Origin of the sequence: Antarctobacter albus (genome assembly GCF_900101505.1) — a bacterium.
GTDB lineage: Bacteria > Pseudomonadota > Alphaproteobacteria > Rhodobacterales > Rhodobacteraceae > Antarctobacter > Antarctobacter albus.
Window position 1 is genome coordinate 223567 of sequence record NZ_FMZI01000002.1, and the last position, 53305, is coordinate 276871.

Sequence of the window (53305 nt, forward strand, 5' to 3'; positions counted from 1 at the left end):
GGACGCGGCGGGCACGGTGACGTGACGGGTTGTTGCGAAACCTTGGCTTTCAGAATCGGGTGGGGGCGTGGCATGCCCCCTGCCAGGGGTTAATCCGGAGATAGAGACAGCAGGTGCGCTTGGTATTCCTCATTCTTTTGCTTGTGATCCTGGGCGGGCTGGCCTGGATCCGCCTGGCTCCTTCGGACCCGGCGGTCTGGCACGTCGATCCCAAGGTGACGGCCGACCAGGACCTGGCCGCGGGGGTGCGCCGGCGCATCGCTGCGGGCGACGACGGTTTTGCCCGTCTGCACGCGATCATCCTTGAAACCCCCCGGACAGAGGTCCTGGCGGGCAGTGTCGCGGAGGGGCAGGTCACCTATATCACGCGCTCCTTGTGGATGGGGTTCCCGGATTACACCACCGTGCGCCAGAACGGCGACGTGCTCGAGCTTTGGGCGCGGGCGCGGTTCGGGCAGTCGGACCTGGGCGTGAACCGGGCGCGGGTGGATGACTGGCTGGGCCGGTTGTAGGCCCGAGTCCGCACGGTTTTCGGCGCAGGTCTGACGGCGCTTGTCCCGGCGGCGCCGGGACCACGCCGCGCCCGCCGTCCCGTCGACGGCGGGTGCCGTGTGGCATTCGCTTGCGGTGTCGCCGGTGAACAGGCCCGGCGCCTGTGCGCGGCGGCTTGACGGCCCGCGCGGGATGGGCAATGCATCCCGGATGATCCCGACAGAGCGACTCCAACAGATCAAGGAACGGCTGGAATACGTCGAGGCCCGCATGTCCGCGGGAGAGGGCGATATTGCCGCGCTGGGCCGTGAATATGCCGAACTGCGCCCCGTGGTCAGCCAGATCGCCGAATGGGAGCGGCTGGTGGCCGAGATCGCCGAGGCGGAGGCGCTGCTGGCCGATCCCGAGATGAAGGCCCTGGCCGAGGAAGAATTGCCGGACCTGCGCGCGCGCCTCCCCGAGGCCGAGCACGCGGTCCAGCTGGCGCTCTTGCCACGCGATGCGGCCGATGCGCGGCCCGCCATGCTGGAGATCCGCCCCGGCACCGGCGGTGACGAGGCGGCGCTGTTCGCGGGTGACCTGGCGCGCATGTACCAGCGCTATGCCGAGGCCAAGGGCTGGCGCTGGGAAGTGGTCGAGGAGCAGCTCTCGGAACTGGGCGGCGTGCGCGAACTGGTGGTGCGGATCGCCGGAGAGGGCGTCTTTGCCCGGCTGAAATACGAAAGCGGCGTGCATCGGGTGCAACGTGTGCCCGAGACGGAATCGGGCGGGCGCATCCATACTTCTGCCGCCACCGTTGCCGTGCTGCCCGAGGCCGAAGAGGTCGACATCCGGATCGACGCGAATGACCTGCGCATCGACACGATGCGCTCGTCCGGGGCGGGCGGCCAGCACGTCAACACCACGGATTCGGCGGTGCGCATCACCCATATCCCCACCGGCATCGTGGTCACGAGCTCGGAGAAAAGCCAGCACCGCAACCGCGAGATCGCCATGCAGGTGCTGCGCGCGCGGTTGTTCGACCAGCAGCGCCAGCAGGCCGACGCGGAACGCTCTGCCGACCGCAAGGCGCAGGTGGGCTCTGGCGACCGGTCCGAACGCATCCGAACCTACAACTTCCCGCAGGGCCGCCTGACCGACCACCGTATCGGGCTGACGCTGTACCGGCTGGAGCAGGTCATGGCCGGCGACCTGGACGAGATCGTCGATGCCTTGACCGCCCATGCCCAGGCCGCGCAACTGGCCGAGATGGAGGGCTGAGGCCTTGGCACGCGGATCCGATCTGCTGGCACGCGCCACCGCGCGACTGGTCGTGGCAGAGGTGCCGGACCCGGGGCGCGATGCCCGGCGGCTGATGGCACATGTGCTCAAGGTGCCGCCCGGGCGCTTGACGCTGTTCCTGCCGGAACCCGTCGACCCTGAACTGGAGGTGGTCTTCCTGACCCTGGTCGAACGCCGCGCCGACCGCGTGCCGGTCAGCCACCTGGTCGGGCGCCGGGCCTTCTACGGGCGCGATTTCCTGGTCACCCCCGAGGCGCTGGATCCGCGCCCCGAGACGGAAACCCTGATCGAGGTGGCCCTGACCGAACCTTTTGCCACGGTGCTGGATCTTGGCACCGGGTCTGGCTGCATCCTGCTGACGTTGCTGGCGGAACGCGAAGGCACGGTGGGCCTGGGCACTGATCTCAGCCCGCCGGCGCTGAACGTGGCCTATTGGAACCGCAACGCCCTGGGGCTGGAGGCGCGGGCGGACCTGCGTGAGGGCAGCTGGTACGAGGCGCTGACACCGGCGGACGGCGAGTTCGACCTCGTGGTGTCGAACCCGCCCTATATCGCGGTGAACGAGATGCCCTTTCTCGCCCCCGAGGTACGCGAACACGAACCGCGCCTGGCCCTCACCGACGAGGGCGACGGGCTGAGCGCCTATCGGGCCATCCTGGCGGGACTGAACGGCGTGCTGGCGCCCGGCGGGCGGCTGATCGTGGAAATCGGCGCGGCCCAGGGCATGGCGGTGTCGAAACTGTTCACGCAGGCCGGTCTGCGCGGCGTGCGGGTGATCCCGGACCTTGCGGGGCGCGACAGGGTGGTGTTGGGGACACGCAGCCCCGGATAACGACATTTTCCTGCCGAATATGACGGTTTTTCGGCATTTTGACTTGTCTCCGCGCGGGCCATATGCATATTCATGGACAGTTGATCAGTCGAATGGCCTTCGGCCAATCCCGATCAACGACAAGCCAACATGAAGGTGACCCTACCGGATTGGCGCAGGATGCGCCGTAACCTGTCACCAAGCCGTCGAAATAAGGCTGGAAACCAGACAACATGCGTTCTTCCAAATCCCGCTCGCGGAACAAGAACAACCGCAACCGCAACTCGCTGGGCAACGTCGTCAACCGTGTGTTCGACAGCAACGGCCCCGAGGGCAAGGTGCGCGGTACGCCGCAGCAGATCATAGACAAATACAATCAATTGGCCCGCGACTCCGCACTTGGCAACGACCGCGTGGCAACCGAAAACTTTCAGCAGCACGCAGAACACTACCTCCGGATGTTGGGAGAGGCGCAGCGCGAACAGGAACAGCGCCGCGAACAGCAGGAACGGGAAAACCGCGACCGCCAGGCGCAGCGCGACCGCGACCGCCAGCAGCGCGACGGGGGCGAGGCCGACAAGAGCGACCGCCCCGAGAAATCCGACAGGCCCGAGCGTACGGACAAGCCTGAAAAGGCCGACAAGCCCGCCCGCAAGGAGCGCGCGCCCCAGCAACAGCCTGAAACCGCCTCTATGGACTCCGACGTGGTCGATTTCGGTGCCGAGGACGACGGGCCCGGCCTGGTCGATACACCCGAGTCGCGTGCCGAGGCACAGCCCGAGGTAAAGACCCCGGCCAGGGAACCCGCCAAGGCGCCCGACCCCGAGAAGGCAGCCGAACCTGCCAAGGCACCGGAAGAGGCCGCCCCCGCCGAGGAGGCGCCCGCCAAGGCCGAGGAAAAGCCCAAGAAGCCGCGCGCTCCGCGCAAACCCCGCAAAAAGCCCGAGCCCAAAGCCGCAGAGGCCGATGACGCCCCCGCCGCGAGCGCCCCGGCCGAGGGCGACAGCTCGACCCCGGACGCCGCCGAGTAAGATCGGCGCCGGGGCGCTCAGCCCGCGGCGAGACTGCGGGCCAGCGCGCAGAAGGCTTCCAGCGGAACACGTTCGGCGCGTTCCGTCGGCGCGATGCCTGCTGCGGCCAGGTGATCCTCGATCTGCGGCGACAGTCCCTTCAGCGCCGCACGCAGCATCTTGCGCCGCTGGTTGAAGGCCGCAGCAACCACCCGTTCCAGCACCTTCGCATCTGCCTCGAACCGCGGCGCGGGCAGGGCGGTCAAATGCACCACGGCCGAGCTGACCTTGGGCGGCGGGGTAAAGGCCCCCGGCGGAAGAGTCAGGGCGATGCGCGCGTCGCAGCGCCATTGCGCCAACAGGGCAAGGCGGCCATAGGCCTTTGAGCCCGGCTCTGCCACGATGCGTTCGGCGACTTCCTTCTGGAACATCAGCGTGAGCGATTTCCAGGCCGGTGGCCAATCGCGCGGCGTCAGCCAGCGCACCAGCAGTTCCGTGCCGACGTTGTAGGGCAGGTTGGCGCAGATCGCATAGGGCGCGACCAGATGCGCCGAGGGGTCGATCTCCAGCGCGTCGCCCTCGATCACCTCCAGGCGCCCGGGATAGGCGGCCGCGATCTCCCCCAGCGCGGGCAGGCAGCGTGCATCCTTTTCCACCGCCAGCACCTTGCGGGCGCCCTCGGCCAGCAGGCCACGGGTCAACCCGCCGGGACCGGGGCCAACCTCCAGCACGTCGGTTTCGCTCAGGTCGCCCGCCACCCGGGCGATCCGCGCCGTCAGGTTCAGGTCTAGCAGAAAGTTCTGCCCCAGCGACTTGCGCGCCGAAAGCTGGTGCTGCGCGATCACCTCGCGCAAGGGGGGAAGGTCGTCGATCCGGCTCATGTCTTCTTTGGTTTTCCAAATACCTCGGGGGAATTGGCCGAAGGCCAAGGGGGCAGAGCCCCAATCGCCGGTCAGGCGGTGCTCAACCGTGCCGCCATGCGCAATGCCGCCAGTGTCGACGAGGGGTTGGCGAGGCCCTTGCCCGCGATGTCGAAGGCGGTGCCATGGTCGGGCGAGGTGCGCACGAAAGGCAGGCCCAGGGTGACGTTCACGCCCTCGTCGAAATCCAGTGTCTTGATCGGGATCAGCGCCTGGTCGTGGTACATGCAGATCGCCGCGTCATAGCCCGCGCGGGCGCGCTCGTGGAACATGGTGTCCCCAGGCAGGGGGCCGCGCAGGTCCATGCCCTCGGCCCGCAGGCGATCCAGGACCGGGGCGATCACTGCGGCGTCCTCCTTGCCCATGCGCCCGCCTTCGCCGGCATGGGGGTTCAGGCCGGCAACGGCGAGCCGTGGCTTGGCGATGCCGAACTGGGACACCAGCGCCGCGTGGGTGATGCGGATGCGCCGTTCCAGCAGCCCGGGCGTCAGGGCGGCGGGCACATCGGCGATGGCGATATGGATCGTCACCGGCACGACGCGCAGCCGGTCCGATGCCAGCATCATGACCACCTCGTCGGCGCCGGCCAGATGGGCCAGGAACTCGGTATGGCCGGGAAAGGCGAACCCGGCGCCCTCGGCCAGGGCCTGCTTGTGAATGGGCAACGTGCAAAGCGCAGAGGCCTTGCCGGACTGCACCAGCCGCACGCCTTCTTCGATGGCATGGATCACGCCGGCGGCATGAGCCGCCTGCGGCGTGCCCGGAACGCGCGGGCCGGGCATTGCGATCGGCCAGACCGGCAGGCCCGCGGCGCAGCGCTCCACCGCCTCGGCTGGGTCCTGCAGCACAACGTGGGGCACCTTGCCCGGCAGGTGGGCGGGGTCCCCGATCCAGAAGAACGGAAGGTCCGTGCCCAGGGCCGTCCAGGCGGCTTCGGCCAGTTCGGGGCCAATACCTGCCGGTTCGCCACAGCTCAGCGCGACGGGGCGGCTCATCTCTCGACGATGAGGGCGTCTGCGCGCAGCTGCGACAGGTAGCCGTCGGCCAGCTTGGCCAGCCGCTGGTTGCGCAGGCCCACGGTGATCTGGGTCCGGTCCACGTCTTCCTGGATCTCTGCCGAACGTCCGCAGAGCATCAGGAAAACCAGCGTCTGCCCGCCCGACCGGGTCAGCGTGGTCGAAACCTCGCCCGGGTCCAGCTTGGACAGTTCCAGGGCGATGTCGGTGGGCAGGTCGGCCACCGGCAGCGTGCCGCGTTCCAGCACCTCGGGCGGCTGTCCCTTGGCGATGCCATAAAGATCGTCGCAGCGGTCGACGCGGCCCTCGATCTCGCGCGCCTTGGCCAGGGTCTCGGCAGACCGTCCGCCGGGCATGTAGTAGGCGGCATATTCCACCGCGCTGACCTTGGCCGGGGTATAGCCGGTTTCCTGCACGTCGCGCATCTGGAACAGCGCGATGGCGCCGTCCAGCGGGATCGGGGCGGTCACTTCGCCCGGGGCAAGGCCCAGCAGCAGCGGTTGCAGCGGCGGCGGCAGCTCGGAGAGGTCACGCCAGGGCAGGCGGCCGCCGTCCTGGCGCGTGGCGGTCGCGGAATACTGGCGGGCCTCGGCGGCAAAGGCGCCAAAGCTCTTGATCTGGGAAATCCGCTCGGCGCGGGCGCGCACCGCGTCTTCCTCGCCGGGGCGGACGGGCATGATGATCTCGGAGAGCAGCACGCGCACGGTGCTGCCGGTGCCCTGCTGCGACAGGGCGCGGTCGATCTCGTCCTCGGAGACGGTGGCGCGGGCGCCGAACCGCGCCTGCACCAACTGCCGCCAGCTGAGGCCGGAGTGGACGAAGTCGCGGAAGGTCTGCTCGGCCACACCCTCGGCGCCAAGCGCGGCGACGAACTGGTCTCGGGTCATGCCGGCGCGGCCGGCGAATTCCGTCATGCCATCGAGGATTTCCTCGTCGGTCGGACGGATGCCGCTGTCGCGGGCGGCCTGCAGGCGCAGGCGGTCATCGACCAGCTGTTCGCGGGCCAGCTTGTCCAGGTCGCCCGGGGCGCTCAGGACCTGCAGCATGCGCTTGCGCTGCTGCAGTTCGTAGTTGGTGATGACGCTGTCGTTTACCTGTATCGCCGGGGCAAAGAGGTTTTGCGCGGCCAGCGGCGCCGGTGCCGTGGCAAGCGTCAGGACCGCGAGAAACGGTGCGAGCAGACGGGTCAGAACGAACATGTGCGGCGGTACTCCTTGCCACTGTTGCCGGCGCCGAACCCTGTCAGCGCGATGGTCAGATCGAAATCGGTGGACGGTTCGACAATGGAGGAAGAGGCGTAGTCCCGCGTCACCTGGAAGTCCACCTGGATGCATTCGTTGCGGTATTGCAGCCCAAGCCCGACCCGGTCAACCCGCTGGTCGGCCAGATCGTAGCGGGCCTCGCTGGAGGTGGACCAGTGACGGTTCAATTGATAGCGACCGTCGAAGGTCCATTCCGACTGTGTCTGGTCGCGATCCTCGTCCGCATCCGGGACCAGCAGCAGGTAGGAGGCCCCCAGGTCCATGCGGGTGGTCGACCAGCCGGCGCGGGCCTCGGCCTTGGAGAAACTGCCGTCATGGTCCAGCAGCCCGCGCGCCGAGAGCGTCAGACCAAGCGGATTGGAAAAGCGCCCGGCGATCAGCAGGTCTGAGGTGGTGCCGGTCAGCCCGGATGAGCGCGAGAAATCCGTATCGGCGGTTTCGCGCCAGATCCTGCCAAAGGTCAGCGCGGCGGACCATCCGTCCGGGGCCTGGTGCAGCCAGCGCACCCCGGCGGCCAGCGTCGCACCGTGTTCGCGCCGGTCGCTGGCGGGAAAGCGCGACAGGGACAGCAGGTTGGCCTCGTCGAACTCGACCCGGGTGCTTTCGTCGTTTGGGTTGCGCAGCCGTTCGCCGCCGACCCAGCCGAACTGCAGCACGGGTTCCAGCAGGGTGCGCCCGCCGGCGGGGTCCTGGCGCTGCATCGGATAGCGGAATTCCGCCGCGATGCCGGGTATGGCGCGGCTGACCTCGGCGTCCGAGGTCACGTCCTGTTCGGTCAGGTAGTGATCCACCCAAAGATGCGTCGACAGGCCGGCGCGGATTCCGCCGGGCAGGGTCCAGCGGTTGCGCCAGCTCATCTCGGCGTTAATGCGCGTCACGTCGCGGCCATCGACCTCGTCGTCGGCATCGGGGCCGTCGGTATCGTTCTTCGACTGCCGCAGGTGGCCGTGGGTTTCGGCGGCCAGGCGGAGCTCTCCGCCGACGAGCCCGGGAAAGAACCGGCGTTCCAGCCGGTAGTCCGCGATAAAGCGCGGCTGGGTCGAATTGCTCTCGAAGTCGCGCAGCGTCTGGTAGTTCCGGACACTGGTCTGCATGAAGCTGTCGTAGGTGATCCGGGACAGCGAAAGGTCGCTGGCCAACCTGTCCTTGTCGTCCAGCCCGTAGTCGTAGAGATAGGAATCGTCCGAGATCGACTTGAGGTTGAACGACAGCTTGTAGTCCCGCGGGAGGCGGAAATTGCCGTTGGCAAAGAGGTATCCGCGCGGACCGTCATCCATCAGAGTGTCGGACGTCAGCCCGCCCAGCAGCGTCAGCTGGCCGCTGCGGTAGGCCCGCCGATAGCGGAATTCCAGCGTCCGCGTCTTGGGCGACAGGTAGGGGGTCAGGGTAAGGTCCTGATGACGCCCGATCGGAATGAAGTAGGGCGTCTTGATGCCAAGGCCGAGGCGCGAGCTGCTGTGGATCGTCGGGATCAGGAAGCCGCGGGCGCGCTCCAGCGTCGGGTCGGGCAGGCGCAGCCGGGGAAAGTAGAAGACCGGCACGTCCAGCACGCGCAACTGCGCGTCGTCAAAGTACATCTGGCGTTCCAGCTGGTCATGCACGACCCGCGAGGCGCGGATCTGCCACAGCGGCACGCGGTTCTTGCCGCAGACCTGGCACGAGGTGACGGCGACGCGGCTCAGCTGGGTGAAACGGCCCTCGACCCGGCGCGCCTCGACAGAGGCCAGTTGCAGCTGCTGGTCCAGGACCATGCGCGCCCCGGACAACAAGCCGTTGCGAAAGCCCTGGTCCATTTCGGCATAGGTGGCGGTGATGACATTGCCGTCGGCGTCGATGATCCGGATCGGTCCGTCGATCACAAGCTGGTCGGTGGACTGGTCATAGACGATGCGCTGTGCCGTCAGCCGCAGCCCGTCATGAAAGGCCTCGACATTGCCGGTGGCCACGAGTCGGCTGTCCGCCTCGACATAGACGTTGTCCGCGACCAGCATCGCCGGGTCCGCCATGTCTTCGCCGTTGTCCTGGGCGCCGGCGGGCAGGGCCAGAAAGGTGAGGGCCGCAAGGAGACGGGCCAGGCATGTCAGCACGCGTGTCATCCGTCCTCCATATGCAAGACCAACCCCATTGCAAGGAGAACGGATGCAACCGGTGGCACCCAGGCAGCAACAAGTGGTGCCAGTTGACCGTTTTCCCCCATGATCTGGGCGAAACTTCGCACATAATACAGACCGAATCCAAGCAGGACCGCCGAGAGGATCGCGATTCCCGTCCGTCCGAGGCGCGTGGGCCGCATGGTGAAGGCCGCGCCGATCAGGGTCATCGCCACCAGAAACAGCGGGCGTGACAGTTCCATGTGCATCCAGACGATGTAGCGGCGCGCGGAAAAGCCCGAGGATTCAAGGCCCTGGATAAAGGCGGGCAGATCCCAGATCGCCACCGCCGAAGGTTTGCCGAACCGGTCGCGGATGCTGTCCTGGGTCAGGGTCGAGGGCAGGCGCAACTCGTCGTGCAGCTTGGCGCCGGACTCGGGGTTCAGGCCCGCGGTCAGCGGCCAGGCCTTGGCATCGTTCAGCACCCAGTAGCCATCCGACAAGTGTGCGCGATCAGCCTGAATGCGGGTCGCAGGACCGCCGCCCGGGGCATAGACCACAATCGAGACGTCAAAGAGCAGGGTCGCCTCGGCATTGGCGCGCGCGGCATGGATCACGGCCTGGCCCTCGTCGCCGCCCTGGCGCAGCCACAGACCCTCGGGGCCGATGGACAGGGCAGAGGCGCTGCCGCTCTCATAGGTCTCGCGCAGCTCCGTATAGCGTTTCGAGGTCGCCGAAACGATAGGGTTCAGCAGGCCCACCACCAGCCCGCCGATCAGCAGGGCCACCACCACCGGCGCCATGAGCGCGGTCACTCCGGACCGTCCGCTGGCCCGCGTTACCACCAGCTCCGACGAACGTGCAAGGCCTAGGAACAGCGCCACGGTCGAGAGTATCATCACCAGCGGCACGATCTCGTAGATGCCGCTGGGCAGTTTCATCAGCGTCACTTGCACCACCTGGCCAAAGCTGACGCTGTCGTCGAAACGGCGCATTTCCTCGATCAGGTCCAGGAGGCCCTGGAACAGGGCGAAGATCCCGAAGACCGTCAGGAACATCCAGAGGTAGCGCCGGGCAAAGTAGAAATGCAGGGTCATGCGGCGGCCTCCTGGCTGGGCGCGCGCCTGCGCCTTGGCCGGTAGGTCCGCGATGCCTGCCATAGCAGGACCCAGACGACGGACAGCCCGATGACACTGGGCAGGTAGACCAGCGGCCAGATCGTGTGATCTGCGCGCACCGGGTCCGTCACCAGGCTTTCGACCAGTTTGACCAGCACCAGAAGGCCGATGGCAAAGACGATCTGCCGGGTCACGCCAAAGCGCGAATACCCACCCACCATCAGCGCCGCGTAGCCGATCAGCGGCGCAACCATGACTAGCAGCGCCAACTGGAACCGCAGGTGGCCTTCCTCGACCGCCTCTCCGGGCGTGTCGCGGGCCTCTTCGGCCGCGGCGATCGGCTGGGTGATCAGCTCCCAGGTGGGCATGTAGTTCAGGCGCCGGCTGTTCGGTCGCCCGGCGATCACCAGTTCCGAGACGTCATAGACCAGGTCGCTGAAATTCGTGGTCGAAAGGCGGCGGCTTTCCAGGTTCATCGTCTGGGCCATGCCCGACAGCATGACCAGCTTTGGCCCTTCCTCGTCGTTGATCAGGTAGGCCTGTTCCGAGGTGTAGGTCACGTCGCGCCCGGGCGTGCGACGGTCGGACAGGACGACATCGCGCAATTCGCCCTGTTCCGTGATGTCGCGGATGTAGAAGGTCACGCCATCCACCGGGTGCAGGAAGACGCCGTCGCGCAGCAGGCGCGCGCTGACCGATCCCGACAGCGCCTTTTCGCGGATGCGCAACTGTTCCAGCGATTTCGGCACCAGAAGATGCGTCAGCACCGACATCATCAGCGCCACGATGATCCCGAAGATCAGCACCGGCCGGGCCAGCCGCCAGGGGGAATAGCCGGTTGCCTGCACCACAGTCAGCTCGCTGTCGGAACTCAGCCGGTTGGTGACATAGACCGCCGCCGCGAAACTGGCCAAGGGCAGAACCTGGGCGATCACCGCCGGCAGCGACAGGGCGGTGAACTCCATCACCACGCGCACCGAATGGCCGTCGGAAATCAACTGGTCAAAGACCGCAACAGCCTTGTTCACCCAGTACACAGCCACAAGGACTAGGGCGAAAAAGCCGAACACCACCATCAGTTGCGACAGGACATATCTGTCGAATCTCTGCAAAGGCTTGGTCCCCCCAGACCCGTCCAATGGCGGCACGCTACCCCATCGCGCGGAATTGGGAAAGGTGGCTCTGGTCAACCGGGGCGGGCGGCGTTACCTCTCGTGGGCGGAACTCAGCTCAGGAGAAAACGACCCATGACCGATCTGCGCGCGATCAGCTTTGCCGAAGTGGCCCTGGACGGGCTTGAGCAGGCGGAGGGCCGTCTTGCCGTCCTCGTCACGCCCGAGGGCACGCTCAGCCCCGGCGCGCGGCGCCTGAACCGCCTGACCAAGGGGGCCCTGGGGCGCGCGGTCGAAAGCGAGGCCTGGGGCAAGCTCTCTGCCGGCGAGGCGTTGAGCCTGGCCTGGCCCGCGGGTCTGTCCGCCGAAGGAGTCGAGATCGTCAAGCTGGCCCGCCGCCCCTCGGTGGCGGAGGCGCGCAAGGCCGGGGCCACGATGGCCAGGGCCGCAGGCAAGTCGGCGCTGACCGTCCTGGTCGAGGTGACGCGCCTGCCCGAAGAAATCGCGCTGGGCCTGGCGCTGCGCGGCTACGCCTTCACCGCGCGCAAATCCGAACCCGCCGAGGTGCCCGCCGCCGCGGTCATCATGGTCAAGGCCCCCGAAGAGGCCGAGGCCGCCCATGCCGCCGCCCGCGCCGTGGCCGAGGGCATCGCCTTTACACGCGACCTGGTCTCGGAACCGGCCAACGTGCTGACCACCATCGAATTCGCCGCCCGGCTGGAGGCCCTGCGCGAGATCGGGCTGGAGGTCGAGGTGCTGGAGGAAGACCAGCTTGAAAAGCTGGGGATGGGGGCACTGCTGGGGGTCGGCATGGGGTCGGCCATGCCCTCCAAGGTCGTGACCATGCGCTGGAAAGGGGCCGAGGGCGCGCCGCTGGCCCTGATCGGCAAGGGTGTCGTCTTCGACACCGGCGGCATCAGCCTCAAGCCCGCGCAGGGCATGGAGGATATGACGATGGACATGGGCGGCGCGGGCACCGTCTCGGGCGTGATGAAAACGCTGGCCCTGCGCAAGGCCAAGGCGCATGTGGTCGGCATGGTCGGCCTGGTCGAGAACATGCCCTCGCACATGGCACAGCGCCCCGGCGACATCGTCACCTCGATGAAGGGAGACACGATCGAGGTCATCAACACCGATGCCGAGGGCCGGCTGGTGCTGGCGGACGTGATGTGGCACGCGCAGGAGGCGGAAAAACCCGCCGCGATGATCGACCTGGCCACGCTGACCGGTGCCTGCATTGTCGCGCTGGGTCACGAGAATGCCGGTGTCTTCTCCAATGACGACGGGCTGGCGGGCGATTTCCTCAAGGCCGCGCAGGCCGAGGGCGAAGGCGCCTGGCGCCTGCCGCTGGGCCAGGCCTATGACGACATGCTGAAAAGCCAGAAGGCCGACATCAAGAACGTCGGCGGCCGTCCGGCGGGCGCGATCACCGCGGCCCAGTTCCTGCAGCGCTTCGTCCAGGAGGGCACGCCCTGGATCCATCTCGACATCGCGGGCGTGGCGCAGGTCAGCAAGGACACCGACCTGTCGCCCAAGGGCGCAACCGGCTGGGGCGTGATGGCGCTGGACCGCCTGGTACGCAACCGTTTCGAGGGCTGAGGATGCGGCGCGCCGGTCGCCGTGTGGCGGGCGTGCCCCTTCTTTGGTTTGACAAATACCTCGGGGGAGTCTGCCCTTGGCAGACGGGGGCGGCGCCCCCATCCCCCGGCCCGCAACCCGGAGCACCCGCATGGGAGAGGCGTTCTTCTACCACCTGACCCGCCGCCCGCTGGAGGCGGTTCTGCCGGACCTGCTGGAGAAATCCCTGGCCCGGGGCTGGCGTGTTTCCGTGCGCGGCACGCAGGCACAAAGGATGGACTGGCTGGATCAGAAGCTCTGGTTGGGTCCGGAAGAGGGGTTCCTGCCGCATGGGCTGGCCGGTGGCCCGCATGACGCGGATCAGCCGGTGCTGCTGACGCTGGATGCAAAATCCGCCAATGACCCCGGCTGCCTGATGTGCATCGATGGCGCCGAGGTGGCGCCGGAGGAGGTCACGGCCCTGGACCGGGTCTGTGTTCTTTTCGACGGCCACGACGGGGCCGCTTTGCAGCGCGCGCGCGACCAGTGGCGCAGCCTGACCGGCGCGGGCTGCAAGGCGCAGTACTGGTCCGAGGAATCCGGCCGTTGGGAAAAGAAGGCCGAGAGCTGAGCGTGATCAGCGCTGCAGGACCAGCTTGCCGCCGGTGATCTGCAGGCTGGCGAAGCGGTCGAGATAGCTCATCCCCAAGAGTGAATTCTGCATCTCGCCGCCGTTCACGTAGGCTGGCACGCGGGTGTCGGTGAAGGGGCCGATGGCAACCTCGTCCAGTGTCACGCGCGCCGTGCGGACCACGCCGTTTGCGGTCATGGCCTCGGTCAGGAAATGCAGGTTCTGGTCGTCGATGCCCGCGCGCCGCGCCGCGTCGCGTGTCAGCACCATCGAGGTGGCGCCGGTATCGACGACGAAACGCACCGGTGCGCCGTTCACCTGCAGGTTGACGTAGTAATGTCCGTCGGGCGCGCGCGGCAGTTCGATCCGCCCCTCGCTGGCAGTGACCATCTGTTGCGGCTGCACGGTCTGGCGAATGTCCTGCCAGAGGCCATAGATCGCAACGACGCCGACAAAGATAAGCGCCCATGCGGCCATGTATTGCAGCGACTTGTTCAGGTTGTTCCGGTTCTGCACAAAGAACCAGCCCGCGATCACGCTGCTCAGCAGCACGAGGTAGATGAGATTGCCGATCTGGTCGCCCGACATGGCTGGCCTCCGATGGTCTGCCCCTGAAAGATAGGCATTCCGCGCCCGAGGTACAGGGTCAGACCGGGGCGAGCCCGAAATTGCGCAGCCCGTCCAGCACGAATTGCACCGACAGCGCGGCCAGAAGCATTCCCAGCAGACGCGTGACCACGTTGATCCCGATCCGGCCGAGCGCGCGCTCTATCATGCCCGCGGTCAGGAACAACAGCAGCACCAACAACAGGACCGCGGCCATGACACCCAGCACACCGGCCATCGCCAGCGCATCCTCTGCCGCGCCGGCCAGCAGGATCATCGAGGCGATGGCCCCCGGACCGGCGATCAGCGGAATGGCGAGGGGAAAGACCGAAGGGTCGGGGAATTCCTCCTCGTCGGCCTTGTCCTCGCGCCGCTTGGTGCGGCGTTCGAACAACATGTCCAGTGCGGTGATGAAAAGCAGGATGCCGCCCGCGATGCGGAAGGCGGGCATGGAAATCCCGATGAAGCCCAGCACCGCCTCGCCGAAGAAGGCAAACAGCGTCAGCAGGCCAAAGGCGATGATGCAGGCCCGGTAGGCCACCGCGCGCCGGTGCCGCGCATCCGCGCCCTGCGTCAGCGCGATGAACATCGGCGTCAGCCCGATCGGGTCGATCACCACGAAGACGGTGAAGAAGGCGCTGATGAGAAAGGCAGTGTCCATGACCTTCGGGCTAGTCGCTCGGGCAGCGCTTGTCTAGCTTCTCCAAAGAGGCGGTCAGGCGCTTTCCGCCGTATCCAGTTTTTCCAGCGCCTTTTCCCAGAGTCCCTCGGCCTTGTGCAGCCCGTCCATGACCTCGGCGTATTTCTTGTTCCAGGTCTCCAGTTCACCCAGGCGACTGTCTTCGTAGAGCGAGGGATCGGCCAGCTTTTTCGCCAGCTTTTCGCGCATGTCCTCCAGCTTGCCGACGCGGTCCTCGCATTTGCGGACCTCGGCGCGCAGGTCGAGGATCTGGTCGCGCGAGGGGCGTTTGGGCTTTTCGACGGGCTTGGCCGGTTTCGCGGGCGCATCGCGCGACAAGAGCATGGCGCGATAGGCGTCGAGATCGTCCTCGTAGGGTTTCACCGTGCCGTCGCCCACCAGCCACAGCCGGTCGGCCACCATCGACAGGAGGTGCATGTCGTGGCTGACCAGGATCACCGCGCCGGAATAGGCGGTCAGCGCCTCGACCAGCGCCTCGCGCGATTCAATGTCGAGGTGGTTGGTCGGTTCGTCCAGGATCAGCAGGTGCGGCGCGTCGAGCGTTGCCAGGAGCAGCGACAGGCGCGCCTTCTGGCCGCCTGACAGCCGCCCGACCACTGTTTCCGCCTGCGCGGCCATCAGGCCGAAGCTGGCCAGTTGGGCGCGGAGTTTCGCCGGCGGCGTGCCGGGACGTTCCCGTTGCAGGTGCTGGATCGGCGTTTCGTCCAGATGCAGTTCATCCACTTGGTGCTGGGCAAAGTACCCGATGCGCAGCTTGGACGAGCGGCTCATGTGGCCGTCCATCAGCGGCAGGCGGTCGGAGAGGAGCTTCGACAGGGTCGATTTGCCCTGGCCGTTCTTGCCCAGGAGCGCGATCCGGTCGTCCTGGTCGATGCGCAGGTTCAGGCGGCTCAGCACCGGCTTGCCGTCATAGCCGGTCACGCCGCCCTCGATGTTGATGATCGGCGGCGAAAGCTCATCGGGCTGGGCAAAGGTGAAGACCCGCTTGGCGGCCTCCTCGGGCGCGGTGATCATGTCCATGCGCTCGATCATCTTGAGGCGGGACTGGGCCTGTTTCGCCTTCGAGGCCTTGGCACGGAAACGGTCGACGAAGCTTTGCAGGTGGGCGCGGCGCTGGTCCTGCTTTTTTGCCATCGCGGCGGCCTGGGCGCGTTTTTCGGCGCGCAGCTTGGCAAAGCCATCGTAGGGCGTGCCATAGTAGGTCAGCTTGCGGTCCTCGAGGTGCAGGATGCTGCCCACGGCGCGGTTCAGCAGACCCCGGTCGTGGGAAATCACGATGACCGTGTGCGGGTATCTTGCGAGGTAGGATTCGAGCCAGAGCGCGCCTTCGAGATCGAGGTAGTTCGTCGGTTCGTCGAGCAGCAGCAGGTCGGGCTGGGCGAACAGAACACCGGCCAGCGCCACGCGCATCCGCCAACCGCCCGAAAAGGCAGAGCAGGGCTGTTTCTGCTGCGCGTCGTCAAAGCCCAACCCGCGCAGGATGGTCGAGGCGCGGGCTTCGGCGCTCCATGCGTCGATGTCGGCCAGCCGGGTCTGCACCTCTGCGATGCGGTGCGCGTCGGTGGCGGTTTCCGCCTCGGCCATCAGGGCGGCGCGTTCTGTATCCGCTTCCAGCACCGTGTCGATCAGCGAGGTCTCGGACGAGGGGACCTCCTGGCTGACGCCGCCGATGCGGGCGCGCGAGGGCAGGGAGATTTCGCCGTTGTCGAGCGTCAGTTCCCCCCGGATCAGGCGAAAGAGCGTGGTCTTGCCCGCACCGTTCGGACCGACGAGGCCGACCTTGTGGCCCTCGGGGATGGTGGCGGAGGCGTCCTCGAAGAGCGGGCGGCCCTCGACGGAATAGGAGATGGAGTCGATCCTGAGCATGGCGGGGCTGTAGCAGAGGCTGCGGGAAGGGGCCAGAGCCCGTCTTGGGGAAGGCTGTGCAAGGCCGCTCTCCGCCTTGGCGACAGATCCATGACAGGGCTTTTCAAGATGCGGGGGGCGTGCTAGGCGCCAGCGCAGAATTCGGCCGGGCGAACCGGCCCCGAACCGCGAGGAAGACAGACATGGCCACCGAACGCACCCTTTCGATCATCAAACCCGACGCCACCAAGCGCAACCTGACCGGCAAGATCAACGCCAAGTTCGAAGATGCCGGCCTGCGCATCATCGCGCAGAAGCGCATCCAGCTGACCAAGGCGCAGGCCGGCCAGTTCTACGCCGTGCACGCCGAGCGTCCCTTCTACGACGAACTGTGCGAATTCATGGCCTCCGAGCCGGTTGTCGTTCAGGTTCTGGAAGGCGAAGGCGCCATCCTGAAGAACCGCGAAGTCATGGGCGCGACCAACCCCGCCGATGCGGCACCGGGCACCATCCGCGCCGAGTTCGCGGAATCCGTGGGTGAAAACTCGGTCCACGGCTCCGACGCGCCGGAAACCGCCAAGGAAGAGATCGCCTTCTTCTTCTCGGGTCTCGAACTGGTCGGCTAAGCCGTCATCGAGCTCTGAAATGCGATGCCGTCTCCGGGGCTCCGGGGGCGGCATTTTTTCGTTCGGATGTCGCGGGCGTTGCGGGATCAGCGGCGTTCGATCACGCCGATCTCGTTCAGGATGCGGTCGAGTGCGGTTTGCGGTGTGGCGGTCGTCTGTGCCTTGAGCGCGTCGAACTGGACGCGCAGGGCGTCCTTTTCCGCGCCCTTGCAGTCGTTCCAGGGGCGGCCCTGAAGGGCCATGTGCAGGACGTAGTAGCCGATGAAATGCGGACGTTCGCCAGAGATCAGCAGCTTGCGGTAGGCCTCATGCGCGCCGAGTGCGCGCAGGGTTTCGGCGTCGGGGATGCCCGCAGCGGTGCAGGCCCTTTCGAAGGCGGGGCCGAGATTGCGGATGGTGCTGATTGCCGTGCCGCTCATGTCAGCATGGGATTGACGGTGGCAAAGGGCAGGGCGTCGGCCAGCGGGTCGAACTGACCCTTGGTGAACATCGCCTGTCCGGCGTCGTGGATCGTGCGCCATGTCGCCCTTGCCAGCGCCGAGCCGAGCGAAAGGCGCGCCACGCCCAGGGCGGCGAACTCTGCGCGGGAGAATTGCGCGAAGGGGCCGGACACCAGCGCGTTGAAGGGCAGGCCGGTGGCCTTGACCAGCCGCCCGAGCGCCTCCATCGAGGGCGGACCGGGGACATAGACGGCGTCAGCGCCCGCGGCCTCGAAAGCCTGGATACGGCGCGTGGCCTCTGCCTCGTCATAGTGGCCGGTCAGGAGGCCGTCGGCGCGGGCCACCAACATGAAATCGCGGGGCAGGGCGCGTGCGGCGGATGCGGCGGCGCGGATGCGCTCTGCTGCAAGCGGCGCGTCATAGGGCGCGTCATCCGGCAGGGCCGTGTCCTCGATGCAGATGCCCGCAAGGCCGGCCTCGGCGGCAAGGCGCACGGTTTCGGCGCAGGTCTCTGGCGCCTCGCCAAAACCGTTCTCGAAATCGCCGGACACGGGGACATTGACAGCGGCCACGAGGTCCTGCGCGTGGGCCAGCGCCTCGTCCCGGGTAAGCGTGCCCATGTCCGGTCGTCCGAGGGTAAAGGCATGGGCGGCAGAGGAGGTGGCGATGGCCTGCGCCCCAAGGGCCACCAGCATCTTGGCCGAGCCCGCGTCCCAGGCATTCGCGAGAATGAAGGGATCTCCGGGGCGGTGCATCTGTCGGAAGCTGTCAGGCATGGGCGCGGGCCTTGGTTTCGGCAAAGCTGCACAGCGTGTGCAGCGCCTCTGCCAGTCGGTCATCGGCCACGGTCAGCGCCACGCGGACATGCCCGGCGGCGGACTTGCCGAAGCTTTCCCCCGGCATGACCGCGATGCGGTGATCGTCGAGCAGAGCCTCGGCAAAGTCGCGGCCCGAGAGACCCGTCGCACGGATGTCGAGCATGAGGTACATGGCGCCCTGCGCGGGGATGGCCTTGACCGTGTTCTGCCCCTCGATCACCGACAGGGCGAGGTCGCGGCGGCGGCGGAAGGGTTCGGCGATCTGTTGTTCGAGTCCGGCGCCCTGTTCCAGCGCAAAGAGCGCGCCGTCCTGGATGTAGCCGGGCACGCCGTAGGTGGTGGCGGTGGCAAGGTCGATCAGCCGGTCGATGGCCTCTGTCGGGCCGACGAGCCAGCCGGCGCGGGACCCCGTCATGGCGTGGCTTTTCGACATGGAGCCGACAATCAGCGTGCGGTCCAGCATGCCCGGAAGGCTGCGCGGGCTGACGTGGGCGCCTTGCCAGACCTGGGTGTCGTAGACCTCGTCCGAGATCAGCCAGAGGTCGTTGTCCGTGCAGGCCTGGGCGATCTCTTTGAGCGTTTCCTGGGGGTAGACCATGCCGGTGGGGTTGTTGGGTGTGTTGACCAGCAGGCTTTTGGCGTTTGTGTCGCGGGCGGCGGCCTGAATGGCTTCGCCGCGCGGCAGGAACGCGTCGGCGGCCCGCGTGGCAACGGGCACCGCGCGGCCCGAGGCGGCGCGGATCGTGCCGGGGTAGGTGGCGTAATAGGGGTCGATGTAGAGCGCGGCATCTCCGGGCGTCAGCACGGCCATGTGCGCCGCGAAGAGCGCCGCCTGCCCGCCGGGGGTGATGAGCACATTGTCGGGCGTGGTGGGCACGCCGGTGCGCTGGGTGATGCGGCTGGCCACCGCCTCGCGCAGGGCGGAGACGCCGGGGACCATCGCGTAACCCGTGTGGCCGCCGCGGGCGGCGTCATGAATCGCCTGCAGGATCGCGGGATCGGTGCCGATGTCATGTTCACCGATGGTCAGTTCGGTCACAGGCTCGCCCGCGGCGACGAGCGCGCGGGCGCGGTAGAACACCTCCCAGCCGTCGGAGCCGCCTTCGTTGAGCGTGGTGATACGGGAAGAGAGCTGGGGCATGTTGTTGTCCTTTCGTGGAAATGTCTTGCCAGAGCCGTCACGGCGCGGCAAGCCGCTTCTCCCGGCGTTAATTCCGGGTTCATAATCGTAAATGAAATCAATTATTTGCGCCCGCTCCCCCGATTGACCCAGCGCGCGGTCGACCGTATGGTTTCAGACATGCTGGACGAGGTACGGCAGGCGGCCCCCGGGGGAACCCCTTGGGGCCGTTTTTCGTGCCCTGCCACCCAGGAGGGGCAACCTACAGGCAAAAAAGGTGTCGAGCATGAGCAGTGCAGAGCAGAAACAAGAAGAACCGCGCATCGTCATCATCGCCAGCGAGCGGTGCGAGCGACTGCGCAGGCAGCGTGACCGGGCAACGGCCACGATCGCGGAGCTCGTCGATCAGATCGGCGAACTGCAGGACAGGGCGAAAAGAGGGGATATCGCGAAGAAGTCCGAGGCGAGCAGCGCCCTGGGCGAGTTGAGGTACTGGCTGCGCGCAGCCCGGGAAACGGAGTTGGAACTTGAAGAGATCATCCGAAAGGAAGAGGGAATCAGCGACGTCTACGGACTCGACCTCGAGGCGGCCCGACTTGCGGTCGGGTGCCGCCTGGATAGCCTCCGGGCCTGCTGTATTGAAGGACAGGTTCCTGGATGAAATGACCGAGGGGGAGCGCATGGCGCTCCCCTACCTGTTCGAGTTCTGGGCCCATGCGCACCAGTTGCCGCCCGAGGGAGACTGGCGCAGCTGGGTGATCCTGGGCGGGCGCGGCGCGGGCAAGACCCGCGCCGGGTCGGAATGGGTGCGGGCGCAGGTCGAGGGGGCCAAGCCGCTGGACAAGGGCCGGTGCAGGCGCATCGCGCTGATCGGCGAGACCTACGACCAGGCGCGCGAGGTGATGATCTATGGCGACAGCGGGATCATGAATTGCACGCCGCCGGACCGGAAACCGAAATACGTCTCGACCCGGCGGACGCTGGTCTGGCCGAACGGCGCCGAGGCGATGGTGTTTTCGGCACAGGACCCGGAGGCGCTGCGCGGGCCGCAGTTCGATGGCGCCTGGGCGGATGAATTCGCCAAGTGGAAGAAGGCACAGGATGTCTGGGACATGTTGCAGTTCGGGTTGCGGCTGGGCGAGGCGCCCCGGGTTTGCGTGACGACGACGCCGCGCAACGTGGGCGTGCTGAAGGCGTTGCTGGAGCTGCCCTCGACCGTATCGACCCACGCCCGGACCGAGGCCAACCAGGCGCACCTGGCCGAGACATTCCTGGAGGAAGTGCGGGCTCGGTACGAGGGGCAGTCGCTGGGCTTGCAGGAGTTGGACGGTGTGTTGCTGGACCAGGTGGATGGCGCGCTCTGGACGCGGGAGATGCTGGATGGCGCGCGCGCCGGGCGGCTGCCCGACATGGACCGGGTCGTGGTGGCGGTGGATCCGCCGGCGGGGGCCGGGGCGCGGGCCGATGCCTGCGGGATCGTCGTGGCCGGGCTGGTCGACAGCGACGACCCGCGCGCGCGGCGGGCCTATGTGCTGGAGGATGCCTCTGTCCAGGGATTGTCACCCGTCGGCTGGGCGACGACGGCCATCGAGGCGGCGGCCCGTTGGCAGGCCGACCGGGTGGTGGCCGAGGTCAACCAGGGCGGCGCGATGGTGGAGGCCACCTTGCGGCAGGTCGATCCCTTTGTCGCTTACAAGGCGGTGCATGCCTCGCAGGGGAAATCGCTGAGGGCCGAGCCGGTGGCGGCGCTGTACGAGCAGGGGCGAGTGAAGCACGCGGTCGGGCTGGCAGAGCTGGAGGCGCAGATGTGCATGATGACGCCGGAAGGCTACCTGGGGTCGGGCAGTCCGGACCGGGTGGATGCACTGGTCTGGGCGCTGAGCGAGCTGATGCTGGGTATTCGTCCGGTGAAACGCGCGCCGCAGGTGCGGGTGTTGTGACCCTGGCGGCGGGGCGAATCCTCCCTGTGGAGTGTGGCATGCGGATGCATTGATCCGCGTCCGGCGGAATTTGGGCCTGTCGGAGCGAGGGGCCAGCCCCTCGCGCTCCCCGGAGGTATTTTCCGCCCAAAGAAACATGGGGGCGGCGCCCATGTTGCGGTGTTGCGCATCGCCCGGACGGTGGTGTGACGCGGCCTTAAGGCGGTTTTCCTAGATTGCCTCAAGAGACGCGGAGGTGGGCAGCCTCCGGGCCAGTTCAGAAGACGGAACAGACCGGTAGCGCGCGGATCGGCGGTTCGCGCGGACGGGACGGGTGCGGGCCGCGGGGCGCGCCGCCCTGGGAAAAGGAGCGACTTGGCATGGTATTCGATTTTCTGCGGCGGGGCGGACAGGGTGACGAGGTGCAGGGCGCGCCCCAGGCCAAGGCCTCGGCGACGGGGCGCCTGGTGGCACATCTGAACGGGGGGCGCGTGGCCTGGAGCCCGCGCGATACCGTGTCGTTGACCAAGCAGGCCTTTACCGGCAACCCGGTGGGGTTTCGCGCGGTCAAGCTGATCGCCGAGGCGGCGGCGGCGCTGCCTCTGGTCCTGCAGGACAATGCGACGCGATTTGCCGAGCATCCGATCCTAAAGCTGGTGGCGGCACCGAATCCGGCCCAGGGGCGGGCCGAGCTGTTCGAGGCGCTCTATGGTCAGCTGCTGCTGTCCGGAGACGGCTATGTCGAGGCGGTGGCGGGCGAAAGCGGGCTGCCCTTTGAGCTGCACGTGTTGCGCAGCGACCGGATGAGCGTGGTGCCCGGTGCCGATGGCTGGCCGGTGGCCTATGAATACGCGGTTGGTGGGCGCAAGCACCGCTTTGGCGTGACGGGGCCGGTCTCACCGATCTGCCATGTGAAGGCCTTTCATCCGCAGGATGATCATTATGGCTTGTCACCCTTGCAGGCGGCGGCGCAGGCGGTGGATGTGCACAATGCGGCCTCGCGCTGGTCGAAGGGATTGCTGGACAATGCGGCGCGGCCCTCGGGTGCGATCGTCTGGACGGGATCGGACGGGCAGGGCCACCTGAGCCCGGAACAGTTCGAGCGCCTGCAATCCGAGATGGAGATGCACCACCAGGGCGCACGCAATGCCGGGCGGCCTATGCTTCTGGAAGGCGGACTGGACTGGAAGCCGATGGGTTTTTCGCCTTCGGACATGGAGTTCCAGAAGACCAAGGAGGCGGCGGCGCGCGAGATCGCCGTGGCCTTTGGCGTGCCGCCCATGATGCTGGGGATCCCAGGCGAGGCGACCTATGCCAACTACGCCGAGGCGCACCGGGCCTTCTATCGACAGACGGTGCTGCCGCTGGCGACCAAGGTTGCGGCAAGTGTCGGGCGCTGGCTGTCGTCCTGGAGCGGCGAGGACGTGGTCCTGGCGCCCGACCTGGACCAGGTGCCGGCGCTGGCGACCGAGCGCGATGCGCAGTGGAACCGGGTGGCGCAGGCCGATTTCCTGACCCGCGCCGAAAAGCGCCGGATGCTGGGCCTGCCCGCCGAGGCGGAGGAGGACATCAGTGACTGACCTGCGTTCGCGACACGAGGCTTTTGCCTGTGCGCCGGGATTGCGCCTGGAGGCGCATGAACGGGTGAGCAAGTTGCAGTTCGATGCGCTGACGGACCGTTTCGAACGGTTGGAGGCCCTGATCGAGCGGTTGGAGCGGCGGCTGTGGCTGACGGTCTACGGGGTAGCGGGGGCGATCCTTGCGGATCTGTTCCAGGGCTTTCTGAACGCGGCGCCCTGAGAGGCCGGACCGCGAACCTAGCAGAGGGATCGAGATGGAACTTGAGCATAAATTCTGCCGCTTCGACGCGGATGTGACCGTCGAGGGGCGTGACATCGAGGGCTATGCCTCATTGTTCGGCGCCTGCGACCAGGGCGGCGACGTGGTGGCCAGGGGGGCCTATGCACGGTCGCTGAAACGGCTGGCGGGCGAAGGGCGCGCGGTCAAGATGTTGTGGCAGCACGACCCGGCCCAGCCCATCGGTATCTGGCAGGAAGTGCGTGAGGATGAGCGCGGTCTCTACGTCAAGGGGCGCCTGCTGGACAGCGTTGAACGTGGCCGCGAGGCGGCGGCGCTGATCGAGGCGGGTGCCATCGACGGGTTGTCGATCGGCTATCGCACGCTGAAGGCCACGAAGAATGACAAGGGCCATCGGGTCCTGACGGAACTGGAGCTTTGGGAAGTGTCGCTGGTGACCTTTCCGATGTTGCCCAGTGCGCGGGTCGCGTCCAAGGGGGAGACCCCCGACGACATCGCCCTGCGCGATCTGGCGGAGGCCCTTGAGGGCATGCGCCGCAACCTGGCGGGCGGCTGACGCGCGTCACTCACGACACTGCCCTCGAGCAGCAGAGCGGCAGGGCAATCACGAAGGAACGAAGGATGAGCGACACCGGGACCAAGTCTCGGACCGGGGAAGATCTGTCTCCGGTCGCCCGGGTGAGTGCCGCGATGGCGGGACTGATCGGGGACTACAAGGCCCTGCAGGCCGACCTTGAAGAGAAGCTTCAGAAACAGGAAGAGCGACTGACCATGCTGGATCACAAGACCGCGAAAGCGAACCGTCCGGCGCTTTCGACCCGTACCGAGGTCGAGGCCCCCCACCTGAAGGCGTTCGACGCCTACCTGCGCACCGGCGACGACGATGCCCTGCGCGGCCTTGAGCTGGAAGGCAAGGCCATGTCCACCGCGATCAATTCGGACGGCGGGTTCCTGGTGGATCCCGACACCGCGCAGACCATCAAGTCCAAGCTGGACTCCAAGGTCTCGATCCGTGCGATTTCCAGCGTGGTGAATGTCGAGGCCTCGTCCTTTGACGTGCTGATCGACCAGAACGATACCGGCGCCGGCTGGGCCAACGAGACCTCGTCGACCGCCGAGACCGGGACCCCCACGATCGAGCGGATCTCGATCCCGCTCTACGAGCTGAACGCGATGCCCAAGGTGTCGCAACGCCTGCTGGACGACAGCGCCTTCGACGTTGAAAGCTGGCTGGCGGCGCGGATCGCAGACAAGTTCGTGCGGGCCGAGGCGGCAGCCTTCGTCAACGGCGACGGTATCGACAAGCCGACCGGCTTTCTGACCCATCCGACGGTCGAGAACGACAGCTGGACCTGGGGCAACCTGGGGTACAAGGCATCGGGGTCGGCGAGCGACCTGGGCAATGGTGATGTGCTGATCGACGTGACCTATGCACTGGATTCGCGCTATCGCGCCAATGCGAGCTTCGTGATGAACTCGAAGACCGCCGCGGCGATCCGCAAGCTCAAGGACAATGACGGGCGTCACCTGTGGAACGACGGGCTTGCTGCCGGTGAACCTGCCCGCCTGCTGGGCTACCCTGTCCTGATCGTCGAGGACATGCCCGATGTCGAGGCCGACGCTTACCCGATCGCCTTTGGTGACTTCGGGTCCGGCTATACCGTTGCCGAGCGTCCGGACCTGCGTGTGTTGCGCGACCCCTTCAGCGCCAAGCCGCACGTCCTGTTCTATGCCACCAAGCGCGTGGGCGGCGATGTGAGCGATTTCGCGGCCATCAAGCTGCTGCGCGTCGCGGTCAGCTGAGCCAGGCCATGAGATGGGGGGCGGGCCCTTGGGCCCGTCTCTCTGGGGCGCGCGCCTGTTCATGTTGTCCAGCTACCCCTCCGCCCGTGCAGCCTGGGCGGCGCGCGCCCAACCGCCTGGCGGACTAGGGATGGTCGAGGATTTCGGAGAAGAAGCATGATGTTGGTGGAAGAAACCCAGGTGCCGGAGGCGGCGCTTCCGATTGGTGCCTTGAAGGACCATCTGCTGCTGGGCAGCGGTTTTACCGAGAGCGATTTGCAGGATCCGGTTCTGGTCTCGTTCCTGCGTGCGGCCTTGGCCGCCATCGAAGGACGGACGAGCAAGGCGCTGATCAGCCGGGGTTTTCTGATGACGCTGGATCGCTGGGCATCCTGTGAGGGACAGCGGTTGCCGGTGGCGCCGGTACAGGCGGTCACGGAGGTGACAGTTGTCGATGCCTACGGTTCGGCAACCACCATCGATCCTGGTGCCTACCGGCTGCAGAAGGATGCCTTTGAGCCGAGGCTTCGGCCCGCCGGGACAAGTCTTCCGGGTGTTCCCACGGGCGGATCGGTGGAGATCCGTTTCGACGCGGGATACGGGGCGACGTTCGACGCAGTTCCGGCGGACCTGAGACAGGCGGTCCTGATGTTGGCAGCGCACTACTACGAGTATCGCAGCGATACGGCGCTGAGCCAGGGATGCATGCCCTTTGGCGTGACGAGCCTGATAGCCCGCTACCGCCCGGTACGCATGGGGCTGGGCGCATGAGCCGCAGGGTAAACAGGCGCTTGGTTCTGGAGGCGCCGCAGCGTGTCGGCGACGGAGCCGGTGGGTTCGAGGAAACCTGGACCGCGCTGGGCACGCTCTGGGCCGAGGTCAAGCCTCGGACCGGGCGGCTGGCCCGAGGCGAGACCGGTGAGATTTCCATCGGCGGGTTCAAGATCACGGTGCGTGGCGCACCGCAGGGGCATTCCGATCGTCCTGGGCCAGGACAACGATTCCGCATGGGCACGCGGCTGTTCCGGATCGAGTCGGTGACCGAGCAGGAGCCTTCGGGTCTCTACCTGATTTGCGAATGCCAGGAGGAGCTTTCGGCATGAGTTACGCGGTTGCGAGCGCCTTGCAGGCCTCTGTCTTTACCCGTCTTCAGGGAGACGCGGCGCTGAGTGCGCTGGTGGGGGCCGACATCTACGATGCGCTGCCCACGGGCAACTTGCCACCGATCTATGTCGCGCTGGGTCCTGAGACGGCGAGGGACGCGGGAGACCAAAGCGGGTCGGGAGCCTGGCACAGGTTCGTGGTGTCGGTGGTGACGTCCAAGTCGGGCTTTCAAACCGCCAAGGATGCAGCGGCAGCGATCAGCGATGCACTGCACGGTGCCGACCTGATGCTAGCCCGGGGCCGCTTGGTCGGCCTGTGGTTCGAGAAGGCAAAGGCCAAGCGCGAGAGCCGTGGCTTGCGGTGCATCGACCTGACCTTTCGCGCTCGGGTCGAGGACGGCGGTGCGCCGTGAAGGCGCTGCCGGGGATGAATGAAAACTTTTTGCAGGAGTGAAAGCAATGGCGGCACAGAACGGGAAAGACCTGCTGATCAAGGTCGACGTGAGCGGCACTTTCGAAACACTGGCGGGACTGCGCGCGACGCGCATCAGTTTCAACGCCGAGCAGGTGGATGTGACCACATTGGAAAGCACCGGGGGCTGGCGGGAACTGCTGGCGGGTGCCGGTGTCAAATCGGCCACTCTGAGCGGGTCGGGCGTGTTCAAGGATGGGGCCACGGACGAACGCGCGCGCCAGATCTTCTTTGACGGTGTAACACCGGCCTTCCAGGTCATCATCCCGGATTTCGGCACGGTCGAAGGCCCCTTCCAGGTGACGTCGATCGAGTATGCCGGGGCACATGACGGCGAGGCGACCTATGAACTGGCGCTGGCCTCGGCGGGCGCGCTCAGCTTCACGGCGGCGTAAGTCATGGGCAATCCATGGCGGGGGGACGTGGTGCTGGTCATCGAAGGCCAGAGCCACGTGATGCGGCTGACGTTGGGTGCGTTGGCGGAACTGGAAGCCGGGCTGGCAAGCGGATCGCTCGTCGACCTAGTGCAGCGTTTCGAAACGGGAGGGTTCAGCACGCGTGACGTGCTGGCGTTGATCGTGGCGGGCTTGCGCGGCGGGGGCTGGACCGGGCAGGCCTCGGATCTTCTGTCCGCAGACATCGAAGGAGGTCCGATGGTTGCGGCGCGCGCGGCGGCCGAGTTGTTGGCACGCGCCTTCATGCTGCCGGAGACCAGTGATGGCGGGGTTTGATTGGCCGACCCTCATGCGCGCGGGGATGAAGGGTCTTGGCCTCAAACCCTGGGAGTTCTGGGCGCTGACGCCCGCAGAGCTGCAACTGATGCTGGGCGAGGGAGACGGCACGAAACCAATGGGACGGACACGGTTGACGGAACTGATGTCGGCCTTTCCCGACGAAATGCGAGGTGACGGAACATGATCGAGGATCTTGAGGACCAGGTCGAAGCGCTGGAGACCTCTTTGGGAGGCGCCATCGGGATGGCGGCGCAATTTGATGCCGAATTGAAACGCATTCATGAGACCTTTTCCGCGACCGGCCGGGGCGCCACGAAGTTGGAAGCGACGTTGAGCCGGGGGGTGGCCAGGGCCATCGACGGGGTCGTTCTGGATGGCATGAAATTGTCCGACGCGCTCCGTACGGTCGCGCAATCCATGATCGACGCAGCCTGGAAGGCGGCCGTGACACCGGTCGCCAACCATGTCGGTGGGCTGTTGTCGTCTGCTGTATCGGGTGTGTTTGGCGGCTTTTCGCCCTTTGCCGACGGCGCAGGATTCTCGCAGGGCCGGGTGATGCCCTTTGCCAATGGCGGCGTTGTCGCCAGCCCGACCTATTTCCCGATGCGCGGCGGCACCGGGCTGATGGGCGAAGCAGGTCCTGAAGCGATCATGCCGCTGACCCGGGGCGCCGATGGCAAGCTAGGTGTGCGTGCCGAGGGTGGCGGCCAAGGGCCGGTGACGGTGGTCATGAATATTTCCACGCCGGATGTGGCGGGATTCCAGCGCAGCCAGAGTCAGATCGCAGCCCGCATGGGGCAGGCGCTGAGCCGTGGCGCGCGCAACCGCTGAGGGGGACGAAATGAGCTTTCACGAGGTGAGATTTCCGACTGACCTGAGCTTTGGCTCGGTCGGGGGACCGGAGCGACGCACGGATATCGTGACGCTGACGTCCGGCTATGAAGAGCGCAACACACCGTGGGCGCATTCCCGCAGACGCTACGACGCGGGGCTTGGCTTGCGGTCACTTGATGATCTGGCCGAACTGATCGCCTTTTTCGAAGCGCGGCAGGGGCAGCTATACGGGTTTCGCTGGAAGGATTGGGCGGATTTCAAATCCTGCGCGCCCTCTGCTGTGCCCGCGTCTTCTGACCAGGTGATCGGAACAGGTGATGGCGCGCGCGTCGGGTTTCAGTTGTCAAAGACGTACGCGTCAGGTGGCGCAAGCTATGTCCGGCCAGTGAACAAGCCCACAGCCGGGTCTGTCCTGGTCGAAGTCGACGGAATCCCGCTGACCGAAGGGACCGGGTTTTCCGTGGACATCGCCACGGGCATCGTGACCCTGCAAAGCGTGCCGGGTGTTGGTCAGGAGGTTCGGGCCGGGTTCGTCTTTGACGTTCCAGTGCGGTTCGATACGGACCGCATTCACGTCAGCGCGGGTTCTTTCAACGCGGGTCAGGTTCCTGATGTGCCTGTGGTGGAGGTTCGGGTCTGATGGGGGCGGAAGAGCTGCATGCACACCTGTCGGGTGGTTTGACGACAGTAGCCCGTGCCTGGTCCGTGACCCGCAAGGATGGCCAGCGTCTAGGGTTCACCGACCATGATCGGGACCTGGCTTTCGACGGGCTGGTGTTCAGGGCCGACAGTGGCATGTCGGCGAGGGCGCTTAGCCAGTCAACCGGACTGTCGGTTGACAATTCCGAGGCAATGGGCGCCTTGAGTGCCAGTGCCATCAGTGAACCGGATATTGCAGCAGGCCGCTATGACGGGGCCGAGGTCGTGGCTTGGCTGGTGAACTGGGCAGATGTCTCTGCGCGGCGGGTCATGTTCCGAGGGACCATCGGTGAAGTACGGCGCGGCGATGGTGCATTTCACGCCGAACTTCGCGGATTGACGGAAATGCTGAATCGTCCGGTTGGACGGGTGTATCAAAAGCCCTGCTCGGCAGTGCTGGGAGATGCCCAGTGTGGCTTTGACCTGTCGTCCGGCGGATACGTTCACTCAGGCCCGCTGATTGCCGTTGAGCAAGGCCGCGTGTTCCTGGCAGCGGACCTGTCCGGCTTTGCCATCGGGTGGTTCCAACGTGGCAAACTGGACGTGCTGACCGGTGAGGCCAAAGGGTTAGGGGGCGCGATCAAACGGGACCATCTGCGCAAGGATGGGTCCCGGGCGATAGAGCTTTGGGAGCCCTTGCGGGCGGTGCCACAGACCGGTGATCAGGTGCGCCTAACGGCGGGATGTGACCGACGCTTTGAAACCTGTCGCCTGAAGTTCGGAAACCACTTGAACTTCAGGGGGTTCCCCGATTTGCCCGAGGAAGACTGGATCACCGTTCATCCCAGCTATGCGAAACGACTGGACGGCGGAAGCCGCAGATGAACCGGGTTGTGGCGGCGGCACGAGGCTGGATCGGCACGCCCTATGTCCATCAGGCCTCTTGCAAGGGGGCGGGGTGCGATTGTCTGGGGTTGTTGCGAGGCGTCTGGCGCGAGGTGATCGGTGAAGAACCCGAAACCGTGCCCGCCTACAGCAAGGACTGGTCTGAACCCGAAGGTGAGGAACGCCTTTGGCGGGCCGGCCTTCGGCACATGGCGGTCAAGCGTCCCGATGATGTGGCCGTGGGCGATGTTCTTTTGTTCCGGATGCGCGACGGGGCGGTGGCCAAGCATCTCGGCCTACAAGCGCAGGTAGGACCGGGGGCAAGTTTCATCCACGCGTACAGCGGACATGGCGTGATTGAGAGCGCCCTGAGCGCGCCCTGGGCGCGGCGGGTCGTGGCCCGCTTTGCCCTTCCTTTGGAGATAGAGTGATGGCGACGATCCTTCTTTCCGCCGCGGGTGCGGCAATCGGCAGTTCCATTGGCGGCTCTGTCCTTGGCCTTTCGATGACAGCGGTTGGTCGATTCATCGGGGCCTCCATCGGTCGTTCCCTGGACCAGCGTCTGCTGGGGACCGGGTCAGAGGCGGTGGAGACTGGCAAGATCGACCGGTTTCGCCTGACCGGCGCCGGAGAGGGGGCGCCCATTGCGCAGGTCTATGGGCGTATGCGTGTTGGCGGACACGTGATCTGGGCGACCGAGTTCAAGGAGCGCGTCCGTGAATCCGGTGGTTCCGGAAAGGGGGCACCTCCCCAGCCCAAAATTCGGGAATTCAGCTACTCTGTGAGCCTGGCCCTGGCGCTCTGCGAAGGTCAGATCACCTCGGTCAACAGGGTCTGGGCGGATGGCGCCGAGATCGCCGTGGATGACCTGAACATGCGGGTTTACGCCGGGACACAGAGTCAGTTGCCTGATCCCAAGATCGAGGCGGTCGAGGGCACAGGGCAGGTGCCCGCTTATCGCGGCACGGCTTACGTGGTCATTGAGGACCTGCGGCTGGAACGCTTTGGCAACCGCGTTCCTCAATTCAGTTTCGAAGTCACGCGCCCGGATTTGTCGACGGGGGAGCTTCCCGATCTGGTTCGGGGCGTCGCCATGATCCCCGGCACTGGTGAATACGCCCTCGCCACCGATCCGATCTATATGCGGCATGCTGCGAGCGCGCAGGACAACCCGTTTGGTATTGGTGCGAAGGGCAAGGCCGTCGCCAATGTCAACTCGCCTTCCGAAGCGCCAGATTTCAACACATCACTCAAACAATTGGGCGACGAGGCACCGAATTGCGGAACGGCCTCACTGATCGTGAGTTGGTTCGGGGATGACTTGCGCTGCGGCAGTTGCACCATTCGCCCTAAGGTCGAGCAGACCGAGCATGAGGCAAAGTCCATGCCCTGGTCAGTCGCGGGGATAGATCGGAGCTTGGCAGAGATTGTGCCCCAAAGCGATGGGCGGCCGGTTTACGGAGGTACGCCGACCGATGCCTCCGTGATTCAGGCAATCCAAAAAATGCAGGCTGAGGGCCTCGGGGTCATGTACTATCCCTTTGTCCTGATGGATCAGATGCCCGGGAATGATCTGCCAGACCCCTGGACAGGGACGGTGGAACAGGCCCCTTTGCCCTGGCGTGGTCGGATCACGTTGAGTGCGGCGCCCGGACAACCTGGGTCTCCGGACGGGACTGCTACGGCCGATGCGGAGATTGCCGCCTTCTTTGGTACGGCTTCTGCCAGCGACTTCTCGGTGACTGGGGGGGCGGTTGCCTATTCCGGTCCGCAGGAATGGGGCTATCGACGCTTTATCCTGCACCAGGCGGCGCTTTGTGCGGCGGCCGGGGGGGTGGAAGCGTTCTGCATTGGCTCCGAGATGCGCGGTCTGACCCAGATCCGTGGCGCTACAGGATTTGCTGCGGTGGCCGCGCTGAAGGATCTTGCGTCCGAGTGCCGGGCCTTGCTGGGCTCTTCCACCATGATCGGCTACGCGGCGGATTGGACAGAGTATTTCGGGTATCAGCCGAATGATGGCTCTGGCGACCTCTACTTTCACCTGGACCCTCTCTGGTCCGATGCCGAGATAGATTTCGTCGGGATCGACAACTACATGCCACTTTCCGACTGGCGTAATGGACAAGAGCACGCGGACGCAGGGTGGGGAAGCATCTACAATCAGGACTATCTGCGCGCCAATATCGAGGGCGGTGAAGGGTACGATTGGTTCTATGCCTCCGAGGCAGACCAGGACGCGCAAGTGCGCACACCGATCAGCGACGAGGCGCATGGCGAACCCTGGGTCTGGCGCTACAAAGACCTTCGCAACTGGTGGAGCAATCCGCACCATGATCGAATTGCCGGCGTAAGGCAGCCCACTGCGACCGCCTGGCAGTCGGAATCCAAACCGATCTGGTTCACGGAACTGGGGTGTGCGGCAATCGACAAGGGGACGAACCAACCCAACAAGTTTTTCGACCCGAAATCCTCGGAATCAAACCTGCCGCATTATTCCAACGGTTTGCGGGACGATGCGATCCAACAGCAATACCTGAAGGCACAACTTGGCTATTGGGGGGAGGCCGGGAACAACCCCGTGTCGTCCGTCTATGGCGGGCAGATGCTGGATCTTGAGCGCTGTTTCGTTTGGGCCTGGGATGCGCGGCCCTATCCCTGGTTTCCGGCGGATGAGAAACTTTGGTCGGACGGGCCGAACTATCGGCGAGGGCATTGGCTGAACGGGCGACTGTCCATTCGCAGCCTTGCCTCAGTCGTGCGCGAAATCTGTTCCCGAGTGGGCTTGACGGATTTGGATACAAGCGACTTGCACGGGGTGGTGCGCGGCTATGTCGTGTCCGAGGTCAGTGATGCAAGACGGGCGCTGCAGCCGTTGATGCTGGCGCATGGGTTCGATGCCATAGAGAGGGACGGGAGGCTTGTCTTTCGGATGCGTCGGGGGCTGGGGCCGGTGGACATTCCGCGCGACGTGCTTGCGGTCAGTGACGAGATCGAGGGCGATCTGGTAGAAACGCGTGCAAGTGAGGCCGAAATGGCCGGGCGCGTGCGCGTCCATTTCGTCCTGGCGGATGCGGACCACCAGGTTGCGGCGGAAGAGGCCGTGCTGCCGGATGAGGCCATGCATGCGGTTTCGGAAACCGACATGCCGCTTGCCCTGACACGCGGCGAGGGGCGGCAGACGGCGGAACGCTGGCTGGCAGAGGCGAGGGTCTCACGAGACACTCTGCGCTTTGCCTTGCCTCCGTCGAAACTTGCGCTGGGCGCGGGTGACATCGTTCGATTGCCCTCAGACCGTGGTCCAACCCTGGCGCGGATCGACAAGGTCGAGATCATGGAGCACCAGATCGTAGATGCCGTCCGGATCGAGCCAGACGTATTCCTGCCGTCGGACATGCCCGAGGAACCGCCCCAGGTCCGACCGTTCACGCCCGCCGTCCCGGTGACGCCGGTGTTCCTGGATTTGCCCCTTATCAGCGGGGATGAAGTGCCGCATGCGCCGCACCTTGCGCTGAGCGCGACACCCTGGCCGGGCAGCGTCGCTGTATATGATGCCGCGCAAGACGCGGATTATGGGCTGAACGGCATCGTGGCCGCGCGGTCGGTAATCGGTCTGACCGAAACTGACCTGCCATCGGCTCGGGCAGGAGTGAGCGACAACGGGGCGCCGCTTGAAGTGCGGTTGGCCAGCGGAGGCTTGCAATCGATCAGTGATGCGGCCCTTCTTGGGGGCGGCAACCTGATGGCCATTGGCGACGGGGCACCCGGAAACTGGGAGTTGTTTCAGTTCCGGGATGCCGAGTTGATCTCCGAAGGGCGTTGGAGCCTGTCACACCGTCTGCGCGGACAGGTGGGGAGTGACGGTGTGATGCCAACGTCTTGGCCCGCAGGTTCCTGGGTAGTCCTTCTCGATGGTACCCCGTCACAGATCGCACTCAAGTCCCTGCACAGGGGGCTGGAACGCCATTACCGGATCGGACCGGCCAGTCAGACCTATGACCATCCGTCCTACGAACATCGTGTGCATGTCTTCGAGGGAAATGGCCTGCGGCCCTACAGACCCGTGCATTTGAACGCGGAACTAGCGAACGGCGACCTGTCTGTCCGCTGGATCCGGCGCACTCGGATCGACGGAGATGGATGGGACCGCGCAGAGGTGCCCTTGGGCGAGGACAGCGAGGCTTACCAGGTGCGGGTGCGCCAGGGAGAGACGGTACTTCGGGACGTGACCGTCAACACCTCGGAATGGGCCTACGCGGCGTCAGAGATGGCCGTGGACGGCGCAAGCGGCACCATCACGTTATGCGTGGCCCAGGTTTCCGAACGGTATGGCGCCGGCCCATTTGCGGAACTGCAGGTGACGGTGTGAAACCGGTTCTGCCAGGGGATGTGATTGCGGCGGCACGGGCCTTGTTGCCCGTGCCTCCCGATATGCGTTCAGAGCTGGCCCGCCGGCTTATAGACGAAGCATGTGCTGCCGACCTGCATTGCCAACGGACGGGGCGTGCGCATGTGCGCTGGGGCAACGGGACGCTCTCGGCGGCTGCACATGGGTGCGAAATGGGGCGGGAGACCTGTTTCGAAGACCCCGACTTTCTGGACTGCCAGGTGAAGATGCTCGACGCCCTGCGCGCCTTCTATCAGCCCGAGGCGCAGGAGATACAGCGCATCGCGGTCGGATCCAGTTCGAGGCGCTTGATGGCGATCTCTTCGCCGCAATCCTCGCAGTAGCCAAAGGCTCCGTCTTCGATGCGTGCCAGTGCCGCGACCAAAGCGCGGCGCTGGGCGTCACGGCGTGCCTGCGTTGCCTTGGCCATCGACTGGTTCAATAGTGCATCCTGACGCGACAGACGTCCTACCGCCTGCTGATCCAGTTCCACCGTCGATTGTCCGTCGCGGCCCAGGGCGTCTTCTTCGTCCAGGGCGGCCAGCCGGTCCCGGATCATGGTCTGGAAACGGCGTGTCGCGGACTCATCCATATCGAAGATTTCCCCTATCACGGAATTGCGTTTCGATCAGGCAAGCCTATCTGATAGGGTCACGGCGTCAAAGGAGGACAGGCATGGCTGAAACGCGCGCACATCTGGCGGAGCTGGACCCGGTCTGGGCCCGCATTCGAAGCGAGGCCGAACAGGCCGTGATCGACGAGCCGCTGCTTGGCGGTTTGGTGCATTACTCAATCCTTCACCATCCCACGCTGGACAGGGCCCTGAGCTACCGGATCTCGCTGAAGCTCGCCAATCCCGAGATGTCCGAACAGATCCTGCGGGAGATCTGTGACGAGGCCTATGGCGAGGCGCCGGAGTTGGCGCTGTCCGCCCGGGCGGATATCGCGGCCACGTATGAACGTGACCCGGCCTGCCACCGATTCCTGCAGCCGCTGCTGTTCTTCAAGGGGTTCCAGGCGGTCCAGGCCTACCGCGTGGCGCATTGGCTCTGGTCCCAGGGACGCCGTGACCTGGCCTATTTCTTCCAGATGCGCAGCTCCGAGGTCTTCGGGATCGATATTCACCCGGCTGCGCGCATCGGCAAGGGCATCATGATCGACCATGCCCACTCCATCGTCATCGGTGAGACGGCTGTGGTGGGCGACAACGTCTCGATGCTGCATTCGGTGACGCTGGGCGGGACCGGCAAGGAAGAAGAGGACCGCCATCCCAAGATTGGCGACGGTGTCCTGATCGGTGCGGGCGCCAAGGTACTGGGCAATATCCGCGTGGGCGACTGCTCGCGGATCGCGGCGGGGTCCGTGGTTCTGAAAGAAGTGCCGCGCTGCTCGACCGTGGCAGGTGTGCCGGCCAAGGTCGTGGGCGAGGCGGGTTGCGATCAGCCCTCGATCAGCATGGACCAGTTGCTGCGCGGCAGCTGAGACCTTTTTTTGGATTCGTACAAAAGAAGCGGCGCGTCCCATCGGGAACGCGCCGCTTTTCGTTCTGGAGAAAGGCTTTGCCCGCGTGTGGCCCGCGCTTTTTTAGGCCAGCAGGGCCAGCGGATTCTCCAGCCCGTCGACAATGGCCCGTAGCAGGTCCGCTCCCAGTGCGCCGTCGATCACCCGGTGATCGACCGAGAGGGTCACGGACATGACCGTGGCGACCTCGACCTGACCGTCGGCCCCGACCACGGCTTTCTTGACGCCCGCACCGACGGCCAGGATGGCACCGTGCGGCGGGTTGATGACGGCGTCGAAATTCTCGATTCCGAACATGCCGAGGTTGGAAATGGCAAAGCTGCCACCCTGGTAGTCCTGGGGAGCAAGTTTGCGGTCGCGGGCGCGTGTGGCAAGGTCCTTCATCTCGGCGGAGAGGGTCGACAGGCTTTTCTGGTGGGCATCCCGCAGGACAGGCGTAAACAGCCCGCCCTCGATGGCGACGGCCACGGCGACGTCGGAAGGCTCCAGTTGCAGGATGCGGTCCCCGGCCCAGACCGCATTGGCGGCGGGCACCTGTTGCAGCGCGTTGGCGCAGGCCTTGATGATGAAATCATTCACCGAGAGCTTGACCCCGCGCGCGGCAAGCTGGTCGTTCAGCTGCTTGCGGAAGGCCATGAGCGCGTCGAGACGAATGTCCCGGCGCAGGTAGAAATGCGGAATGGTTTGTTTCGCCTCCGTCAGGCGGGCGGCAATGGTGCGGCGCATGCCGTCGAGCGGGATCTCCTGGTACGGGCGATCGGCGTAGGTCTTGAGCACCGCGTCGGCGCTGGCCCCGCCTGAGACGGGGGCGGTCGCGGTTGGCGAGGCCGGGGCGGCTGTCGGTTTGGCGGCCGGGGCGGGGGAGGCCGTCGCCGCCTCGACATCGGCCTTGACGATCCGGCCACGCGGGCCGCTGCCACTGATCTGCGCCAGGTCCAGCCCCTTCTGCTCGGCGATCCGGCGCGCCAGCGGCGAGGCGAAGATGCGCGTGCCGTCCGATGTTTGCGGTGATGGAGGGGCGGCTTTCTCGGGGCCCCCTGTGGGGGCCGCCTCGGCAGCCGCGCCGGCCTGCGCCTTCGGCGCCGTGGCCGGCGGGGCGTCGGCGATGTCGCTGGCGGTTTCGCCCTCTTCCAGCAACACGGCGATGGGCGTGTTGACCTTCACCTCGGCGGTGCCCTCGGCCACGAGGATCTTGCCGATCACCCCTTCGTCCACCGCTTCGAATTCCATCGTGGCCTTGTCGGTCTCGATCTCGGCGATCACGTCGCCGGAGCGGACCTCGTCACCTTCCTTGACCAGCCATTTGGCCAGCGTGCCTTCCTCCATCGTGGGGGACAGGGCGGGCATGAGGATTTCCGTGGGCATCTTTGATCCTCCTCTCAGCGCTGTGACAGCCGCTGGACGTGGGTATTTTTGCCAAGAAGAAGCCGCATTTCAGCGAACCTCGATCAGCGTCAGGATATCATAGGGCGGTCGCGGCGCATCGCCGCGTGCCAACCGTTCGACAGCGCGGGCCAGCGCCGCGCGATGGGCGGCGATCCATTCGTAGGCGTCCTGGTGCGAGGGCCGTCCGCCGGGGCGCAGCCCGCCGGCAATCAGGCATTCGGGCACAAAGGCGGCGCCGGCATCGGTTTCGATGCGATAGGCCTCACGCGCGACGTCGCGGCCCCGAACCTGAACCCGCGTGCTCACCGGTAGCAGACCTGTTTCGCCGCTTCGATCACCTCGGGCGTGGTGACAAGCGCGTGGCGTTCGAGGTTGGCGGCATAGGGCATGGGTACGTCCTTGCCGGTGACGTTGATGACCGGCGCGTCGAGCCAGTCGAAGGCCTGCTGCATCAGCGTCGCCGAGATGTAATTGCCGATCGAGGCCACGGGCCAGCCTTCCTCGACGGTCACGCAGCGGTTGGTTTTCTGCACGCTTGCGATGACCGCGGCCGTGTCGATGGGGCGAAGACAGCGCAGGTCGATGACCTCGGCCTCGATGCCCTCTTCGGCGAGTTTCTCGGCCGCTTCCAGCGCGTAGGTCATGCCGATGCCGAAGCTGACGATTGTCAGGTCCGAGCCTTCGCGCCAGATCCGGGCCTTGCCCAGTGGAACGGTGAAATCCTCCATCACGGGGACGTCGAAACTGCGCCCGTAGAGGATCTCGTTTTCGAGGAAGATCACCGGGTTCGGGTCACGGATGGCGCTTTTCAAGAGGCCCTTGGCGTCCGAGGCGCTGTAGGGCATCGCCACCTTGAGGCCGGGAATATGGGCGTACCAGGCGGCGTAATCCTGGCTGTGCTGGGCGCCGACACGGGCGGCGGCGCCGCTGGGGCCACGGAAGACGATGGGACAGCCCATCTGCCCGCCGGACATATACAGTGTCTTGGCCGCCGAGTTGATGATCTGGTCCATCGCCTGCATGGCGAAGTTGAAGGTCATGAACTCGACGATGGGGCGCAACCCGCCAAAGGCGGCACCGACACCGATGCCGGTAAAACCGTGTTCGGTAATCGGCGTGTCGATCACCCGTTTGGAGCCGAACTCGTCCAGCAGGCCCTGGCTGATCTTGTAGGCGCCCTGGTATTCGGCAACCTCCTCACCCATCAGGAAGACATCGCCATCGGCGCGCATTTCCTCGGCCATCGCGTCGCGCAGGGCTTCGCGGACCGTCTGCTTCTTTGTCTTGGTGTCTTCTGGCCAATCCGGCTCGGGGCGGGCGGCTTCGACCCTGGCCGGGGCGGCAGGCTGTGCAGCTGCTGCGGCGGGTTGGGCCGCAGGCTTGGCGGGTTGAGCCGCTGCGCCCGTGCCGCCGACCTGATCCGGGACCTCTTCGCCCTCTTCGACCAGCACCGCGATGGGCGTGTTCACCGCGACGTTCTGCGTGCCCTCGGTGACAAGGATCCTGCCCATCACGCCTTCGTCCACGGCCTCGAATTCCATCGTGGCCTTGTCGGTCTCGATCTCGGCGATCACGTCGCCGGCGGAAACGGTGTCGCCCTCCTTGACCAGCCATTTGGCCAGCGTGCCTTCCTCCATCGTGGGGGAGAGGGCGGGCATGAGGATTTCAGTTGGCATGTCAAACGCTCCTTCAGAACCCGCCCAACGCCAGAACGACGAGGAGCCCGATCGCGATCGCGACGACCAAAATGACGATCTGCGAGATCAACACGTTACCCATCGTCAGGTTGGACCCATCGAGCGGTTCTACGTACTTTGCCACCCAATAGGCCTGCAGGACAAAGACGGCGATGGACAGGATGCCGATCAGCACTGACAGAAGAGTCATTGCCCCCGCTGCGCCAAGGGCAAAGCCCAGGGCAAAAGACAGCGCAAAGAAGCCAAGGAAAACAAGGATGTATACCTTGAAGAGCCCGCCATAGGGGACCCGCTTCTTGAACAGCCAGCGCAGGACCAGCATGACAAGGGCGGCATAGATCAGCTGGCCGATGACGCCACCGATGATGTTGGAGACAAGTGCTCCGGCAATACTTCCGTTCATGATGGATCCTCGGGTCAGGCGTCTGCGTAGATGTCGGTCCAGAGCTCGTCGAGCGCCGGCTCCGGGCTTTCACGGGCGAACTCGGCAGAGGCGTTGACCACCGCCTTGATCTCCTTGTCGATGGCCTTGAGGTCTTCTTCGGAGGCATGGCCCCCCTGCACCAGCATGTCGCGGACGTGGTCGATGGGATCGCGTTCCTCGCGCATCTTCGACACTTCCTCGCGGGTGCGGTACTTGGCCGGGTCCGACATGGAATGGCCGCGATAGCGGTAGGTCTTGATTTCCAGGATGTAGGGGCCCTTGCCTGCGCGGCAGTGTTTCACCGCCTTTTCGCCCGCCGCCTTCACTGCCAGTACATCCATGCCGTCGACCATCTCTCCGGGGATGCCGAAGGCGTTGCCGCGGTGATAGATGTCCGGGGTCGAGGTCGACCGCTTCATCGCCGTGCCCATCGCGTACTGGTTGTTCTCGATCACGAAGACCACGGGCAGGTCCCAAAGGGCGGCCATGTTGAAGGTCTCGTAGACCTGGCCCTGGTTGGCGGCGCCATCCCCGAAATAGGTGAAGGTCACGCGGCCGTTGCCCTTGTACTTGTCGGCAAAGGCAAGGCCCGCGCCCAGTGGCACCTGCGCGCCGACGATGCCGTGCCCGCCGTAGAAATGCTTTTCGCGGCTGAACATGTGCATCGAGCCGCCCTTGCCCTTGGAATAGCCGCCCTCACGGCCGGTCAGTTCCGCCATGACGCCATTCGGGTCCATTCCGCAGGCCAGCATGTGCCCGTGATCGCGGTACGAGGTGATGCGCTTGTCGCCTTCCTCTGCGGCGGCCTCAAGGCCCACGACGACGGCCTCCTGCCCGATGTAGAGGTGACAGAAGCCGCCGATCAGGCCCATGCCGTAGAGCTGGCCGGCCTTTTCCTCGAACCGGCGGATCAACAGCATGTCGCGGTAATACTGCGTCAGCTCCTCGGGCGAGACATTGGGTTTCGCCGTTGTCTTTCGGGCTGCCATGACACTCCTCCCCAGGACTCGTTCAGTACTGAACTACTTCGGGCGAGGATAGGCGGGGTGCGCGACGGCGTAAAGCCTCTACGCGTCCGGTCACGGGAGCGGGCAGAGCGGCGACAAGGGCAAGCGCGTGTCAGTGCACCACGATCTCGTCGCTGCGGATCAGGCCCAGCACGTCACGGGCCTGCTGGTCCAGCAGGTCGAGGTCCAGGAAATCGTCGGACAGGCGGCGTGTGAGGTTTTCCATCCGCGCGACCTCTGCGTGCAGCTCGTCCAGTTCGCGGGCCAGCTTGTCGCCTTCGACGGCGATTTCCGCGCGACGGAACAGGCCGGAATCCCCCTGCACGGCGGCAAAGGTGAAATAGGCCGAAAGGCTCAGCGTCACGGAGAAAAAGACCAAGGCCCCCAGCGAAGGGCGCGATCGACGGGATGTCATGTGTCTGCCTCAAACACGCGCCTCTTTGGGGGCGCATGGTGGGAGAGTGGCACAACCGCGCGGGAAAGGGAATCCCGCGCGGCACCTGATTCGCGGCGCGCTGCAAAAAGTCCTTGCAGCGTTGCATTCATGCACTCAGCGCCGCGGCGACTCGGTTTTCGGGGCGGGCGGGCGCGGGGGCGGGGCGCCGCCCGGAACCGCCTCTGCGAAATCGTCGGGGTCGCCGCTGCGCAGGAACTGGGCGGCGCGCAGGAAGTCCAGCGGACCGAAGGGTGTCATGCGGGCCCCTGGGGATTGCCCCGGTGCATCGACGACAGCGTCTGCAGCAAGCCGCTGTAGTAGGTCATCTCGTCCTTCAGCATCAGCTTGCGCGATTTCAGCGCGCGCAGGCGGCTCATGCTGGGCAGGGGGCGGCGCTGTTCGGCCTCGATGTCCTGTTCCAGCGCGGCGTGGCGGTTGCGAAGCGCCTGAACGCGGGCCTCCAGCGACGGGGTGCCGGTCTTTGCTGTCTTCATCTTCGGGTCCTCCTCTGGCGTTACGGGATCGAGATGGGGGGCTACGGAATGCGATAAAACCCAATGCAATGATGATTTTGCATTGGTTATTCCTATATTTCAGGAAACAGGAGGCCCGTCGTGCCCGAGACCCCAAGCCTGCGCCAGTTGCGCTATTTTCTCCTGCTGGCCGAGACCGGACAATATGGCCGCGCCGCCGCGCGCGCGGGTATCAGCCAGCCTTCGCTCAGCCTGCAGATCGCGGAACTGGAAAAGCGGCTGGGCCTGCACCTGGTGGAACGCCGACGCCGCGGTGTCGTCCTGACTCCCGAGGGCCGCGAGGTGCGCGCCCGCGCCGCCCGCATCGCCGAAGAGGTCGAGGCGCTGGTGGAAACCGCGCAGATGCTGGGAACGGGGAAGGCGGCGCAGTTGCGGCTGGGTTCGACGCCTACCATCGGGCCCTACCTGCTGCCCGGACTGGTCCGCCGTCTGCACGCCGCCGACCCGGATGCCAAGCTGATCCTGCGTGACGGTGCGCCGCGCGACCTGACAGAGGACCTGGTTGCGGGGGTGCATGACGCCATCCTGACGCAACTGCCGGTTCAGGCCCGGGACGTGACCGTGATCCGATTGTTCCGCGAACCCCTGGTGGTGGCAATGGCCCATGATCACCCGCTGGCCGAGGCGGAGGAGGTGCGCGATACCGATCTGGCGGGACAGGACGTCCTTTCCCTTTCCAGCGCCTTTGCCCTGCATGACCAGATTGCCACGCTCTGCCGCGACCTCGGCGCCCATCTTAGGGCCGACTACGAGGGCACCAGCCTCGATGCCTTGCGCCAGATGGTGGCGATGAACATGGGGCTCAGCTTTCTGCCCGCGCTCTACGTGCGCTCGGAAATCAGCTCGCCGCGTGGCGACGTGGCGGTGCGCCCCTTCCGCAAGGGGCGATTCACCCGGTCCGTCGGTCTGGTCTGGCGGCAAAGCTCGGGGCGGGCGGCCAGTCTCGAACGGCTGGCCGATGTGCTGCGCGAGGTCATTCGCGTCGATCACGCAGGTGTTGTCATTCCCGAGGGCTGAGAGCTCTCGACCTTGCGCGCGGTTTCCCCGATTGTGCGGCCATGACTCGTGTGTTTTTCGTCCTGACGATCTGTCTGTCTGTCGCCGCCTGCGGCCCGCGCGGCATGGTGTCCCTTGTCCAGGGCGTGACGCCCGAAGCTTATGACGCGACGGTGCAGCGGGTGTTCATCGCCAGCAATCGTCACCTTGAACAGGGGTCCCCCGAAGAGGCGTTGCACCAGGCCTTTGGCGATAGCCGCGACCCGGTGGTGAGTTATGGCCGTATCGACATTTCGATCCCGCCCAGCCACCAGCCGGGCCAGATCGAATGGCCGGGCAACGACCGCCCGGACCCGGCACAGCATTTCGTGGCGCTGTCGGGCGAGCGCTACGCCAGCCAACTGGCCTTTCTGCGCAACCTGCCGCGCCCGGGTGGGCGCCCCGACGTGGTGCTGTTCGTACACGGGTTCAACGTGAACAACGCCGAGGCGGTCTACCGACTGGCCCAGATCGCGCATGACTACAAGACAGAAGACCCGGTCATCAGCTTTTCCTGGCCTTCGGCCGGTGATCCGCGCGGCTATGTCTATGACCGCGACAGCGTGATCTTCGCACGCGACGATCTCGAATCCCTGCTGCTGGGGTTGGCGCGCGACAAGCGGCGGGTTCTCATCATCGCCCATTCGATGGGCAGCCAGCTGGTGATGGAGACGCTGCGGCAGATTTCGATCTCCGGCAAGGGCAGGGCGCTGACCAGCATCATGGGCGTGGCCCTGATCAGCCCCGATATCGACGAGGATGTCTTTCTCCGGCAAGCGCGCCGGATCGAACCCTTCCCTGAACCTTTCATGATCGTCGTGTCGCGCCGGGACCGGGCCCTGGGCCTGGCGGCCCTCCTGACCGGCACGCCGTCGCGGCTTGGCTCGATCGACGATCCGTCAAGGCTGGCGCAACTGCCGATCGAGATCATCGACCTCAGCACCATTCCCGGCGGTGACAGAGCGGGGCATTCCACAGCCTTTACCGCGCCCGAGGCGATCCGCCTGCTGCGCGACCTGTCCACGCCATAGGGGCGGCGTTGCATCGCTGCACTGCTATTGGCGGTCTGATGCAACAAAGGGCTGGAAACGAATCGCGCGCCAGTTAAATTTTCGTCGCATGACGAAAGGGTTATTCATCATCCTTCTGGCCGGCCTTGTCGCCGCCTGCGCCCCCCGGGGCCAGATCGACCACGTGCCGCGCGCCGTGGCCGGGGCTGCCGACCTGCGGCGCGTCTTTGTCGCCACCAACCGCAACCTCGCCCCCGAGGGCGACCTGGAACTGGTCCGTCAGGCCTTTGGTGCGGCCCGGTCGCAGGAACTGCGCTATGGCTGGGCAGACATCTCGATCCCGCCTACCCACGAGGAGGGAGAAATCGAATGGCCCGGCCGGGCCAGTCCCGATCCCGCCCGCCATTTCGTCACCCGCGACGGCGCGCCCTATGCGGGCAAGCGCCAGTTCCTCGACGGTCTGACCTCCGCGTCGCAGCCGGGGCGCAAGGATGTGGTCCTGTTCGTGCACGGGTTCAACGTCCGTAATGCCGAGGCGGTATACCGGGTTGCGCAGGTGGCGCATGACTTCGACGCCAAGATCCCCATCGTGCTCTATTCCTGGGCCTCTGCGGGGCGGGTGCGCGGCTATGTCTATGACCGTGACAGCGTGATGTTCTCGCGCGACGGGCTGGCCCAGGTTCTGCGCGACCTCGCCAGCGAAGGCTGGCGCGTGACGCTGGTGGCGCATTCGATGGGCGCGCAGCTGACGATGGAGGCGCTGCGCCAGGCGTCGATTGCAGGGGACGAGGCATCGCTCAAGGCGCTGCGCGGCGTGGCGCTGATCAGCCCGGACATCGACGAGGATGTCTTTGTGCAGCAGGCGTTGAAAATCAAGCCCTTCCCGGAACCCTTCCTCGTGCTTGTCTCAAAGATGGATTCGGCGCTCAGCGTCTCTGCCTGGCTGACGGGCAAACCCTGGCGGCTGGGATCGATCCAGGACAAGACGCGGCTGGCGGGCCTGCCGATCCGGATCGTCGATCTCAGCGATTTTCGAGGCGGCGACCGGCGCAAGCATATCACCGCCCTGACGGCGCCCGAGGCGATCAAGGTGCTTTACCGGATGGAACGGGAACTCGCCCGGCAGCGATAGACCGCCGGGCGCAAGGGGCGATCAGGCCTCCAGCGCGGCGACGCCGGGCAGGGTTTTACCTTCCATCCATTCCAGGAAGGCGCCCCCGGCGGTCGAGATATAACTGAACCCGGAGGCCGCACCGGCCTTGTTCAGCGCCGCGACCGTATCGCCACCGCCCGCGACCGAGACCAGCTTGCCCAGTTCGCTGCGTTCCGCCGCGTGTTTCGCGGCGGCATTGGTGGCCGCGTCGAAGGGCGCGATCTCGAAGGCGCCCAGCGGGCCGTTCCAGATAAGTGTTTCGGCCTCGTCGATGGCCGCGATCACGGCGGCCACGGAGTCCGGCCCGGCATCCAGGATCATCGCGTCCGAGGGGCAGGCATCCGCAGGAACGGTCTCGTTCTCGGCGCCTTCCTTGAACTCGCGCGCCACAACCACGTCGGTCGGCAGGATGATCCGGCAGCCCGCCGTCTCGGCCTTGGCCATGATCTCTTTCGCGGTGCCGGTCATCTCGTGTTCGGCCAGCGACTTGCCCACGTCGATGCCCTTGGCGGCAAGGAAAGTATTGGCCATGCCGCCGCCGATCACCAGCATGTCGACTTTTTCGACGAGGTTGCCCAGCAGGTCCAGCTTGGTCGAGACCTTGGCCCCGCCGACCACGGCAAGCACGGGCCGTGCAGGCGTGCCAAGCGCGCCTTCCAGGGCTTCAAGCTCGGCCTGCATCAGGCGACCGGCGCAGGCGGGCAGGGCATGGGCAAGGCCCGTGGTCGAGGCATGGGCCCGGTGCGCCGCTGAAAAGGCGTCCGAGCAATAGACATCCCCCAGCGCGGCCATCCCGGCCACCAGCTCAGGGTCGTTCTTTTCCTCGCCCGCGTGGAAACGGGTGTTCTCCAGCAAGGCGACCTGGTTCTCGCCCAGGCCGTCGATCACCGCAGCCGCTGCCGGGCCGATGCAGTCGCTGGCAAAGACGACCTCGACGCCCAGCACCGCTTCCATCGTCGGGATCAGCGGTTGCAGGCTCATGTCGGCGCGACGTTCGCCCTTGGGGCGGCCGAAATGCGCCAGAAGCACCGGCTTGCCGCCCTTGTCCAGGATGGTCTGCACCGTCGCCGCGATCCGCTCGATCCGCGTGGCATCGGTCACTTCCCCGTCTTCCATCGGCACGTTGATGTCGACCCGGGTCAACACGCGCTTGCCCTCAAGGTCCATGTCGTCAAGGGTGTTCCAGCCCATCTCTCACTCTCCGGTCGCAATTCCCCGGCCCACTAGACCCGATGTGCCGTGCAGGTCAACGCCGTCTTGGCTTTGCCCGCGTCACAGGCTACCTCTCGTCGCAAATGAGAAACGGAGAAAGACCAATGGCCGATATCAAGGACCCGGAAAACACCATCCTGATGGAACTCAAGGGCGGCACCGTCACCATCGAGCTGCTGCCCGACGTGGCCCCCGACCATGCCGCACGCATGAAAGAGCTGGCGCGCGCGGGTGCCTATGACAACGTCTGCTTTCACCGCGTGATCGAGGGGTTCATGGCCCAGACCGGCGACGTGGCGCATGGCAACATGGAAAAGGACTTCAACCTGCGCCGTGCAGGCACCGGTGGGTCCGACCTGCCGGACCTCAAGGCAGAGTTCTCCAAGCTGCCGCATGACCGGGGCACCCTGGGCGCCGCGCGCTCGCAGAACCCCAACAGCGCCAACTCTCAGTTCTTCATCAACTTCAAGGACAACCATTTCCTCAACGGTCAGTACACGGTCTATGGCCGCGTGATCGAGGGCATGGACCATGTCGACGCGATCACCCGGGGCGAGCCGCCCGCGAATCCCGACCGCATGATCTCGGTGAAGGTGGCCGCAGATGTCACCGGTTAAAGGCGGTATTCTAGCGGTCGCCGTGCTGCTGGTCGGCATGGGGGGCTATTCGGTGCTGCGCGGTGGTGCAGGGGCGGTGGATGCCGCCCCCGATCCTGCCGCGCCTGCCGAGGATGGCGTGGCCGCCGCGCCTGCGCCCGTGGCCGAGCCTGTCCTTGAACCGCTGCCCGAAGGCGCGGATATGGGGCTGCAGATCCAGCTTGCGGGCGAGGCGGACGGCACCATCACCATCGACCTCTTCGAGGACGTGGCCCCGGGCCACACCGCCCAGATCGTCGCGCTGGCCAAGGCCGGTGCCTATGACGGGGTGGTCTTTCACCGGGTGATCGATGGCTTCATGGCCCAGACCGGCGACGTTCAGTTCGGCCGCACGGGCGCCGAGGATTTCGACATGCGCCGCGCCGGCATGGGCGGCTCGACCCTTCCGGACCTCGAGGCGGAATTCTCGGAGCTGTCCTTCGAACGCGGTGTCGTCGGCATGGCGCGGTCGCAAAGCCCGGACAGCGCCAATTCGCAGTTCTTCATCATGTTTGCCCCCGGTCCCTTCCTTGACGGTCAGTACACGATCGTCGGCAAGGTGACGGAGGGCATGGACGTGGTCGACGCCATCAAGCGCGGCGACCAGCGCGCCAACGGCGCCGTGACCGGAGAGCCGGACCGCATGGTCAAGGTCACCGTCACCCAGGAGTGACCCGTGCCCACGCGCTGTCAAAAGCGCGTGGGACAGGCTGGGCAGACGCAGATTTTCGCGGCATCCTTCGGGCCACGCCCGGAGGAGAGCCAATGCGACTTTTGCCCAGACTTGCTTTTCTGACGATCTTTGCCGCCATGTCGGCTGCCGCCGATCCCGCCTTCTGGAAACACGAATGGCCGGACACGGATTTCGAAAAGACCACCATCACCAACTGGGTCGAGATCATGTCGGGCGGTCCGCCCAAGGACGGCATCCCGGCGCTGACCGATCCGCAGTTCATCCCGGTCGACCAGGAAAGCCGCATCCCCGATGCCGAGCCGGTCATTACCGTCGTGATCGAGGGCGAGCGCCCGCGCGCCTACCCGATCCGCTATCTCACCTGGCATGAAATCGTGAACGACGTCATCGGAGAGGTCCCGGTGGCGGTCACCTTCTGCCCCTTGTGCAACTCTGCCCTGACCTTCGACCGGCGCGTCGGGGACAGGATGCTGACATTCGGCGTGTCCGGCAAGCTGCGCAACTCGGACATGGTCATGTATGACCGCGAAACCCAAAGCTGGTGGCAGCAGGCCATCGGCACCGGCATCGTCGGTGAGCTGACCGGGGTCGAACTGGTCACGCTGCCCAGTTGGATGGAAAGCCTTGCCCAGTTCCGGGAACGTCACGCGGACGGCGTGGTCATGGCCGAACCGGCCTGGAACCGGCCCTACGGTCAGAACCCCTACCGCAACTACGACTCGTCGAAACGGCCCTTTCTCTATTCCGGAGAGATGCCGCCGCACGGCATCCCGCCGCTGATGCGGGTGGTGCGCGTGGGCGACCGGGCCTGGCCGATGGATCGCCTTGCCGAGGCCGGCGAGCTGCGCGAGGCGGGCGTGGTCATCACCTGGCGCGCCGGTCAGGCCTCGGCGCTGGATGCGGGCCGGATCGCGGCGGGGCGCGACGTGGGCTCGGTCCGGGTGCGGGATGAGGGCGGCGCCGACTTGCCGCATGACGTGATGTTCGCCTTTGCCTTTCACGCCTTCTGGCCAGAGGGAGAGTGGATGCTGGGCGAGTGAACGCGGCGCCCGTAGGATGGGTTGTGTCAACCCATTCTCGCAATGGGACGGTCATGCCGCCATCCGCAGCGGCAGGCGCCGCGCCAGCGGGGCCAGCGCCCCCATGTGCAGCCATGTTCCGCCAAGGCGATGTGCCCGCGCGCCTGTGCCCAGCTTGAAATGGGTCACGCCGGGCGCGTCCTGCGTGTTCAGAATGCCCAGGTCCAGGCAATCGTGCCCGCGTGCCGAAAGCGTCTGCATGGCGCGCCAGAGCAGCAGGTTCATCGCGTGGCATCGCCGTCCCTCCGGCGTGGTCACACCGATTTGCCAGGTGGCCATGCGCCCGTGCCGCAGCATCAGCGCGCCCGCGACGGGCCTGCCCTTGTCCAGTGCCTCGAACACCCGCGCCGCGCCGGGGTTGGCCTGGGCAAAGGCAGCGCTGAACGCCGGGGGAAAGCCCTTATAACCTCTGGTGCGGGCCTGCACACCCTCGGCGGTCAGGATCCAGTGATCCGGGGTTAGGTCCGTCTCGCGCAGCGTCAGCCCGAACCGTTCCGCCCGCTTCAGCCGGTTGCGCCATTTCTGTGCCAATGCCGCCCGCATTCCGGCCTCGGTTCCCAGTGGCAGCAGGGCCAACGTGGCCGGTGTTACCAGCGGCCAGAACCCGGCACCGCGCAGCGCCCCGGCGCTCAGCCCGTCGGCATTCAGCACCAGTGGCCGCCCGTCGTGCCAGCGCGCCCAATCCCGCAGCCAGTTGCCCAGGTCGTCCGGATGTGCCGCGACCGGCCCGCGCGACACCAGGTCCAGCCGTCCCAGAGGGCCGATCCGGCGCGACTGCACCTGCCAGACCAGTCCGCCGTCGTTTCGACAACGGCGCAGGGGCCGGCCAAGCAGATCGCAGCTGCGGGCGAATTCCTTGGACTGGGGCAGTGGCAAGAGCAGGGACATGAGCGACATTAACCGCATGGAAAGTTTCCATGCTGTTAACTGCGCTCATGATGACCAAACACCTGCGGCACGATCCGCCCCGCGCCATTCCCCGTGACATGGCCCGCCCACGCCCGACCGTGGCGGCCGCGCTCTTGCTGGCGGGGGCTTTGTCACTGCCCTTTGCGGCCCTGGCCGTTTTCCAGACGGTTTTCTGACCATCAGGGCAGCGGCGGGTCCATGTAGATGTCGGCGATCGGCACATCGGGCGGCAGGATGCCCATGCAGCCCAGCTCGATATCCACGTCGCAATCGTAGCATTCAACCTGCGATACCAGCGTGACCCGTGCATTGTAGCAGCTGAACCGCAGGCGGGGCATCTGCCCACCGCCGTAGCCATCGGGATAGAGCCAGCTCTGGAATTCCTCCCATTGGCCTGCGTTGATCTCACACTCATAGGGGCGTCCGGTGCGCGCATCGACAAAGGCCCCGGTCGAGCGCATGACCTCGCCGTTCCGCGTCAAAGTCATCGCGCCGGACCCCGGTTGCAGGTCCAGGTGCGCAGGCGCCTGGCTGCGGCTGTTGCGGCAGATCGCGTCAAAGAACTGTTCCTGCGCATAGGGATAGCGCCCATAGTTCAGCACGTTGGGTTCCACGTCGACGCCCCAGCGCACCGCCTGTTCCACGGTGTCCAGCACCAGCGGATCATCTGCGGGATGCGCCAGCATCTCGGCGAACAGGCCCTCTGACATGAATAGTCCGCCGCTGGCGATCATGGCGGCAATGCGCGCGCTGGCCTGCATCCCCACCTCCCAGATCTGGCGCGCCGTCTCGGGGGAATGGCTGTCTTCGGTCAGGTTTATGGCGGGTGCGTGCAGGCTCAGCCGGCCCTTGGGGTGCAGGATGAAATTCGAACGGCCCTCGTAGGCGGGGTTGCCGGAAAACCGGACGAAACGCCCGGCCAGAAAGACCAGCGCGCAGGCGCCGTTGCAGGTATCGTCGCGGGCGATGGCCGTCTGGATGCCGGCGGGACCACCGCTGCGGTCGCTGCTTTGATCCTGGATGTAGCCGACGATGCGCAGCGCCTCGACCAGCGAGCCGCCGGCGCTGTTCAGGCACACCCGGTGGGTAAAGATCGCATCGGGTGCGTAGTCCAGCGCCGGGCTGAACTGTCGAAAGATGACATCGGGCCTGAAATCCGGATCGTCAAATCCCCCTGTCGGCGAGGTTTCGAGAAAGGGGGCGATCCGCTCCCGGTCGCCTGTCTCGATGGGGCCGGACAGGCGCGCGGTACATCCCATCTCTGCCATCTTTGGCGAAATGTCGGTTTCAAGCGTGGCCGCCTGCAGCGGCGTGGCCAGCAGGGCCAGGGAAATCAAGCCGGAAAGAAATCGCATCGGGACAACCTGTTCATGAGACGATAAATCCCTGTCAGATTGCCCGGTTCGGCCCTCCGGATCAATCGGCCCCGCGCAAAAGCAACGGGCCGCCCCTCAGGGGACGGCCCGTATTCCGTTCAGACCGAAAGGCTCAGTCCGCCAGCTTGACCAGCGCGTGCCGCTTCTTGCCCGCCGACAGCTTGACCGGCGAGGCCAGCGCACCCGCGTCCAGCATCATCCCGGCATCGGTCAGCGGCGCATCGTCGATGCGCGCGCCGTTTTCGGCGATCAGGCGCTTGGCCTCCTTGCCGGACTTCGCCAACCCCGACTTGACGATCAGCTGCACGATGGAAATGCCGTCGCCCAGGTCCGCAGGCGACAGTTCCAGCGTTGGCAGGTCGTCCCCGACGCCGCCTTTCTCAAAGACCTCGCGCGCGGTGGCCTCTGCTGCCGCGGCCGCCTCGGCCCCGTGACACAGCGCGGTGACCTCATTGGCCAGCACGATCTTGGCGTCGTTGATCTCGGATCCGGCCAGCGCACCCAGGCGTTCGCATTCGTCCAGCGGCATCTCGGTATAAAGCTTGAGGAACCGGCCCACGTCGGCATCGGTCGTGTTGCGCCAGAACTGCCAGAATTCATAGGGCGACAGCATGTCCGAGTTCAGCCAGATCGCGCCGCCCTGGCTCTTGCCCATCTTGCGCCCGTCCGAGGTGGTCAGCAGCGGCGAGGTCAGGCCATAGATCTCTTCGTCCAGAACACGGCGGGTCAGGTCGATGCCGTTGACGATGTTGCCCCACTGGTCGCTGCCGCCCATCTGCAGGGTACAGTCATAGCGGCGGTACAGTTCGAGGAAGTCATAGGCCTGCAGGATCATGTAGTTGAACTCGAGGAAGCTCAGCGATTGTTCCCGGTCCAGCCGCGATTTCACGGATTCGAACGACAGCATCCGGTTGACGCTGAAATGCCGCCCGATGTCGCGCAGGAATTCCAGGTAGTTGAGCCCGTCCAGCCATTCGGCATTGTTCAGCATCAGCGCGCCGTTGCCGGATTCGCCATAGTCCAGGTACTTGGCGAAGACCTGTTTCATGCCGTCGATGTTGGCGTCGATCTGGTCCGGCGTCAGCAGCGGGCGTTCATCTGCGCGGAACGAGGGATCGCCCACCTTGGTGGTGCCGCCGCCCATCAGCGTGATCGGCTTGTGCCCGGTCTTCTGGAACCAGCGCAGCATCATGATGTTCAGCAGGTGCCCGACATGCAGCGATTTTGCCGTGGCGTCATAGCCGATATAGGCGGTCACCACCCCCTGGCTCAGCGCCTCGTCCAGCGCCTGGTAGTCGGTGCAGTCGGCCAGGTAGCCGCGCTGCATCATGACGGCCATGAAATCCGATTTGGGATGGTAGGTCATGCGGGTGCCTCTGTATACTGCGCGGCGCAGGTATAAGCGCGGGCAGGGCCGAGGGAAAGAGCATGTTGAAGGATGGGGCCGTCTGGGCGCTTGGCGCCATGTCGGGGACCTCGCTGGACGGGGTGGATGCGGCCATGCTGCACACCGACGGGCTGCGGATCCTGGATTTCGGCACCAGCGGATACCGCGCCTATTCCGAGGGGGAGCGCGCGGTGCTGAGGGCTGCCCTGGGGCGCTGGCCCGGCGCGGGGCTGGAGCCGGCGCTGGAGGTGATCCAGTCCGCGCATGTGGAGCTGCTGTCGCAGTTCCCGGGAGCGCAGCTGGTGGGGTTTCACGGTCAGACCCTGGCGCATGAACCGCGCGGCCGGGGCACGCACCAGCTGGGCGATGGCGCCGCGCTGGCGCAGGCCCTGGGAAAGCCGGTGGTCTGGGATTTCCGCTCGGCGGACGTTTCTCTGGGGGGCGAAGGCGCGCCCTTGGCGGCGTTCTTCCACTGGGCCTGCGCGCGCCATATTGGCGCGACCGAGCCACTGTGTTTTCTCAATCTCGGCGGCGTCGGCAACCTCACCTGGGTCGATCCCCGGGCGGAGACACCCGAGGCCGAAGGCGCGCTTCTCGCCTTCGACACCGGCCCGGCCAATGCGCCGATCAACGACCTCGTGGCGGAACGTCTGGGCCTCGATTGCGATCTTGACGGGCGGTTGGCCCGCAAGGGACGGGTCGAGGACGGCGCGCTGGAGCTGTTCCTGGATGAGGGGTTCTTCCGCAAGATGCCGCCCAAGTCGCTGGACCGGGACGATTTTTCGCTGATGCTGGACCTCGTGCGTGAATTGTCGGATGCCGATGCGGCGGCCACCATGACAGGCATGGCGGCGGCGGCGGTCATGCAAGGTATGGAACATTGCCCGAAACCGCCCGCCCGTGTGCTGGTCACAGGGGGCGGGCGCAAGAACCCGGTCATGATGCGGATGTTGGCGGCGGGGCTGGATTGCCCGGTGGAGCCGGTGGAAAAGGCGGGCCTCGATGGCGACATGCTGGAGGCGCAAGCCTTTGCCTATCTCGCCGTGCGCGTGGCCCGTGGCCTGCCCACATCGGCGCCGGGCACAACAGGCGTGGCGGCGCCGGTGGGGGGCGGACAAATCAGCCGACCTGAGAGCGTCCAGGGATGACTCGCGCCTGCGGCGCGTGCCTGCGGCGGAGGTATTTATAGCCCAAAGAAACATGGGGTTCTGCAAAACGCCCGCCCCGTGACGCGCACGAGACGGGCGTGAAGCGGCGCCGGTGTCTGCCGGATGCTTCTTCGGGCACGGTCATCGGCTCCTCAGCCTGTACCGTGCAGACAGGTTGGCGCATTAACCTTAATCAAGGGTGAACGACCCAGTATTTCTTTGGGCCGAAAATACCTCCGGGGAGCGCGAGGGGCAGAGCCCCTCGTCCAAACAGCCTGTGCGGCGCAGCCGCTCCGTCGGATCAGCCTGACGTCAGCCGCCCGTGTGGCTCATGTGCCGGGACACGCGACCGTCCACGCCCTGGCGGGAGTAGTCGAAGTCGTGACCCTTGGGTTTGAGCGCGATGGCCGCGCGGATCGCCGCCTCCAGCGGTTCGTCGCTGTCGGGATGGTTGCGCAGCGCCGCGCGCAGGTCGGCGTTGTCTTCCTGACCCAGGCACATGAACAGCTCACCCGTGCAGGTCAGGCGCACCCGGTTGCAGCTTTCGCAGAAATTATGCGTGAGCGGCGTGATGAAGCCGATCTTCTGGCCCGTTTCTTCCAGACGGACGTAGCGGGCGGGGCCACCGGTGCGCTCGG

61 protein-coding genes (2 of these 61 running past the window's edge) are annotated in these 53305 nt (G+C 66.0%); 35 read left to right on the forward strand and 26 right to left on the reverse strand.

Annotated features, from left to right (window positions below; translation table 11 throughout):
* The 5 genes from speB to BLQ71_RS04200 all read left to right on the forward strand — a co-directional run.
* On the forward strand, positions 1-20 hold the 3' end of the coding sequence (gene speB, locus BLQ71_RS04180; RefSeq protein ID WP_074620818.1) for an agmatinase. It extends 946 nt beyond the left edge of the window; 20 of the gene's 966 nt are visible here — the last part of the coding sequence; the start codon falls outside the window, past its left edge; the stop codon is at positions 18-20.
* A 93-nt stretch (positions 21-113) separates the two neighbouring features.
* Complete coding sequence (locus BLQ71_RS04185; protein WP_074620819.1) at positions 114-512, forward strand: DUF1499 domain-containing protein; 399 nt, start codon at positions 114-116, stop codon at positions 510-512.
* Between the two features lie 190 nt (positions 513-702).
* Positions 703-1752, forward strand: coding sequence for a peptide chain release factor 1 (prfA, locus tag BLQ71_RS04190; protein WP_043143755.1), 1050 nt, complete (start codon positions 703-705; stop codon positions 1750-1752).
* Positions 1715-2605, forward strand: a complete 891-nt coding sequence (gene prmC, locus BLQ71_RS04195; protein WP_074620820.1) for a peptide chain release factor N(5)-glutamine methyltransferase — start codon at positions 1715-1717, stop codon at positions 2603-2605. Before prfA ends, prmC begins: the two co-directional genes overlap by 38 nt.
* 212 nt (positions 2606-2817) lie before the next feature.
* Positions 2818-3615: a DUF4167 domain-containing protein gene (locus BLQ71_RS04200; RefSeq protein ID WP_074620821.1), complete on the forward strand. Its 798-nt coding sequence runs from the start codon at positions 2818-2820 to the stop codon at positions 3613-3615.
* Between the two features lie 17 nt (positions 3616-3632).
* Here the strand turns inward: BLQ71_RS04200 and rsmA are convergent, their stop codons facing one another.
* From rsmA to lptF, 6 genes are all read right to left on the reverse strand, one after another.
* Positions 3633-4475, reverse strand: a complete 843-nt coding sequence (rsmA, locus tag BLQ71_RS04205) for a 16S rRNA (adenine(1518)-N(6)/adenine(1519)-N(6))-dimethyltransferase RsmA (RefSeq protein WP_069208831.1) — start codon at positions 4473-4475, stop codon at positions 3633-3635.
* Positions 4476-4546: 71 nt separating this feature from the next.
* On the reverse strand, positions 4547-5509 hold the full coding sequence (pdxA, locus tag BLQ71_RS04210; RefSeq protein WP_074620822.1) for a 4-hydroxythreonine-4-phosphate dehydrogenase PdxA: 963 nt from the start codon (positions 5507-5509) through the stop codon (positions 4547-4549).
* On the reverse strand, positions 5506-6729 hold the full coding sequence (locus BLQ71_RS04215; RefSeq protein WP_074620823.1) for a peptidylprolyl isomerase: 1224 nt from the start codon (positions 6727-6729) through the stop codon (positions 5506-5508). Before BLQ71_RS04215 ends, pdxA begins: the two co-directional genes overlap by 4 nt.
* Complete coding sequence (locus BLQ71_RS04220) at positions 6717-8888, reverse strand: LPS-assembly protein LptD (protein WP_074620824.1); 2172 nt, start codon at positions 8886-8888, stop codon at positions 6717-6719. Before BLQ71_RS04220 ends, BLQ71_RS04215 begins: the two co-directional genes overlap by 13 nt.
* Positions 8885-9979 carry an LPS export ABC transporter permease LptG gene (lptG, locus tag BLQ71_RS04225; RefSeq protein WP_043143461.1) on the reverse strand — a complete coding sequence of 365 codons (1095 nt, stop codon included), beginning with the start codon at positions 9977-9979 and terminating at the stop codon, positions 8885-8887. The genes BLQ71_RS04220 and lptG overlap by 4 nt, the downstream gene beginning before the upstream one ends.
* The gene (gene lptF / locus BLQ71_RS04230) at positions 9976-11112 is read right to left on the reverse strand and encodes an LPS export ABC transporter permease LptF (protein ID WP_043143463.1); all 1137 of its coding nucleotides are present in this window, start codon (positions 11110-11112) and stop codon (positions 9976-9978) included. Before lptF ends, lptG begins: the two co-directional genes overlap by 4 nt.
* Positions 11113-11247: 135 nt before the next feature.
* Here lptF and BLQ71_RS04235 point away from each other — a divergent pair, with 135 nt between their 5' ends.
* Positions 11248-12711 (forward strand): leucyl aminopeptidase, encoded by a 1464-nt coding sequence (locus BLQ71_RS04235; RefSeq protein ID WP_074620825.1) that lies wholly within the window; start codon positions 11248-11250, stop codon positions 12709-12711.
* A 130-nt stretch (positions 12712-12841) separates the two neighbouring features.
* A complete protein-coding gene (locus tag BLQ71_RS04240) occupies positions 12842-13300 on the forward strand; it encodes a DNA polymerase III subunit chi (RefSeq protein ID WP_043143467.1) in 459 nt (152 codons plus the stop codon).
* Positions 13301-13306: 6 nt separating this feature from the next.
* On the opposite strand, the gene BLQ71_RS04245 is transcribed toward BLQ71_RS04240, so the two are convergent.
* From BLQ71_RS04245 to BLQ71_RS04255, 3 genes are read right to left on the reverse strand one after another with little or no spacing between them, the layout of a single operon-like run.
* Positions 13307-13888, reverse strand: coding sequence for a retropepsin-like aspartic protease family protein (locus tag BLQ71_RS04245; RefSeq protein ID WP_074620826.1), 582 nt, complete (start codon positions 13886-13888; stop codon positions 13307-13309).
* A 58-nt stretch (positions 13889-13946) separates the two neighbouring features.
* Positions 13947-14567 carry a MarC family protein gene (locus tag BLQ71_RS04250; RefSeq protein WP_043143471.1) on the reverse strand — a complete coding sequence of 207 codons (621 nt, stop codon included), beginning with the start codon at positions 14565-14567 and terminating at the stop codon, positions 13947-13949.
* Positions 14568-14621: 54 nt separating this feature from the next.
* The gene (locus BLQ71_RS04255) at positions 14622-16472 is read right to left on the reverse strand and encodes an ABC-F family ATP-binding cassette domain-containing protein (RefSeq protein WP_074620827.1); all 1851 of its coding nucleotides are present in this window, start codon (positions 16470-16472) and stop codon (positions 14622-14624) included.
* A gap of 182 nt (positions 16473-16654) precedes the next feature.
* On the opposite strand from BLQ71_RS04255, the gene ndk reads away from it, so the two are divergent.
* The gene (ndk, locus tag BLQ71_RS04260; protein ID WP_043143476.1) at positions 16655-17077 is read left to right on the forward strand and encodes a nucleoside-diphosphate kinase; all 423 of its coding nucleotides are present in this window, start codon (positions 16655-16657) and stop codon (positions 17075-17077) included.
* Positions 17078-17163: 86 nt separating this feature from the next.
* On the opposite strand, the gene BLQ71_RS04265 is transcribed toward ndk, so the two are convergent.
* From BLQ71_RS04265 to BLQ71_RS04275, 3 genes are read right to left on the reverse strand one after another with little or no spacing between them, the layout of a single operon-like run.
* Entirely contained in the window at positions 17164-17496 is a 333-nt protein-coding gene (locus tag BLQ71_RS04265) for a TfoX/Sxy family protein (protein WP_074620828.1), read from the reverse strand.
* Complete coding sequence (locus BLQ71_RS04270) at positions 17493-18293, reverse strand: isocitrate lyase/PEP mutase family protein (protein WP_074620829.1); 801 nt, start codon at positions 18291-18293, stop codon at positions 17493-17495. The genes BLQ71_RS04265 and BLQ71_RS04270 overlap by 4 nt, the downstream gene beginning before the upstream one ends.
* Positions 18286-19476, reverse strand: a complete 1191-nt coding sequence (locus BLQ71_RS04275) for a pyridoxal phosphate-dependent aminotransferase (RefSeq protein ID WP_074620830.1) — start codon at positions 19474-19476, stop codon at positions 18286-18288. The genes BLQ71_RS04270 and BLQ71_RS04275 overlap by 8 nt, the downstream gene beginning before the upstream one ends.
* A gap of 265 nt (positions 19477-19741) precedes the next feature.
* On the opposite strand from BLQ71_RS04275, the gene BLQ71_RS04280 reads away from it, so the two are divergent.
* From BLQ71_RS04280 to BLQ71_RS27135, 18 genes are all read left to right on the forward strand, one after another.
* Positions 19742-20116 (forward strand): hypothetical protein, encoded by a 375-nt coding sequence (locus BLQ71_RS04280; protein ID WP_074620831.1) that lies wholly within the window; start codon positions 19742-19744, stop codon positions 20114-20116.
* Between the two features lie 19 nt (positions 20117-20135).
* Positions 20136-21395: a DNA-packaging protein gene (locus BLQ71_RS04285; RefSeq protein ID WP_229754808.1), complete on the forward strand. Its 1260-nt coding sequence runs from the start codon at positions 20136-20138 to the stop codon at positions 21393-21395.
* A gap of 359 nt (positions 21396-21754) precedes the next feature.
* On the forward strand, positions 21755-22954 hold the full coding sequence (locus tag BLQ71_RS04290) for a phage portal protein (RefSeq protein ID WP_074620833.1): 1200 nt from the start codon (positions 21755-21757) through the stop codon (positions 22952-22954).
* On the forward strand, positions 22947-23174 hold the full coding sequence (locus BLQ71_RS04295) for a GTA head formation protein, RCAP_rcc01685 family (protein ID WP_082024671.1): 228 nt from the start codon (positions 22947-22949) through the stop codon (positions 23172-23174). Before BLQ71_RS04290 ends, BLQ71_RS04295 begins: the two co-directional genes overlap by 8 nt.
* Positions 23175-23208: 34 nt before the next feature.
* On the forward strand, positions 23209-23748 hold the full coding sequence (locus BLQ71_RS04300) for an HK97 family phage prohead protease (protein WP_043143490.1): 540 nt from the start codon (positions 23209-23211) through the stop codon (positions 23746-23748).
* 65 nt (positions 23749-23813) lie between these two features.
* On the forward strand, positions 23814-24995 hold the full coding sequence (locus BLQ71_RS04305) for a phage major capsid protein (protein WP_074620834.1): 1182 nt from the start codon (positions 23814-23816) through the stop codon (positions 24993-24995).
* Positions 24996-25151: 156 nt separating this feature from the next.
* Positions 25152-25745 carry a head-tail connector protein gene (locus BLQ71_RS04310; protein WP_074620835.1) on the forward strand — a complete coding sequence of 198 codons (594 nt, stop codon included), beginning with the start codon at positions 25152-25154 and terminating at the stop codon, positions 25743-25745.
* Positions 25742-26077, forward strand: a complete 336-nt coding sequence (locus tag BLQ71_RS04315; protein ID WP_043143497.1) for a head-tail adaptor protein — start codon at positions 25742-25744, stop codon at positions 26075-26077. Before BLQ71_RS04310 ends, BLQ71_RS04315 begins: the two co-directional genes overlap by 4 nt.
* Positions 26074-26490 (forward strand): DUF3168 domain-containing protein, encoded by a 417-nt coding sequence (locus BLQ71_RS04320; protein WP_074620836.1) that lies wholly within the window; start codon positions 26074-26076, stop codon positions 26488-26490. The genes BLQ71_RS04315 and BLQ71_RS04320 overlap by 4 nt, the downstream gene beginning before the upstream one ends.
* A gap of 46 nt (positions 26491-26536) precedes the next feature.
* Positions 26537-26944 carry a phage major tail protein, TP901-1 family gene (locus BLQ71_RS04325; protein ID WP_074620837.1) on the forward strand — a complete coding sequence of 136 codons (408 nt, stop codon included), beginning with the start codon at positions 26537-26539 and terminating at the stop codon, positions 26942-26944.
* Positions 26945-26947: 3 nt separating this feature from the next.
* Positions 26948-27280 carry a gene transfer agent family protein gene (locus BLQ71_RS04330; protein WP_074620838.1) on the forward strand — a complete coding sequence of 111 codons (333 nt, stop codon included), beginning with the start codon at positions 26948-26950 and terminating at the stop codon, positions 27278-27280.
* Positions 27267-27467: a rcc01693 family protein gene (locus BLQ71_RS04335; RefSeq protein WP_074620839.1), complete on the forward strand. Its 201-nt coding sequence runs from the start codon at positions 27267-27269 to the stop codon at positions 27465-27467. The genes BLQ71_RS04330 and BLQ71_RS04335 overlap by 14 nt, the downstream gene beginning before the upstream one ends.
* Positions 27464-28114 carry an RcGTA-type gene transfer agent tail tape measure protein gene (locus tag BLQ71_RS04340; protein WP_074620840.1) on the forward strand — a complete coding sequence of 217 codons (651 nt, stop codon included), beginning with the start codon at positions 27464-27466 and terminating at the stop codon, positions 28112-28114. The genes BLQ71_RS04335 and BLQ71_RS04340 overlap by 4 nt, the downstream gene beginning before the upstream one ends.
* A 10-nt stretch (positions 28115-28124) precedes the next feature.
* The gene (locus BLQ71_RS04345; protein WP_074620841.1) at positions 28125-28757 is read left to right on the forward strand and encodes a DUF2460 domain-containing protein; all 633 of its coding nucleotides are present in this window, start codon (positions 28125-28127) and stop codon (positions 28755-28757) included.
* Entirely contained in the window at positions 28757-29641 is an 885-nt protein-coding gene (locus BLQ71_RS04350) for a phage/gene transfer agent baseplate hub protein (protein ID WP_074620842.1), read from the forward strand. The genes BLQ71_RS04345 and BLQ71_RS04350 overlap by 1 nt, the downstream gene beginning before the upstream one ends.
* Entirely contained in the window at positions 29638-30072 is a 435-nt protein-coding gene (locus tag BLQ71_RS04355) for an NlpC/P60 family protein (protein ID WP_043143510.1), read from the forward strand. The genes BLQ71_RS04350 and BLQ71_RS04355 overlap by 4 nt, the downstream gene beginning before the upstream one ends.
* Positions 30072-34007 carry a baseplate multidomain protein megatron gene (locus tag BLQ71_RS04360; protein WP_074620843.1) on the forward strand — a complete coding sequence of 1312 codons (3936 nt, stop codon included), beginning with the start codon at positions 30072-30074 and terminating at the stop codon, positions 34005-34007. Before BLQ71_RS04355 ends, BLQ71_RS04360 begins: the two co-directional genes overlap by 1 nt.
* Positions 33941-34369 (forward strand): DUF7742 family protein, encoded by a 429-nt coding sequence (locus BLQ71_RS27135; protein WP_437438244.1) that lies wholly within the window; start codon positions 33941-33943, stop codon positions 34367-34369. The genes BLQ71_RS04360 and BLQ71_RS27135 overlap by 67 nt, the downstream gene beginning before the upstream one ends.
* Here the strand turns inward: BLQ71_RS27135 and BLQ71_RS04365 are convergent.
* Positions 34279-34617, reverse strand: coding sequence for a TraR/DksA family transcriptional regulator (locus tag BLQ71_RS04365; protein WP_074620844.1), 339 nt, complete (start codon positions 34615-34617; stop codon positions 34279-34281). The two genes, BLQ71_RS27135 and BLQ71_RS04365, sit on opposite strands and share 91 nt — an antisense overlap.
* 83 nt (positions 34618-34700) lie before the next feature.
* Here BLQ71_RS04365 and cysE point away from each other — a divergent pair, with 83 nt between their 5' ends.
* Complete coding sequence (gene cysE / locus BLQ71_RS04370; RefSeq protein ID WP_074620845.1) at positions 34701-35507, forward strand: serine O-acetyltransferase; 807 nt, start codon at positions 34701-34703, stop codon at positions 35505-35507.
* A 102-nt stretch (positions 35508-35609) separates the two neighbouring features.
* Here cysE and BLQ71_RS04375 read toward each other — a convergent pair whose 3' ends face one another.
* From BLQ71_RS04375 to BLQ71_RS04405, 8 genes are all read right to left on the reverse strand, one after another.
* The gene (locus tag BLQ71_RS04375; RefSeq protein ID WP_074620846.1) at positions 35610-36911 is read right to left on the reverse strand and encodes a pyruvate dehydrogenase complex dihydrolipoamide acetyltransferase; all 1302 of its coding nucleotides are present in this window, start codon (positions 36909-36911) and stop codon (positions 35610-35612) included.
* A gap of 69 nt (positions 36912-36980) precedes the next feature.
* The gene (locus BLQ71_RS04380; protein ID WP_074620847.1) at positions 36981-37238 is read right to left on the reverse strand and encodes a hypothetical protein; all 258 of its coding nucleotides are present in this window, start codon (positions 37236-37238) and stop codon (positions 36981-36983) included.
* A complete protein-coding gene (locus BLQ71_RS04385) occupies positions 37235-38608 on the reverse strand; it encodes a pyruvate dehydrogenase complex E1 component subunit beta (protein WP_074620848.1) in 1374 nt (457 codons plus the stop codon). Before BLQ71_RS04385 ends, BLQ71_RS04380 begins: the two co-directional genes overlap by 4 nt.
* 13 nt (positions 38609-38621) lie before the next feature.
* Entirely contained in the window at positions 38622-39032 is a 411-nt protein-coding gene (locus BLQ71_RS04390) for a hypothetical protein (protein ID WP_074620849.1), read from the reverse strand.
* 14 nt (positions 39033-39046) lie between these two features.
* Positions 39047-40042: a pyruvate dehydrogenase (acetyl-transferring) E1 component subunit alpha gene (gene pdhA / locus BLQ71_RS04395; protein ID WP_074620850.1), complete on the reverse strand. Its 996-nt coding sequence runs from the start codon at positions 40040-40042 to the stop codon at positions 39047-39049.
* A 130-nt stretch (positions 40043-40172) separates the two neighbouring features.
* On the reverse strand, positions 40173-40475 hold the full coding sequence (locus tag BLQ71_RS04400; RefSeq protein ID WP_043143530.1) for an FtsB family cell division protein: 303 nt from the start codon (positions 40473-40475) through the stop codon (positions 40173-40175).
* 135 nt (positions 40476-40610) lie between these two features.
* On the reverse strand, positions 40611-40754 hold the full coding sequence (locus tag BLQ71_RS26305) for a hypothetical protein (RefSeq protein ID WP_157923279.1): 144 nt from the start codon (positions 40752-40754) through the stop codon (positions 40611-40613).
* The gene (locus BLQ71_RS04405) at positions 40751-40990 is read right to left on the reverse strand and encodes a YdcH family protein (RefSeq protein WP_074620851.1); all 240 of its coding nucleotides are present in this window, start codon (positions 40988-40990) and stop codon (positions 40751-40753) included. Before BLQ71_RS04405 ends, BLQ71_RS26305 begins: the two co-directional genes overlap by 4 nt.
* A 120-nt stretch (positions 40991-41110) precedes the next feature.
* Here BLQ71_RS04405 and BLQ71_RS04410 point away from each other — a divergent pair, with 120 nt between their 5' ends.
* From BLQ71_RS04410 to BLQ71_RS04420, 3 genes are all read left to right on the forward strand, one after another.
* On the forward strand, positions 41111-42046 hold the full coding sequence (locus BLQ71_RS04410) for a hydrogen peroxide-inducible genes activator (protein WP_074620852.1): 936 nt from the start codon (positions 41111-41113) through the stop codon (positions 42044-42046).
* 41 nt (positions 42047-42087) lie between these two features.
* Entirely contained in the window at positions 42088-43095 is a 1008-nt protein-coding gene (locus tag BLQ71_RS04415; RefSeq protein WP_083242514.1) for an alpha/beta hydrolase, read from the forward strand.
* An 88-nt stretch (positions 43096-43183) separates the two neighbouring features.
* Positions 43184-44206 (forward strand): alpha/beta hydrolase, encoded by a 1023-nt coding sequence (locus BLQ71_RS04420; RefSeq protein WP_052244574.1) that lies wholly within the window; start codon positions 43184-43186, stop codon positions 44204-44206.
* A gap of 21 nt (positions 44207-44227) precedes the next feature.
* Here BLQ71_RS04420 and BLQ71_RS04425 read toward each other — a convergent pair whose 3' ends face one another.
* Positions 44228-45418 (reverse strand): phosphoglycerate kinase, encoded by a 1191-nt coding sequence (locus BLQ71_RS04425; protein ID WP_043143536.1) that lies wholly within the window; start codon positions 45416-45418, stop codon positions 44228-44230.
* Positions 45419-45543: 125 nt separating this feature from the next.
* Here BLQ71_RS04425 and BLQ71_RS04430 point away from each other — a divergent pair, with 125 nt between their 5' ends.
* The 3 genes from BLQ71_RS04430 (at position 45544) to BLQ71_RS04440 (ending at position 47808) form a co-directional block, all read left to right on the forward strand.
* Positions 45544-46056, forward strand: coding sequence for a peptidylprolyl isomerase (locus tag BLQ71_RS04430; protein WP_043143538.1), 513 nt, complete (start codon positions 45544-45546; stop codon positions 46054-46056).
* Between the two features lie 181 nt (positions 46057-46237).
* Complete coding sequence (locus BLQ71_RS04435; protein WP_052244590.1) at positions 46238-46747, forward strand: peptidylprolyl isomerase; 510 nt, start codon at positions 46238-46240, stop codon at positions 46745-46747.
* Positions 46748-46839: 92 nt separating this feature from the next.
* The gene (locus BLQ71_RS04440; protein WP_074620853.1) at positions 46840-47808 is read left to right on the forward strand and encodes a DUF3179 domain-containing protein; all 969 of its coding nucleotides are present in this window, start codon (positions 46840-46842) and stop codon (positions 47806-47808) included.
* Positions 47809-47859: 51 nt separating this feature from the next.
* Here the strand turns inward: BLQ71_RS04440 and BLQ71_RS04445 are convergent, their stop codons facing one another.
* On the reverse strand, positions 47860-48753 hold the full coding sequence (locus BLQ71_RS04445) for a GNAT family N-acetyltransferase (protein WP_254780694.1): 894 nt from the start codon (positions 48751-48753) through the stop codon (positions 47860-47862).
* Between the two features lie 11 nt (positions 48754-48764).
* Here BLQ71_RS04445 and BLQ71_RS26310 point away from each other — a divergent pair, with 11 nt between their 5' ends.
* The gene (locus tag BLQ71_RS26310; RefSeq protein ID WP_175459218.1) at positions 48765-48932 is read left to right on the forward strand and encodes a hypothetical protein; all 168 of its coding nucleotides are present in this window, start codon (positions 48765-48767) and stop codon (positions 48930-48932) included.
* Positions 48933-48935: 3 nt separating this feature from the next.
* Here BLQ71_RS26310 and BLQ71_RS04450 read toward each other — a convergent pair whose 3' ends face one another.
* Together BLQ71_RS04450 and tyrS are read right to left on the reverse strand one after the other, a co-directional pair.
* A complete protein-coding gene (locus tag BLQ71_RS04450; RefSeq protein WP_074620855.1) occupies positions 48936-50111 on the reverse strand; it encodes a hypothetical protein in 1176 nt (391 codons plus the stop codon).
* 133 nt (positions 50112-50244) lie between these two features.
* The gene (gene tyrS, locus BLQ71_RS04455) at positions 50245-51498 is read right to left on the reverse strand and encodes a tyrosine--tRNA ligase (protein ID WP_074620856.1); all 1254 of its coding nucleotides are present in this window, start codon (positions 51496-51498) and stop codon (positions 50245-50247) included.
* Between the two features lie 62 nt (positions 51499-51560).
* On the opposite strand from tyrS, the gene BLQ71_RS04460 reads away from it, so the two are divergent.
* Positions 51561-52667, forward strand: coding sequence for an anhydro-N-acetylmuramic acid kinase (locus BLQ71_RS04460; RefSeq protein ID WP_074620857.1), 1107 nt, complete (start codon positions 51561-51563; stop codon positions 52665-52667).
* A gap of 312 nt (positions 52668-52979) precedes the next feature.
* Here BLQ71_RS04460 and moaA read toward each other — a convergent pair whose 3' ends face one another.
* Positions 52980-53305 carry the 3' end of a GTP 3',8-cyclase MoaA gene (gene moaA, locus BLQ71_RS04465; RefSeq protein ID WP_074620858.1) on the reverse strand. Its footprint extends 682 nt past the window's final position, so 326 of the gene's 1008 nt are visible here — the last part of the coding sequence; its start codon lies off the right edge, out of view; the stop codon is at positions 52980-52982.

Excerpts from the sequence above, each read along its gene's own strand:
- prfA (WP_043143755.1), top strand. The coding sequence starts at position 703 with ATGATCCCGACAGAGCGACTCCAACAGATCAAGGAACGGCTGGAATAC.
- prmC (WP_074620820.1), top strand. The coding sequence starts at position 1,715 with ATGCCCAGGCCGCGCAACTGGCCGAGATGGAGGGCTGAGGCCTTGGCA.
- BLQ71_RS04200 (WP_074620821.1), top strand. The coding sequence starts at position 2,818 with ATGCGTTCTTCCAAATCCCGCTCGCGGAACAAGAACAACCGCAACCGC.
- rsmA (WP_069208831.1), bottom strand. The coding sequence starts at position 4,475 with ATGAGCCGGATCGACGACCTTCCCCCCTTGCGCGAGGTGATCGCGCAG.
- pdxA (WP_074620822.1), bottom strand. The coding sequence starts at position 5,509 with ATGAGCCGCCCCGTCGCGCTGAGCTGTGGCGAACCGGCAGGTATTGGC.
- BLQ71_RS04215 (WP_074620823.1), bottom strand. The coding sequence starts at position 6,729 with ATGTTCGTTCTGACCCGTCTGCTCGCACCGTTTCTCGCGGTCCTGACG.
- BLQ71_RS04220 (WP_074620824.1), bottom strand. The coding sequence starts at position 8,888 with ATGACACGCGTGCTGACATGCCTGGCCCGTCTCCTTGCGGCCCTCACC.
- lptG (WP_043143461.1), bottom strand. The coding sequence starts at position 9,979 with ATGACCCTGCATTTCTACTTTGCCCGGCGCTACCTCTGGATGTTCCTG.
- BLQ71_RS04235 (WP_074620825.1), top strand. The coding sequence starts at position 11,248 with ATGACCGATCTGCGCGCGATCAGCTTTGCCGAAGTGGCCCTGGACGGG.
- BLQ71_RS04240 (WP_043143467.1), top strand. The coding sequence starts at position 12,842 with ATGGGAGAGGCGTTCTTCTACCACCTGACCCGCCGCCCGCTGGAGGCG.
- BLQ71_RS04245 (WP_074620826.1), bottom strand. The coding sequence starts at position 13,888 with ATGTCGGGCGACCAGATCGGCAATCTCATCTACCTCGTGCTGCTGAGC.
- BLQ71_RS04250 (WP_043143471.1), bottom strand. The coding sequence starts at position 14,567 with ATGGACACTGCCTTTCTCATCAGCGCCTTCTTCACCGTCTTCGTGGTG.
- BLQ71_RS04255 (WP_074620827.1), bottom strand. The coding sequence starts at position 16,472 with ATGCTCAGGATCGACTCCATCTCCTATTCCGTCGAGGGCCGCCCGCTC.
- ndk (WP_043143476.1), top strand. The coding sequence starts at position 16,655 with ATGGCCACCGAACGCACCCTTTCGATCATCAAACCCGACGCCACCAAG.
- BLQ71_RS04265 (WP_074620828.1), bottom strand. The coding sequence starts at position 17,496 with ATGAGCGGCACGGCAATCAGCACCATCCGCAATCTCGGCCCCGCCTTC.
- BLQ71_RS04270 (WP_074620829.1), bottom strand. The coding sequence starts at position 18,293 with ATGCCTGACAGCTTCCGACAGATGCACCGCCCCGGAGATCCCTTCATT.
- BLQ71_RS04275 (WP_074620830.1), bottom strand. The coding sequence starts at position 19,476 with ATGCCCCAGCTCTCTTCCCGTATCACCACGCTCAACGAAGGCGGCTCC.
- BLQ71_RS04280 (WP_074620831.1), top strand. The coding sequence starts at position 19,742 with ATGAGCAGTGCAGAGCAGAAACAAGAAGAACCGCGCATCGTCATCATC.
- BLQ71_RS04285 (WP_229754808.1), top strand. The coding sequence starts at position 20,136 with ATGGCGCTCCCCTACCTGTTCGAGTTCTGGGCCCATGCGCACCAGTTG.
- BLQ71_RS04290 (WP_074620833.1), top strand. The coding sequence starts at position 21,755 with ATGGTATTCGATTTTCTGCGGCGGGGCGGACAGGGTGACGAGGTGCAG.
- BLQ71_RS04300 (WP_043143490.1), top strand. The coding sequence starts at position 23,209 with ATGGAACTTGAGCATAAATTCTGCCGCTTCGACGCGGATGTGACCGTC.
- BLQ71_RS04305 (WP_074620834.1), top strand. The coding sequence starts at position 23,814 with ATGAGCGACACCGGGACCAAGTCTCGGACCGGGGAAGATCTGTCTCCG.
- BLQ71_RS04310 (WP_074620835.1), top strand. The coding sequence starts at position 25,152 with ATGATGTTGGTGGAAGAAACCCAGGTGCCGGAGGCGGCGCTTCCGATT.
- BLQ71_RS04315 (WP_043143497.1), top strand. The coding sequence starts at position 25,742 with ATGAGCCGCAGGGTAAACAGGCGCTTGGTTCTGGAGGCGCCGCAGCGT.
- BLQ71_RS04320 (WP_074620836.1), top strand. The coding sequence starts at position 26,074 with ATGAGTTACGCGGTTGCGAGCGCCTTGCAGGCCTCTGTCTTTACCCGT.
- BLQ71_RS04325 (WP_074620837.1), top strand. The coding sequence starts at position 26,537 with ATGGCGGCACAGAACGGGAAAGACCTGCTGATCAAGGTCGACGTGAGC.
- BLQ71_RS04330 (WP_074620838.1), top strand. The coding sequence starts at position 26,948 with ATGGGCAATCCATGGCGGGGGGACGTGGTGCTGGTCATCGAAGGCCAG.
- BLQ71_RS04335 (WP_074620839.1), top strand. The coding sequence starts at position 27,267 with ATGGCGGGGTTTGATTGGCCGACCCTCATGCGCGCGGGGATGAAGGGT.
- BLQ71_RS04340 (WP_074620840.1), top strand. The coding sequence starts at position 27,464 with ATGATCGAGGATCTTGAGGACCAGGTCGAAGCGCTGGAGACCTCTTTG.
- BLQ71_RS04345 (WP_074620841.1), top strand. The coding sequence starts at position 28,125 with ATGAGCTTTCACGAGGTGAGATTTCCGACTGACCTGAGCTTTGGCTCG.
- BLQ71_RS04350 (WP_074620842.1), top strand. The coding sequence starts at position 28,757 with ATGGGGGCGGAAGAGCTGCATGCACACCTGTCGGGTGGTTTGACGACA.
- BLQ71_RS04355 (WP_043143510.1), top strand. The coding sequence starts at position 29,638 with ATGAACCGGGTTGTGGCGGCGGCACGAGGCTGGATCGGCACGCCCTAT.
- BLQ71_RS04360 (WP_074620843.1), top strand. The coding sequence starts at position 30,072 with ATGGCGACGATCCTTCTTTCCGCCGCGGGTGCGGCAATCGGCAGTTCC.
- BLQ71_RS27135 (WP_437438244.1), top strand. The coding sequence starts at position 33,941 with ATGCGTGGCCCAGGTTTCCGAACGGTATGGCGCCGGCCCATTTGCGGA.
- BLQ71_RS04365 (WP_074620844.1), bottom strand. The coding sequence starts at position 34,617 with ATGGATGAGTCCGCGACACGCCGTTTCCAGACCATGATCCGGGACCGG.
- cysE (WP_074620845.1), top strand. The coding sequence starts at position 34,701 with ATGGCTGAAACGCGCGCACATCTGGCGGAGCTGGACCCGGTCTGGGCC.
- BLQ71_RS04375 (WP_074620846.1), bottom strand. The coding sequence starts at position 36,911 with ATGCCCACGGAAATCCTCATGCCCGCCCTGTCCCCCACGATGGAGGAA.
- BLQ71_RS04385 (WP_074620848.1), bottom strand. The coding sequence starts at position 38,608 with ATGCCAACTGAAATCCTCATGCCCGCCCTCTCCCCCACGATGGAGGAA.
- BLQ71_RS04390 (WP_074620849.1), bottom strand. The coding sequence starts at position 39,032 with ATGAACGGAAGTATTGCCGGAGCACTTGTCTCCAACATCATCGGTGGC.
- pdhA (WP_074620850.1), bottom strand. The coding sequence starts at position 40,042 with ATGGCAGCCCGAAAGACAACGGCGAAACCCAATGTCTCGCCCGAGGAG.
- BLQ71_RS04400 (WP_043143530.1), bottom strand. The coding sequence starts at position 40,475 with ATGACATCCCGTCGATCGCGCCCTTCGCTGGGGGCCTTGGTCTTTTTC.
- BLQ71_RS26305 (WP_157923279.1), bottom strand. The coding sequence starts at position 40,754 with ATGACACCCTTCGGTCCGCTGGACTTCCTGCGCGCCGCCCAGTTCCTG.
- BLQ71_RS04405 (WP_074620851.1), bottom strand. The coding sequence starts at position 40,990 with ATGAAGACAGCAAAGACCGGCACCCCGTCGCTGGAGGCCCGCGTTCAG.
- BLQ71_RS04415 (WP_083242514.1), top strand. The coding sequence starts at position 42,088 with ATGACTCGTGTGTTTTTCGTCCTGACGATCTGTCTGTCTGTCGCCGCC.
- BLQ71_RS04420 (WP_052244574.1), top strand. The coding sequence starts at position 43,184 with ATGACGAAAGGGTTATTCATCATCCTTCTGGCCGGCCTTGTCGCCGCC.
- BLQ71_RS04425 (WP_043143536.1), bottom strand. The coding sequence starts at position 45,418 with ATGGGCTGGAACACCCTTGACGACATGGACCTTGAGGGCAAGCGCGTG.
- BLQ71_RS04430 (WP_043143538.1), top strand. The coding sequence starts at position 45,544 with ATGGCCGATATCAAGGACCCGGAAAACACCATCCTGATGGAACTCAAG.
- BLQ71_RS04435 (WP_052244590.1), top strand. The coding sequence starts at position 46,238 with ATGGGGCTGCAGATCCAGCTTGCGGGCGAGGCGGACGGCACCATCACC.
- BLQ71_RS04440 (WP_074620853.1), top strand. The coding sequence starts at position 46,840 with ATGCGACTTTTGCCCAGACTTGCTTTTCTGACGATCTTTGCCGCCATG.
- BLQ71_RS04445 (WP_254780694.1), bottom strand. The coding sequence starts at position 48,753 with ATGCGGTTAATGTCGCTCATGTCCCTGCTCTTGCCACTGCCCCAGTCC.
- BLQ71_RS26310 (WP_175459218.1), top strand. The coding sequence starts at position 48,765 with ATGCTGTTAACTGCGCTCATGATGACCAAACACCTGCGGCACGATCCG.
- BLQ71_RS04450 (WP_074620855.1), bottom strand. The coding sequence starts at position 50,111 with ATGCGATTTCTTTCCGGCTTGATTTCCCTGGCCCTGCTGGCCACGCCG.
- tyrS (WP_074620856.1), bottom strand. The coding sequence starts at position 51,498 with ATGACCTACCATCCCAAATCGGATTTCATGGCCGTCATGATGCAGCGC.
- BLQ71_RS04460 (WP_074620857.1), top strand. The coding sequence starts at position 51,561 with ATGTTGAAGGATGGGGCCGTCTGGGCGCTTGGCGCCATGTCGGGGACC.